This is a genomic window from Reinekea marina, assembly GCF_030409715.1.
GTDB lineage: Bacteria > Pseudomonadota > Gammaproteobacteria > Pseudomonadales > Natronospirillaceae > Reinekea > Reinekea marina.
Genome location: NZ_JAUFQI010000001.1, coordinates 665,001 through 722,671 on the forward strand (window position 1 = coordinate 665,001; position 57,671 = coordinate 722,671).

A 57,671-nucleotide genomic window follows, 5' to 3' on the forward strand; every position below is an offset into this window, starting at 1 on the left:
TTAAAAATCTAGAAGAGTTCTCAAAATTATATATGAAGATATATCGTTGTTAAGCGAGCGTCTGTTGTGATGACAGAGTCGTTTAATAACAACTCAAGCGTAAAAACTAGTATCAACAGTCACGCGTCAGTTCTCTTGTGAATTGGCGCCGAGAAAACGCGCATTAACTAGGCGTTGGCTGAGTGAGCGCAGGCGCATACATCAGTATGCAACTAAGTGAACGAAGACAACAACGACGTTAAGGTGGGTTTGATCAAGCCAGAAACTTTTTTGGGTTATATGGTCAAGTGACTAAGCGTACACGGTGGATGCCTTGGCAATCAGAGGCGATGAAGGACGTGATAATCTGCGATAAGCGCGGGGGAGCCGATAAATAGGCATTATATCCCGCGATTTCCGAATGGGGGAACCCAGCTGTTATAAGACAGTTATCTCACACTGAATACATAGGTGTGAGAGGCAAACCCGGGGAACTGAAACATCTAAGTACCCGGAGGAAAAGAAATCAACCGAGATTCCCTAAGTAGCGGCGAGCGAACGGGGAGCAGCCCTTAAGCTGTGGGGACGTTAGTGGAAGCACCTGGGAAGGTGCGCCGTAGTGGGTGATAGCCCCGTACACGAAAACTAACCGCAGTGAAATCGAGTAGGTCGGGACACGAGAAATCTTGACTGAAAATGGGGGGACCATCCTCCAAGGCTAAATACTCCTGATTGACCGATAGTGAACCAGTACCGTGAGGGAAAGGCGAAAAGAACCCCTGTGAGGGGAGTGAAATAGATCCTGAAACCGTGTACGTACAAGCAGTGGGAGCCCCATCACTAAGTGACTTGGCAGGTCGTTTAGTATGATGGCTAAGCTTAGTAACATTGCCGAGCGACGCTCGGGAATGCAACCGTTTTTAAATAAGCGGGAGGTTACTTAGTGATGGGGTGACTGCGTACCTTTTGTATAATGGGTCAGCGACTTACATTTTGTGGCGAGGTTAACCGAATAGGGGAGCCGTAGGGAAACCGAGTCTTAACTGGGCGTCCAGTCGCAAGGTGTAGACCCGAAACCGAGTGATCTAGCCATGGGCAGGTTGAAGGTTGAGTAACATCAACTGGAGGACCGAACCGACTAACGTTGAAAAGTTAGCGGATGACCTGTGGCTGGGGGTGAAAGGCCAATCAAACTCGGAGATAGCTGGTTCTCCTCGAAATCTATTTAGGTAGAGCCTCGGATGAATACCACTGGGGGTAGAGCACTGTTAAGGCTAGGGGGTCATCCCGACTTACCAACCCTTTGCAAACTCCGAATACCAGTGAGTACTATCCGGGAGACACACGGCGGGTGCTAACGTCCGTCGTGGAAAGGGAAACAACCCAGACCGTCAGCTAAGGTCCCAAAGTTTTGGTTAAGTGGGAAACGATGTGGGAAGGCTCAGACAGCTAGGAGGTTGGCTTAGAAGCAGCCATCCTTTAAAGAAAGCGTAATAGCTCACTAGTCGAGTCGGCCTGCGCGGAAGATATAACGGGGCTCAAACCAAACACCGAAGCTACGGACTTGCGTTTAGGCGTGAGTGGTAGAGGAGCGTTCTGTAAGCGGATGAAGGTGAGTCGAGAGGCTTGCTGGACGTATCAGAAGTGCGAATGCTGACATGAGTAACGATAATGGGAGTGAAAAACTCCCACGCCGAAAGATCAAGGGTTCCTGTCCAACGTTAATCGGGGCAGGGTGAGTCGGCCCCTAAGGCGAGGCTGAGAAGCGTAGTCGATGGGAAACGGGTTAATATTCCCGTACTTGAGTGTAGTGCGAAGGGGGGACGGAGCAGGCTAGGTCATCCACGCGTTGGTTGTCGTGGTTCAAGCGTGTAGGCTGAGTGTTTAGGTAAATCCGGACGCTCGTGAAGGCTGAGACGTGATGACGGTGTCTCTACGGAGACCGAAGTGATTGATGCCATACTTCCAGGAAAAGCCTCTAAGCTCCAGCTACACTGAAACCGTACTCTAAACCGACACAGGTGATCAGGTAGAGAATACCAAGGCGCTTGAGAGAACTCGGGTGAAGGAACTAGGCAAAATGGTGCCGTAACTTCGGGAGAAGGCACGCTGCTGGCGGTGACGAGATTTACTCTCTGAGCTACTGGCAGTCGAAGATACCAGGCCCCTGCGACTGTTTACTTAAAACACAGCACTCTGCAAACACGAAAGTGGACGTATAGGGTGTGACACCTGCCCGGTGCCGGAAGGTTAATTGATGGGGTTAGCGTAAGCGAAGCTCTTGATCGAAGCCCCGGTAAACGGCGGCCGTAACTATAACGGTCCTAAGGTAGCGAAATTCCTTGTCGGGTAAGTTCCGACCTGCACGAATGGTGTAACGATGGGGGCGCTGTCTCCACCCGAGACTCAGTGAAATTGAAATCGCTGTTAAGATGCAGTGTATCCGCGGCTAGACGGAAAGACCCCGTGAACCTTTACTATAGCTTCACACTGGACTTTGAATGTATTTGTGTAGGATAGGTGGGAGGCTTTGAAGCAGCGACGCTAGTTGTTGTGGAGCCAACCTTGAAATACCACCCTGATACATTTGAGGTTCTAACGCAGGCCTCGAAACGAGGTTGCGGACCGTGTGTGGTGGGTAGTTTGACTGGGGCGGTCTCCTCCCAAAGAGTAACGGAGGAGTACGAAGGTGCGCTAAGCATGGTCGGAAATCATGCGGTTAGTATAATGGCAAAAGCGCGCTTGACTGCGAGACGGACAGGTCGAGCAGGTACGAAAGTAGGTCATAGTGATCCGGTGGTTCTGTATGGAAGGGCCATCGCTCAACGGATAAAAGGTACTCCGGGGATAACAGGCTGATACCGCCCAAGAGTTCACATCGACGGCGGTGTTTGGCACCTCGATGTCGGCTCATCACATCCTGGGGCTGAAGCCGGTCCCAAGGGTATGGCTGTTCGCCATTTAAAGTGGTACGCGAGCTGGGTTTAGAACGTCGTGAGACAGTTCGGTCCCTATCTGCCGTGGACGTTGGAAAATTGAGAAGAGCTGCTCCTAGTACGAGAGGACCGGAGTGGACGAACCGCTGGTGTTCGGGTTGTCATGCCAATGGCATTGCCCGGTAGCTACGTTCGGACGGGATAACCGCTGAAAGCATCTAAGCGGGAAGCCCCCTTCAAGATAAGTTTTCCCTGAGACTTTAAGTCTCCTGAAGGGCCCAGTAAGACTAACTGGTTGATAGGCAGGGTGTGTAAGCGTTGTGAGGCGTTGAGCTAACCTGTACTAATTGCCCGTGCGGCTTGGCCATATAACGCCAAAAGAGTTTTGATTGTTGATAGCTAACGTTTGAATACATCTGAATATATAAGAACTTTCTCAGCCTCGGCTAAGAAAGAGAGAGCTGTTCTAGTACCCAATTGCGTAAAGCGTGGTAGCGCATATACCACCACGAGTTACACAACCAGTTTGCTTGACGACCATAGAGCGTTGGAACCACCTGATCCCATACCGAACTCAGCAGTGAAACGACGTATCGCCGATGGTAGTGTGGGGTTTCCCCATGTGAGAGTAGGTCATCGTCAAGCGCCAAACCTAAGAACCCCAGCAGAGAGATCTGCTGGGGTTTTTTTATGCGCTTAACGAAACGTCAAGTCTGCCCGCAGCCCGGCCAAATAAAACAAAGCCCGTTAGGATATCCTAGCGGGTTTTTTGCTGTGTGGAAGAAAAGTTCTGGGCTGCTGACTGCGAGCTGCGGGTAAGGTTAAAAGATTGCGTTCATTGGCATGCTGCACCGCGGTGGCTGAATGGCTGCCCTCGGTCGCGGTGAATACGTCCTTGTACGCTTAAGTTCGCCATCCTTGGCTCACATACCCGAGGTCAACCACACAGCCACCACGGCTTGGGTCAGCTGAGAAACAAGGTATATGCACCAAATAACTTGTAGGAATCTTCGGAGCGTAGTGGAGAGATGACCATTGAGCTGCAAGTTTATAGCTGCAAGCTGCTAGCGAGACAAACACATTGCATCACCTTAAAAGATCGCGTCTCCGCAGGCTTCGATCGCTCCTACGCAACAATAAAACTGAAGATGGCAACAAATAAAGCCTTGAGGGTGTGGGTGGGTTGAGTGGGTATCTGAGCCATGGATGGCGAAGTTAAGCGGCGCATGGATGAGCGAACAGCGACCACTCAAGCCATCCACACGCTCAAGGCGACCACTGACACCTGAGGCGATCACCGACACCTAAGGCGAAAGGAAAAGCAGCTATACCCCAAAGCCGTCCACAGCCACCGAAAGTACAAAGCTTTGGTAACTAAACGGACAACTGACACCGAATGGGGGTGCTCTTCAGTCTAAAATGCAGTATGTTAATCTGACTATGTCATGGAGCTGCCGCATGAAGACCTATACCGATATCCCTATTGACCCTTGGTATCAACAAACTCTACACACATTGGCATTTGTCAGTGACGCCCCTAAGTTTTTTGATCGACAAATGAAGAAGCACGGTAAGACCTATCGCTGTAAGATTTTGGGCAAAGAGTATGTTCGAGCGCATGGTCCTGACATAGCTCAACTCATATTTAAGAATAGTAGTGATAGCGTTCAAACTGGGCTCGGCTGGCAGCCTGTGCTGGATAGTTTTTTTCCAAATGGATTGTTACTAAAAGATGGTAAAAACCATATTACCCATCGGCGCATAATGCAGCATGGCTTTAATAAGCCGGCAATGCTCAACTACTTTAAGCAAATTCAACGTTGGGCGGATGACTTTACAGCGGATATAGCTAGTGGCCGCGAAATAGATTTCTTCCCATACATAAAAGAGCAGACGTTAGATTTAGCACTGAAAATGTTTTTGGGGCTAGATTATAAAGCTGAGTTTGGCCAAAAGATCGCAACCGCTTTTAGCGATACTGTTGCAGGAACTTTAGGTCTAGTTCGAGTCCCCTTACTTAACACAAAATATCATAGAGGCATCAAAGGTCGGCAAACCTTAGTCGAAGCGTTCACCACTTTAGTACAGCAACGTAGATTGGAGCCTAATGATGACTTAGTTAGTTACATGATCAGTGCTCGCGACGAAGATGGCTCTGAGTTTAGTGATCAACAGATTGTTGATCATCTAATTTTTACTATGATGGCCGCACATGATACGACGGCTAGCTCAATAACGTCTCTTATTTACCAGGTGACCAAAGCACCTCATTGGCAAAAAGTGCTCCAAGAGGATGCAGATTCACTGAAGGAGTTTAGCTACGATTCATTAAGTATGCTTGAACAGACAGAGCATATATTTAAAGAGACATTACGAATTAACCCTCCTTTGGTGAGCATACCTCGTTATTTGTCAAAAGATGTAGAGTTAAGTGGCTATGCTATTCCAGCTGGCACTCGCACAGGCGTTAATATTTTTCAAACTCATCGAGATCAAGAGTATTGGAGTAATCCAGAGCAATTTGACCCTGATCGATTTGATAGAAAAGAAGACAAAAAACACCCTTACCAGTTTATTCCATTTGGCGGAGGTGTGCATAAATGTATCGGAATGCACCTGTCGATGATGGAGGCAAAAATATTGCTTCGATCCATATTTCAAAAGCTGTCAGTTGAGCGAACAGAGCCTGAATTAGATATAGCAGTTGCTACGGCTCCCATTTGGCATCCAAAGGTTCCAATGAAAGTTCGCTTTGTGCCTCGATAAAATGGCTTACCGAAGGCATTGGCTTAGCAAAAAGTAGTATCGACCAGTTAATGATTCAATATAGATAGGAAAAATTTGTTTGAATATTAAGACCGTTAATCATGTTCAAGTTTCTATACCTGTTGGAGGCGAGCAAGCAGCGAGAGATTTTTATGTCGGTGTTTTAGGGTTAATTGAAATACCTAAGCCCATGGTTCTCAGAAAAAATGGTGGCCTTTGGGTAGATGCTGGCAATATTCAAATTCACTTTGGTAGTGAAGATAATTCAAATAGGTCAACTACTAAAGCCCATGTGGCGTATGAAGTTCCTAATTTAGATGCCATTAGAGAAAGCTTAGCCAAAAATAGAATTGAGATTACAGATAGCATTCCAATTCCTGGGTACCAACGTTTCGAATCTCGTGACCCTTTTGGAAACCGAATAGAATTTATGGAAAAGGTTTTAGCAGGGCAGAGTTCATCCTCGGCAAAGATACAAATTGTTCCTTATACGCCAAGGTGGAAAGAAGAGTTTGAAGCGATTCGAGCTAAATTATTAGAAATTCTAGATAGCGGCATTCAAAGAATAGATCATATTGGTTCAACTTCTTTGGTAAACCTGGCTGCAAAAAATGTCATTGATATTCAAATAACTGTAGAAAATTTAGAAAACAAAAGCATTATAAAAGCGCTAGAGTCTTTAGGTTTTATTCATCTGCCTGAGATCAAGTTTGATAATCTAGTTGGGTTTAGTGCTAGTTCAAATGAACTTAAAAAACATTTTTTTAAAGAACCTCTAGGGGAGCGAAGGATGCATATTCACGTTCGCGAGAGTGGACGAGTAAATCAAGAATACCCAATTTTATTTCGTGATTTCCTTCGTGCGAATAGCGATGTTAAAGGGGCATATGAACAAGTAAAGCTAGAGCTTGCTAGAAGATTCTCACATGACTCGAATGCTTATTACGCCATAAAAGATCCATACATGGATACGATTTATAAAGCCGCAAAAATTTGGGCGAGAGAAGTAGGTTGGGTCTGCAGAAAGGCAAAGTAGTAGGAATCATCGGAGCGCAGCGGAGAGATGATCTTTGAGCTGCAAGTCTATAGCTGCAAGCTGCAAGCGAAAGAAAACAGAAGCCAAAGTTAATTACTTGTATCACCTAAAAGCTATCGCGTCTGCGCAATCTTCGATCGCTCCTACCTAAAAACAAATACGAAGGTGGCAACTCAAAAAGTCTAGAGGGTGTTGATGGGTTGAGCGGGTATCTGAGCCATAGGTGGCGAAGTAAAGCAGTGTAGTTCGCGCGAACAGCGACCGCTCAAGCCATCCACACCTACTAGGTGATCCAGTGCCACAGCACGAAGCCAAGCCTCAGTAAAAGACCACTTTCCAAAAGGCAATAAAAAACCCGAGGACCTAAAGGCGCTCGGGTTTGATATTAAAAAGTAAGCTTACTTCTTAGCAGCAGCTTGCTTTTCTTTTTCTTCAGCGATCACAGTCTCTGCAACGTTAGCAGGGCAAGGCATATAGTGGCTGAATTCCATAGAGAATTGACCACGGCCTGAAGTGATTGTACGTAGGTGACCGATATAACCGAACATTTCTGAAAGAGGAACGTCAGCTTTAATACGAACACCAGTAACACCCGCTTCCTGATCTTTGATCATGCCACGACGACGGTTTAAGTCACCAATAACATCACCAACGTTGTCTTCAGGAGTGAACACATCAACTTTCATGATCGGTTCAATTAACTGAGGACCTGCTTTCGGGATAGACTGACGGAAAGCGCCTTTAGCCGCGATTTCGAAGGCAACAGCCGAGGAGTCAACAGCGTGGTAACCACCATCGTACAACTCAACTTCAACGTCTAGAACTGGGAAGCCAGCTAGAACACCTTGGTCCATCATAGACTTGAAGCCTTTCTCTACAGCTGGGAAGAATTCTTTAGGAACGTTACCGCCCACAACAGAAGAGCTGAAAGTGAAACCAGTACCTGGCTCGCCCGGCTTAATGCGGTAGTCAATTTTACCGTACTGACCAGAACCACCTGATTGCTTCTTATGCGTATAAGAATCTTCAACAGTCTGTGTAATTGTTTCACGGTAAGCAACCTGTGGTTGACCTACTTCTAGTTCAACGCCATAAGTACGCTTCAAGATATCAACCTTAATGTCTAGGTGTAATTCACCCATACCTTTAAGGATTGTTTCACCTGAATCTTCATCAGTTTCAACTTGGAAAGATGGATCTTCTGCAACCATTTTACCGATCGCAACACCCATTTTCTCAGAACCACCTTTGTCTTTAGGCTTAACAGCAATAGAGATTACTGGCTCAGGGAAGATCATTGGCTCAAGAGTACAAGGGTGCTTAGGATCACAAAGTGTATGACCAGTTTGTACGTTCTTCATACCAACAACAGCGATAATGTCACCCGCTTGTGCCGTACTTAACTCAGTACGGTCATTTGCGTGCATTTCAACCATTCGGCCAATACGTTCAGTTTTACCAGTGAACGAGTTTAATACCGTGTCGCCTTTGTTCAAAACACCCGAGTAAATACGGATAAAGGTTAACGCGCCGAAACGGTCATCCATGATTTTAAACGCCAATGCGCGTAAAGGCTCTTCTGTAGAAACTAATGCAACTTCACCAGTAGGTTCACCGGTTTCGGCATCAGTTAATGGCTGTGCGTCAACTTCAGTAGGAGAAGGTAAGTAATCTACAACGGCATCTAGTACTAGCTGAATACCTTTGTTCTTAAATGCAGAGCCACAGTAAGTTGGGAAGAAGGCTAGGGTACGAGTACCGTCACGGATGCACTGCTTGATCTGCTCAACAGTTGGCTGCTCGCCTTCCATGTAAGCCATTAGAAGTTCATCGTCTACTTCAAGAGCCGTCTCGATCAACTTCTCGTGGTATTCTTCAACTTTATCAACCATGTCAGCAGGAACGTCTTCAACTACATAGTTTTCAGGTTGTCCAGTTTCATCCCAAATGTAGGCTTTCTTAGATAATACGTCTACGACACCAACGAAATCGTCTTCTATACCGATTGGAAGAGTCATAACAAGTGGCTTGGCACCTAGTACTTTCTCTACTTGACCAACAACGCGGTAGAAGTCAGCACCCATACGGTCTAACTTGTTAACCAAGATCAAACGAGCTACTTCTGATTCGTTCGCATAACGCCAGTTAGTTTCTGACTGAGGCTCAACACCGCCAGAACCACAGAATACGCCAATGCCGCCATCTAATACCTTCAAAGAACGGTAAACTTCAACAGTGAAGTCAACGTGCCCTGGAGTATCGATGATGTTCATGCGGTGGTCTTTCCAGAAACAGGTGGTCGCTGCAGACTGAATGGTAATACCACGCTCAGCTTCCTGTTCCATAAAGTCGGTAGTAGATTCACCGTCGTGTACTTCACCAGATTTATGAATTTTACCGGTAAGCTTTAGAATACGCTCAGTGGTTGTAGTCTTCCCCGCATCAACGTGCGCGAAAATACCAATGTTTCTGTAGTGTGATAATTCTGACATAGCTGCTTCTAATATAATGGGTTAAATTGGCGCGATAGTGTACAGGAAAAAGTTAAAAAAATGAGTATTATTTTTGTTATTTCTTATTCAATTGATGAAAAATATCTAATATCGGCAATACCAAAGTTAAATATCTAGGACTATCAACGCTAAAGGCCGTAAAATCGACCTCTGTAAGGCCATCTTGAGCTTTATTTTTAGAGGCGTGGCGGTAAAGCATCGCCAGATTCAGGCCTGAATTAAAGTGAATCAAATTGAAGGGGATCTTTTTGGATCAATTGTTAAAGTTGCTGAGTTTGCTATCGGTAGATCATTATCAGTCTGGCCAAGTGTTGGCCGATCAATTAAATGTATCTCGAGCTTCAATTTCAGCTTGGGTAGCAAAGTTAATCGAACTCGGGATTGATATTAACTCGATTAAAGGAAAAGGGTACCGTTTAGTTGAACCAGTAAACCTTCTCGATAAAAGCCGAGCTGTATCCTTGTTGCCTGCCCGTGTAAAAGCAGAAGTCTCTCATCTCGACGTTTGCGGAGAAACTCGTTCTACCAACGACGACGCACTTGAAAAAACAATGCAAGGGCAGTCTTGGCATATCTACGCTACAGAGCTGCAATCGCATGGCAAAGGTCGGCGCGGCAAAGCATGGCAAAGCCCATTTGCAAAGAATCTAATGTTTTCTATGGCTCGAAAGGGACCGCTCAGCTCAGATCTGCTTTACAGTGCTAGCTTAATAGTCGGCGTGGCCGTTGCGAGAGCCATTAGGCAATACAGTCATATAGAAGTAGGCTTGAAGTGGCCAAACGATATCTATGTGAACCGAAAGAAGCTGGGTGGTATTTTGTGCGAGATGCAAGGAAACCCGCAAGATGACCCTTTGTTAGTTGCTGGGGTAGGGCTTAATGTAGGCTATAACCCAGACGGTCTCGATTATGAAACCTGTTCCTTGGCCTCCTTGGGTGTTAATCAGCGGGACCGTACTGAGCTATTAGCGGCTATCGTTAATGAAACAATAGATGCATTCAGTGATGGTTCTGTTTTAAACGTAGCGTCACTATTAGATGAGTGGCGGAGTCTAGATATTATGTTAGATCGCCCCATTAAAATGATCAGAGGTGATCTGGTCGTGAACGGCGTTGCTAAAGGAATTGATAATAAAGGGCAATTATTGATGCAAGATGAGGAAGGGCATTTAAAAGTTCTGAACGGTGGAGAGGTGTCAATCCGATGGTAAGTGATCAGCCGCTTTTTCTGGATAGTGGGAATACGCGATTAAAGTGGGGTTATAAAGACCGTACAGGCTCTATTGAGGATAGCTCTGAGCTTACAGCTTTAATCCGACAATTTAATATATCTAATATTGTGTTGGCCAGCGTTACACAAAAGTGGACGCCGGCAACATTGAGCGGTTTGTTTCCAAGTATACTGGTGCGTAGTGCTATAGTTGAGCAGGGTTTAGACGGATTGATGCTTGCCTATAAGGATGAGTCATCGCTGGGTGTTGATCGTTGGTTAAATATGTTGGCGGCTATGCATCATTCCCCAACTGGGTTTAAGGTGGTCGTCAGCATGGGCACGGCAATGACAATTGATGTTGTTGACAGTAATCGGCATATAGGTGGATATATCGTTCCAGGCTTATTAACCCAAGCGAAATCGTTACATCAAAATGCATCAGCTTTACCAATGGTTGAGTTTAGTGGCGGGGCTGAATTGGGGGGGAATACTCAAGATTGTATTAATCACGGAATTCTAAGGTCAGCCGTGGCGCTCGTTGAGGCAACTGTTGCGCCCTTGGCTGGCCAAGCGATGGTTTTCGTGACTGGTGGCGATGCAGGTTATCTGTCAAACTCGTTAGGCGTAGAACATAAAGTAAATAGAAATTTAATATTCGATGGGCTAAAAACCTATTGGCTGGCGAAACATAGGGATGGATAGAGACGCGTTATGAAATGGATACTGATCATGTTGTTGCTTGTGAATGCATCATTATTTGGATACCAAGCTTGGCAGGCGCAGCAACCTGAGCAAGAGGTGGTCTCTTCTTTTTCTGTTCAGCACGGAAATTTAGCGTTAAGTGAAAGCCAGCAGGCGCGTCTTGCTAAGTCTGCTGAGGCCACTCAAACCAGCCAAAAGAGCACCCAAAGTACCTCTGCTAAGTGTGTTCGAATAACGGGTTTAAAAGAATCCGACAGCTTGCCAGTGGTGGAGTCCAGATTAAAAGCGCTGGAGCTAAACGTAAAACAGGTTAGAGCTAAAGAGTTATTGAAGCGAGAGTACCAAGTTGTTCTAGGCCCTTTTAATAGTATTGATCAAGCTCGCAGTGAAATGATCGCTATTAATGCAAAAGGATTTGAAAGCTTTGTTATTTCGAAAGGCGATTTAGCCAACAGCCTGTCTTTAGGGTTGTTTTCAACCAAAGAGAATGCACAGCGCAGATTAGCAGAGCTCTCTGCCGTTGATATTACAGCGCGAGCAATAGAGATAGAGCGCTTTAACGAAGCAATTCAGCTGGTGTTAGACAGCAAATCTTCTTTATTAATAGCTGATCCAACGCTGGCTTCCCTCGTTAATCAGTTCGAAGGTGTTGATTTTACTAGATTTATTTGCAATTAAGCTTGCATTCTTAAGATTTGATCACTATTATGCGCACCTCCTCGTTACGCGAGGGTAGTTGTCACGCGAAATGTTGGCTAAGTGCTTGTTCTAATTGAAAAAAGTTCAAATACATAGTTGACAGCAAAGAAGCCTTACGGCAAACTTTGCGCCCGTTTGGAGGGGTTCCCGAGTGGCCAAAGGGAGCAGACTGTAAATCTGCCGCGAAAGCTTCGATGGTTCGAATCCGTCCCCCTCCACCATTTAACTTTGCGTAATGCGGGTATGGTACAATGGTAGAACCTCAGCCTTCCAAGCTGATGATGCGAGTTCGATTCTCGCTACCCGCTCCATGACTTGTTAGGCTCGCGTAGCTCAGTGGTAGAGCACTCCATTGGTAATGGAGAGGTCACGAGTTCAAATCTCGTCGTGAGCACCATTAAAATTTTCTTGAGGCAGCACAAGTTATGGGTGACTGCCTTTTTTGCATGTGAAACATACTAGAGGCGTTGTTTATGGGTAAGGCTACTTTTGAACGTACTAAGCCCCACGTTAACGTGGGCACAATTGGTCACGTTGACCATGGTAAAACAACTTTAACAGCTGCGCTAACGCGTGTTTGTGCTGAAGTTTGGGGCGGCGCTGCCGTTGCATTCGACGGTATCGATAACGCTCCTGAAGAGCGTGAGCGTGGTATCACTATTTCAACTTCTCACGTTGAATACGATTCACCAATCCGTCACTACGCACACGTAGACTGCCCGGGTCACGCCGATTATGTTAAAAACATGATCACTGGTGCGGCTCAGATGGACGGCGCGATCTTGGTTTGTGGCGCGACTGACGGCCCTATGCCTCAGACTCGTGAGCACATCCTATTATCTGGTCAGGTAGGTGTTCCTTTCATCGTTGTATTCTTAAACAAAGCCGATCTTCTTGCTGAAGACTGTGGTGGTGTTGGTTCTGAAGAATACGCTGAGATGTTAGAGTTAGTTGAAATGGAAATCCGTGACCTATTGTCACAGTACGATTTCCCTGGCGACGATGCGCCAATCATTGCAGGTTCTGCATTGATGGCACTAGAAGGTAAAGACGACGACGGTCTTGGTACTACAGCGGTTAAGTCTCTAGTTGAAGCACTAGACTCTTACATCCCTGAGCCAGAGCGTGCGATCGACATGCCTTTCTTGCTACCAATTGAAGATGTATTCTCAATTTCTGGTCGTGGTACTGTTGTAACCGGTCGTGTTGAGCGCGGTATCATCAACTCTGGTGACGAAGTTGAAATCGTTGGTATCAAAGAAACAACTAAGACTGTTGTAACTGGTGTTGAAATGTTCCGTAAGCTGCTTGACGAAGGTCGTGCAGGTGAGAACATTGGTGCCCTTCTACGTGGTACTAAGCGTGAAGAGATCGAGCGTGGACAAGTATTGTCTAAGCCTGGTTCAATCACTCCGCACACTAAGTTCGAAGCTGAAGTATACGTACTAAGCAAAGACGAAGGTGGCCGTCACACGCCATTCTTCAAAGGTTACCGTCCACAGTTCTACTTCCGTACAACTGACGTAACAGGTGCTTGTGAGCTTCCTGAAGGCGTAGAAATGGTAATGCCTGGTGACAACATTAAGATGGAAGTTGAGTTAATCGCTCCTATCGCAATGGATGAAGGTCTACGTTTCGCGATCCGTGAAGGTGGCCGTACCGTTGGTGCTGGTGTTGTAGCTAAAATCATCGACTAATTTGTCGGTAGATTTATGAAAAGGGTGCTTCGGCACCCTTTTTTGTGGGCGTGTAAAAATAATTGTTAAAGTATTTTATGAAAAGACTGGAAAATCTCCATAAAATTCAATAACATGCGCACCTGATTTTTGTTCAAACAAATCTTTCTTAAGAATATTTAAAAAAGATTCAGATAGTGCTTGAAAAGCACGCTGGGCTGGCTTAGAATCCGCCGCCCAATTAAGTTATAGGCCAGTAGTTCAATTGGTAGAGCGTCGGTCTCCAAAACCGAAAGTTGCGGGTTCGAGTCCCCCCTGGCCTGCCATATTTTGTAATCAACAGCACAGGTAATCGCTGCATGAATGCTCAAGTGAATTCGTCAAACAGTGCGTTTGATTGGTTTAAGTGGATCGTGGTAGTCGCTCTCGTTGCGGGCACGGTTTACGGAAATTTTTACTTTGCTGAACAGTCATTGATTGTTCGTGTCGTTGTTGTGCTTGTTGCGTTGATCGTAGCATTGGGTGTTGCAGCTACTACGGAGAAAGGTCGTAGTGTGAATCGCTTGCGCCGTGATGCGTGGGTTGAAGTGCGTAAAGTCGTTTGGCCTACTCGCCAAGAGACAGTTCAAACAACAATGGTTGTTATCGGTTTTGTCCTTGTTGTTGCGTTGATCCTATGGGGTGTCGATACCTTGTTGGGTTTAGGCGTTAAAGCCATAGTTGAGCGATAGTAAGGAATAAATTATGTCAATGCGATGGTATGTGGTACATGCATATTCTGGTTATGAAAAGCGTGTGGCTGCTTCGTTGAAAGAGCAGGTTGAACTTCAAGGTATGCAAGATAGCTTCGGCGAAATTCTTGTGCCTACAGAGTCTGTTGTTGAGATGCGCGATGGCAAAAAGCGTAAGAGTGAGCGTAAATTCTATCCTGGATATGTATTAGTAGAGATGGATATGAATGACGAGTCATGGCACTTGGTGAAAGATACTCCTCGAGTTATGGGTTTTATCGGTGGGACGGCAGAGAAGCCAGCGCCACTAACCAGTAAAGAAGCCGAAGGTATCTTGCAGCGTGTGCAAGAAGGTTCTGAGAAGCCAACGCAAAAAACAATTTACGAGCCAGGCGAAATGGTTCGTGTTATCGATGGTCCGTTTGCAGACTTCAACGGTACGGTCGAGAAAGTGAATTACGAAAAGAGCCGCTTACAGGTGTCGGTATCGATCTTTGGTCGTGCTACTCCGGTTGAGTTGGAGTTCTCGCAAGTCGAGAAGAGCTAAAAGAAGCAAAGAACAAGCAACCTGGCTAGCGCCGGGTTTTTTGGTCTTTGTCTGTTGAACTGGGGAGCCGTTAGGCGTTTGCACCCAAAATGAGGAAGCTATAATGGCTAAGAAAGTACAAGCTTATATCAAGCTGCAAGTTAAAGCGGGTCAAGCTAACCCGAGTCCACCGGTAGGTCCTGCGTTGGGTCAGCACGGTGTAAACATCATGGAATTCTGTAAGGCGTTCAATGCTGAGACTCAAAAGCTTGAGCCAGGTTTGCCAGTTCCTGTAGTAATTACAGTATATGCAGACCGTAGTTTTACATTCATCACTAAAACTCCTCCTGCTGCGATTTTGTTGAAGAAAGCAGCTGGTATTACGAGTGGCTCTGGCCGCCCGAATACTGAAAAAGTTGGCACGGTTAAGCGCGCGCAATTAGAAGAAATTGCAACTGCAAAAGACCCTGACTTAACAGCAGGCGATATGGACGCTGCGGTTCGTACCATTGCTGGTACTGCTCGAAGCATGGGTTTAAATGTTGAGGGTGTAGAATAATGGCTAAGTTATCTAAGCGTGCTCGTTTAGCAAAAGAAAAAGTAGATCCAGTTAAGGCTTATAGTTTTGATGAGGCTTACGCTACTTTAAAAGAATTATCGACTGTTAAGTTTGTAGAGTCTGTAGATATCTCTGTTAACTTAGGTATCGATGCACGTAAATCAGATCAAAACGTACGTGGCTCTACTGTACTGCCAAATGGTACAGGTAAAGAAGTTCGTGTTGCGGTATTTTCTCAAGGCGACAACGCTGAAGCAGCTAAAGCTGCTGGCGCTGACGTTGTTGGTATGGATGATCTTGCTGAGCTAATGAAAGGCGGTGATTTGGACTTTGGCGTAGTTATCGCTTCTCCAGATGCAATGCGCGTTGTTGGTCAGTTAGGTCAGTTGTTAGGTCCTCGCGGCCTAATGCCTAACCCGAAAGTAGGTACTGTTACCGCTGACGTTGCTCAAGCAGTTAAGAATGCTAAAGCAGGTCAAGCACGCTTCCGTACAGACAAGAACGGTATTATCCACGCATGTGTGGGTAAAATTGATTTCGACGCAACTGCAATTAAAGAAAATGCTGAGGCATTGCTTGCAGACCTTAAGAAGCTAAAACCAGCTTCTGCAAAGGGTGTTTATCTTAAGAAAGTTTCACTATCGACCACTATGGGTCCTGGTGTCACTGTAGATTTAAGCACACTAAGCGTCTAAGAACCTTTGGGGTGCGGCCTTAGCGTCGCACAGTCAAAGACCGTAGGTGAGTGAGAGCTCTTAATTTCCTACGCAGACGGTAACCCGAGCACATATTATATGAGCTTACTCTGTTGCCGTTAAAACAGGTCAACCTGCAAAGGTTGAAAATAGGCTGACCCTTTAGAGGGTTGTTAATCAGGAGATTTTTCAGTGGCACTGAATCTCGAAGGCAAAAAAGCAATTGTTGCGGAAGTCGCTGCAAAAGCATTAGAAGCCCAGTCATGCGTCATCGCCGATTCACGCGGCGTTGAAGTGAATGATATGACTTCTTTGCGTGCAACAGCTCGTGACAATGGCGTATGGCTAAAAGTCGTACGTAATACGCTTGCTCGCCGTGCAGTTGAGGGTTCTTCTTACGAAGGACTAGCTGACCAATTCGTCGGCCCAACTTTAATCGCTTTTTCAATGGATCATCCAGGTGCGGGCGCCCGTATCTTGTCTGATTTTGCGAAAGAAAACGACAAGTTGGAACTTAAAGCTGCAATGTTCGAAGGGGAGATTACTCCTGTCGATCAATTGGCGAAACTACCAACATACGACGAAGCTATCGCGAAGTTAATGAGCGTGATGAAAGAAGCGTCTGCTGGCAAGTTAGTACGTACATTGGCTGCTTTACGCGACCAAAAAGAACAGGAAGCAGCGTAATTTCATTTAGAAATTACTTTGCTTATTAACGGTTTATTGGGGTTAACCCAAACAGATTAGGAATTATGTCATGTCTCTGACTAAAGACGATATCATTAATGCAGTTGCTGAGATGTCTGTAAAAGACGTTGTTGAATTGATCGAAGCAATGGAAGAAAAATTTGGCGTATCTGCAGCAGCTGCTGTAGCCGCTGGTCCTGCTGGCGAAGCTGGCGGTGCAGCTGAACAGACTGAGTTCGACGTAATGTTGACTGCTGTTGGCGACAAGAAAGTAAACGTAATTAAAGCAGTACGTGAAGTTACTGGCCTTGGCTTGAAAGAAGCTAAAGGTTTAGTAGACGCTGTTCCTTCTGCAATTAAAGAAGGCGTAGAGAAAGCTGAAGCTGAAGAAATTCAAGCTAAGCTAACTGAAGCGGGTGCTTCTGTAGAATTGAAGTAATTCAATTTAAATTGAGTGGCCTTAGCTGCTCAATTTGATTGGCTGGTAGCCTAATAGGTTACCGGCCTTTTCCTGTCTTACAGGGATACAATATTTACACTGCAGGAGTTTTTCTTGTAGTCTGGAACAAAGTGCGAGATTTTGCACTTGGGGCCTCTCGATAATGGGGCGCACAGGAAGTGAAAGTCGGAGTTATTAGACCTGTCTGCTGATAACTGATATCCGATTCACCGCATTTTATGCGGTAAACCACCAGACACACCGTTGGTGAACAAGCTGGGGATTGCTGATGGCATATTCTTATACCGAAAAGAAACGAATTCGTAAGAATTTCGGTAAACTAGAGCCGGTTATGGACATTCCATACCTACTGGCTATACAGTTGGACTCCTACCGGAGTTTTCTACAAGCAGATCTAGACGCTGCTGAGCGTCAAGATAGCGGGTTGCACGCTGCATTTAAGTCTGTATTTCCAATTGTAAGTTATTCTGGAAATGCGGCGCTTGAATACGTCAGCTATAAATTGGGCAAGCCTGCGTTTGACGTTAAAGAATGTCAATTACGTGGCGTAACCTATTCCGCTCCTCTGCGCGTAAAAGTTCGATTGATTATTTATGATAAAGAATCTTCGAGCAAAGCGATAAAGGACATCAAGGAACAAGAAGTCTACATGGGCGAGATCCCATTGATGACTGATAACGGCACCTTTATTGTAAATGGTACAGAGCGAGTTGTTGTATCTCAGCTGCACCGTTCACCAGGTGTGTTCTATGATCATGATAAGGGTAAGACGCATAGCTCTGGTAAGCTATTGCATTCTGCACGCGTGATTCCTTACCGTGGCTCATGGTTAGATTTCGAATTTGATCCTAAAGATCAAGTATTCGTCCGTATCGATCGTCGTCGTAAACTGCCGGCAACTATTTTGCTTCGCGCATTAGAGTTTACAAATCAAGAAATCTTGGACATGTTCTTCGAGCGTGTTGGTTTCAGCTTAAAAGACGATGCATTCTCTATGGATGTTGTGCCTGAGCGCTTAAAAGGCGAAACAGCGGCATTCGAAATAAAAGATTCTAAAGGCAATGTATTAGTTGAAGAAGGCCGCCGTATTACGGCTCGTCATATCCGTGATTTTAAAACGGCTAAACTAACCTCAGTAGAAGTACCTGATACGTTCTTACTGGGTAAAGCACTTGCTACTGATATTATTGATTCAAGTACCGGTGAAATTCTTGCTAACTGTAACGATGAAATCACATTAGAAGTACTTGAGCAATTCCGAGCTCAAAAGATTAAGTCTTTTGAAACGCTTTATACCAATGACTTAGATTGCGGTCCGTTTGTTTCTGACACACTACGAAACGATCCGACCAGCACGCCATTGGAAGCTCTGGTAGAAATCTACCGTATGATGCGTCCTGGTGAGCCACCAACGAAAGAGTCTGCGGAAACTTTATTCCAAAACCTTTTCTTCTCTGCCGATCGTTACGATCTTTCAACTGTTGGACGCATGAAGTTCAACCGTCGTTTAGGGCGTGATGAAGATACAGGCGAAGGCACACTGAGCCGTGAAGATATCGTTGATGTTTTAAAAACATTGGTTGATATTCGTAACGGTAAAGGCGGTGTCGATGATATCGACCACCTTGGTAACCGTCGTGTTCGTTCTGTTGGCGAAATGGCTGAAAACCAATTCCGAGTAGGTTTGGTTCGAGTTGAACGTGCGGTTCGTGAACGTTTGTCTATGGCTGAAAGCGAAGGCCTAATGCCGCAAGACTTAGTGAACGCTAAGCCTGTAGCTGCAGCAATCAAAGAATTCTTTGGTTCTTCTCAGTTATCTCAGTTCATGGATCAAAACAACCCGCTGTCTGGTATTACCAACAAGCGTCGTGTTTCTGCATTAGGTCCAGGCGGCTTAACGCGTGAGCGTGCTGGCTTTGAAGTTCGAGACGTACACCCGACTCACTATGGTCGTGTTTGTCCGATTGAAACGCCAGAAGGTCCAAACATTGGTTTGATCAACACCCTATCAACTTATGCTCGAACAAACCACTACGGTTTCTTAGAGACGCCATACCGTAAAGTTGAAAACGGTAAAGTGACCGATGAAATCGTTTATTTATCTGCTATCGACGAAGCCAAGCATACCATTGCACAGGCAAACGTACCGGTTAACGATAAGGGCATGATTGAAGGTGAATTTGTTCAGGTACGCCACCAGAATGAATTTACATTAGCGGCGCTCGATAAAGTTGACATGATGGATGTATCTCCTCGTCAAGTTGTATCGGTTGCAGCATCACTTATTCCATTCTTAGAGCACGATGATGCTAACCGAGCCTTAATGGGCTCGAACATGCAACGTCAAGCCGTTCCGACTTTGAAGTCTGATAAACCACTTGTGGGTACAGGCATCGAGCGTAACGTAGCGATTGACTCCGGCGTGTGTGTCGTAGCCGATCGTGGTGGTGTGGTTGAGTTTGTAGATGCTTCTCGTATCGTTGTTAAGGTACAAGATAGCGAAATCGGTGAAGATGACGCCGGTGTTGATATCTACAACTTAACTAAGTACACCCGCTCTAACCAAAACACCTGTATTAACCAGCGTACTATTGTGCGTCAAGGTGACATGATTGCTCGTGGCGATGTATTAGCTGACGGTCCATCTGTTGACTTAGGTGAACTCGCATTAGGTCAAAACATGCGTATCGCCTTCATGCCTTGGAATGGTTATAACTACGAAGATTCCATCTTGGTTTCTGAAAAGGTTGTACAGGAAGACCGATTTACGTCTATCCACATTCAAGAATTAACCTGTATCGCACGTGATACCAAGTTGGGCGCAGAAGAAATTTCAGCGGATATCCCTAACGTTGGTGAAGCAGCGCTTGGTAAATTAGATGAGTCGGGTATCGTTTATATCGGTGCTGAAGTAGGTCCTGGTGACATTCTCGTCGGCAAAGTAACGCCGAAGAGTGAAACTCAGCTTACTCCTGAAGAAAAACTACTGCGTGCCATTTTCGGTGAGAAAGCGTCTGATGTTAAAGACACTTCTCTACGAGTTAAAGGCGGCATGCGTGGAACGGTTATCGATGTTCAAACTTTCACACGTGATGGTGTTGAACGCGATCAACGTTCTAAAGATATTGAACGTCAAGCGCTTGAAGAGTTCCGTAAAGATCTTAACGCTGAATTCCGTATCATTGAAAATGCGGTATACGAGCGTTTAGCTGCTCAGCTGATTGGTCAAAGCGTTGCTGGCGGTCCAAACTTAAGCAAAGGCGATACGCTGACAGAAGAATACTTGAACCAGCTTCCACGTGCTGATTGGTTCAAGTTGCGCTTGCAAGATGAAGCCGCAGCCGCCGCGTTAGAGTCTTCCGAAAACCAGCTTAAAGAACGTAAAGCTGAGCAAGAAGAACGCTTTGATGACAAGAAGCGTAAGCTTCAGTCGGGTGATGATCTAAACCCTGGCGTATTAAAAGTCGTTAAAGTTTACCTTGCTGTGAAACGTCGTATTCAGCCAGGTGATAAAATGGCTGGTCGTCACGGTAACAAAGGTGTTATCTCGGTCATTATGCCTATCGAAGATATGCCATACGATGAAAAAGGTAACCCTGTAGACGTGGTTCTTAACCCGTTAGGTGTACCGTCTCGTATGAACGTTGGTCAGGTTTTAGAAACTCACTTAGGTGCAGCAGCTAAAGGCTTGGGTGACCGTATCAATGAAATGGTTGAAGAGCAGCGTTCTATTGCAGAAGTTCGTGATTTCCTAGGTCAGGTTTATAACGAATCTGGAGAAGGCTACCGTACAGAAACTTTAGGTGATTTCTCAGACGAAGAAATTAAAGAGTTGGCGAAAAACTTAAGTGGTGGTGTACCCATCGCGACGCCAGTCTTTGATGGTGCTGCAGAATCTGAAGTTAAAGGTTTGTTACGCCTAGCAGGAATGGACGACAGCGGTCAGATCCAACTATGGGATGGTCGTACCGGTAATGCGTTTGAAAACAAAACCACAGTCGGTTACATGTACATGTTGAAGTTGAACCATTTGGTCGACGACAAGATGCATGCTCGTTCGACTGGTTCTTACAGTCTTGTGACTCAGCAGCCATTGGGCGGTAAAGCGCAATTTGGTGGTCAGCGATTCGGTGAGATGGAAGTATGGGCGCTTGAAGCTTATGGTGCCGCTTACACCTTGCAAGAAATGTTGACAGTGAAATCAGATGACGTGAATGGCCGTACGAAGATGTATAAAAACATCGTCGATGGTGATCACCGTATGGAGCCTGGTATGCCGGAATCTTTCAACGTATTAGTGAAAGAAATCCGCTCTCTAGGTATCGATATGGAACTGGAAAACGAAGACTAAGTGAACGGGCGGGCGGCACTAGTTGCCGCCTAAGTTGCCAACTCCCTGCGGAGCTGAAACATGAAAGATTTATTAAATTTACTGAAAACCCAAGGCCAAGCGGAAGAGTTTGACTCTATACGTATTGGCTTGGCCTCTCCGGATATGATCCGTTCTTGGTCTTTCGGTGAAGTAAAAAAGCCAGAAACAATTAACTACCGTACTTTCAAGCCAGAGCGTGATGGTTTGTTTTGTGCGCGTATTTTTGGACCCATTAAAGACTACGAATGCCTATGCGGAAAGTATAAGCGTTTAAAACATCGTGGTGTTATCTGTGAAAAGTGTGGCGTTGAAGTTACCCAATCTAAAGTGCGTCGTGAGCGCATGGGTCATATTGAATTAGCGGCACCAGTAGCACACATTTGGTTCTTAAAATCTTTGCCATCTCGTATCGGCTTAATGCTTGATATGACGTTGCGTGATATTGAACGCATTTTGTATTACGAATCATTTGTTGTGATCGATCCAGGCTTAACTAGCCTAGAAAAAGCACAGCTTTTAACAGATGAAGAATACTACGAAGCGATCGAAGAATTTGGTGATGACTTCGATGCCCGAATGGGTGCTGAAGCCGTACAGAAATTATTAGAAGCGATTGATTTAGAAGCTGATATTGCAGAGTTGCGTGAAGCGATTCCAGCAACTAACTCAGAAACTAAAATCAAGAAACTGTCTAAGCGTTTGAAGTTGCTAGAAGCTTTCCATAAGTCGGGCAACTTGCCGACGTGGATGGTGATGCAAGTTCTTCCTGTATTACCACCAGATTTACGTCCGTTAGTACCGTTAGATGGTGGCCGTTTTGCAACCTCTGACTTGAACGATTTATACCGTCGCGTGATCAACCGTAACAACCGTTTAAAGCGTTTGTTAGAGTTAGCGGCACCAGACATCATCGTTCGTAACGAAAAACGTATGCTTCAAGAATCTGTTGATGCCTTGTTAGATAACGGTCGTCGCGGTCGAGCTATTACTGGCTCAAACCGTCGCCCACTGAAATCTTTGGCTGACATGATTAAAGGTAAGCAAGGTCGTTTCCGTCAAAACTTACTTGGTAAGCGTGTAGATTACTCTGGTCGTTCGGTGATCGTTGTAGGACCTACTCTACGTTTACATCAGTGTGGTCTTCCTAAGAAGATGGCATTGGAATTATTCAAGCCATTCATTTTTAGCAAGCTTGAGCACCGTGGTTTAGCAACGACGATCAAAGCAGCTAAAAAGATGGTTGAACGCGAAGAGCCGATCGTTTGGGACATCCTTGACGAAGTGATTCGTGAACACCCAGTAATGCTTAACCGTGCACCAACACTTCACCGTTTGGGTATTCAAGCGTTTGAACCCGTGTTGATTGAAGGTAAGGCTATTAACTTGCACCCGTTAGTATGTGCGGCCTATAACGCCGACTTCGACGGTGACCAAATGGCTGTACACATTCCGTTGACGCTAGAAGCGCAATTGGAAGCACGTGCGTTGATGATGTCTACCAACAACATCTTATCGCCAGCATCGGGTGAACCGATTATTGTTCCTTCGCAAGACGTTGTCTTGGGTCTGTATTACATGACTCGTGGCCGCTTAAATGCGAAAGGCGAAAACATGGTGTTCTCTAACATCGCAGAAGTTGAACGTGCTTATGGTGCGGGTCAAGTTGCGTTGCAAGCCATGGTTAAAGTTCGTATTAACGAAGTGAGCTACACCGAAGATGGTGAGCGAGTAGAGACATCTACGATCAAAGATACTACTGTTGGTCGTTCAATTCTTTATTCGATCGCGCCGGAAGGCATGCCGTTTGAAATGTTCAACAAACCAATGAAAAAGAAAGCAATTTCTGGATTGTTGAACGAGTGTTATCGCTCGGTTGGATTAAAAGAAACAGTTATTTTCGCTGACCAAATCATGTACATGGGCTTTAGTTACGCAACTAAGTCAGGTGCTTCAATTGGTGTGAATGACTTTGTTATTCCACAAGCGAAATACGACATCTTGGCCGCTTCTGAAGCGGAAGTACAAGAAGTTGAAGAACAGTTTGCTCAGGGTTTAATTACTCAGGGCGAGAAATACAACAAAGTTGTCGATTTATGGTCACGTTCAAACGACCAAATTGCTAAAGCGATGATGGAAGGTATTTCTAAAGAGTTTGTTACCGATAGAGATGGTAATGAAGTTGAGCAAGACTCATTCAACGCCGTATTTATGATGGCCGATTCAGGTGCACGTGGTAGTGCCACCCAGATTCGTCAGCTAGCAGGTATGCGTGGATTGATGGCTAAGCCAGATGGCTCAATTATTGAGAACCCAATTAAGGCAAACTTCCGTGAAGGTCTGTCGGTTGGTGAATACTTCATCTCTACCCACGGTGCTCGTAAAGGTTTGGCCGATACGGCATTGAAGACAGCGTCATCGGGTTACTTGACACGTCGTCTTGTAGACGTAGCTCAAGATGTTGTGGTAACTGAAGAAGATTGTGGTACAGAAGCCGGTGTTACACTTGAACCAATTATTGATGGTGGTGATATTGTTGTACCACTTACAGAGTTGGTATTAGGCCGAGTAGCCGCGGGTGATGTACTTGATCCAAATACAAATGAAACCGTGGTGCCTGCAGGTACCATGTTCGATGAGAAGTCTGTTGAGTTGTTGAACACTCACAGCATCGATCTCATCAAAGTACGTTCGCCAATTACCTGTGATACACGCTTCGGTATTTGTGCTCAGTGTTACGGACGTGACTTAGCACGTGGCCACCGTATTAACATTGGTGAGGCAGTTGGTATTATTGCGGCTCAGTCAATTGGTGAGCCGGGTACACAGTTAACGATGCGTACGTTCCACATTGGTGGTGCAGCCTCTAGCTCATCTGCTGTCGATAACATTCAAGTTCGTCACGGTGGTTCTGTACATCTTCACAATGTGAAGACAGTAACCCGTGAAGATGGTCACCTAGTAGTGGTCAGCCGTTCTGGATTGTTGGCGATTGCTGATGAAAACGGTCGTGAGCGTGAGCGTTATAAGCTTCCTTACGGTTCTGTTGTTAGCGTTCAACACGGTGCTAAAGTGGATGCGGGTGAAGTTATTGTTCGCTGGGATCCACACACACACCCAATTGTTGCTGAAAACAACGGTAAGTTGCAGTTCATTGGTATGGACGAAGGCGTAACCATTAACCGTAAGGTTGATGAGTTGACCGGTGTAAGCAGTACAGAAGTTATTCCACAGGCACAGCGTAATGCAGCGGGTAAAGAAATTCGTCCGTTGATCAAGATGCTAGATGGCGACGGCAACGAAGTGATGATTGGTAACACCAATCAACCCGTACAATACTTCTTACCAGATGGCGCTCTGTTGAGCTTGTCAGACGGCGCTGAAGTGAGTGTTGGTGACGTACTTGCACGTATTCCACAGGAAAGCAGTGGTAACAAAGATATTACCGGTGGTCTACCGCGTGTTGCAGATTTATTTGAGGCTCGTAAGCCTAAAGAATCAGCCATTCTTGCGGAGATCTCAGGTACTTTCAGTTTCGGTAAAGAAACGAAAGGCAAGAAGCGTATTGTCATTACCCCGACTGACGGCTCTGAAGGCTACGAAGAATTGATTCCTAAATGGCGTCAAATGAACGTATTCGAAGGTGAGCACGTTGAGAAAGGTGAAGTCTTGTCTGATGGACCGATGAATCCACATGATATTTTGCGTGTATTGGGTGTTGAAGCTCTTGCGAAATATATCGTGAAAGAGATTCAGGAAGTTTATCGCTTACAAGGCGTTGTAATTAACGATAAGCACATCGAAGTTATTACCCGTCAGATGTTGCGTAAAGCCCTTATCACCGATAGTGGCGACACCAACTTCATTAAAGGTGATCAGGTAGAATACATGAATCTACTTGAAGGTAACGACGCTGCGAACGAGCAAAATAAGCAAGAAGCTAAGTTTGAGCGTGTGCTATTAGGTATTACGAAAGCATCGCTAGCGACTGAATCTTTCATCTCTGCCGCGTCATTCCAGGAAACGACTCGAGTATTGACTGAAGGTGCGGTAACGGGCAAACGTGATTACTTACGCGGATTGAAAGAAAACGTGGTCGTGGGCCGCTTAATTCCAGCAGGTACAGGCTTAGCCTACCATGCGGAACGTAAGCGCAAGCGCCTAGAACGCACCGGTGAAAAGCCGACTATCAGTGCATCTGAAGTCGAAGCAGCTTTAAGCCAAGCGTTAAACAAATAGGCAGTATGCTGGCTGATACAGGGTTAGATAATCCTTTTTCAGCTAGCTATTGACTAAGAAATGCGCGATGACGTAGAATCGCGCACCCTCAATACCTGAGTGGGTTGTCCGCTCGGGTATTGTTATGTCACGGAAAGTGAAACAAGAGAAGAGGCTTAAATGGCTACAATTAACCAATTGGTTCGTAAACCGCGTAAGCGTATTACAGCCGCAAGTGCAGTAAGAGCGTTAGAAGCATGCCCGCAACGTCGTGGCGTATGTACTCGCGTATACACTACTACACCAAAGAAACCGAACTCAGCATTACGTAAAGTTTGTCGTGTTCGTTTAACTAACGGTTACGAAGTTTCTTCGTACATCGGCGGTGAAGGTCACAACCTTCAAGAGCACAGTGTTGTTCTAATCCGTGGTGGTCGTGTTAAAGATTTACCGGGTGTTCGTTACCACACAGTTCGTGGTGCACTAGATACTTCTGGTGTTAACGATCGTAAACAGGCTCGTTCTAAGTACGGTACTAAACGTCCTAAGAGCTAAACACCTGTAAATAATTTTTTAGTCTCAGAATAAGCAGTAAGGCTGGGTTCTGCATGTCCTTTTTGGAACGCGTATACCTCAGATCTGCCTGAAGACCTAATATAAGGGGCTTATCAATGCCAAGAAGACGCGTCGCTGCAAAGCGTGAAATATTACCAGATCCTAAATTTGGTAACCAAACTTTAGCGAAGTTCATGAACCACATCATGGTTGATGGCAAGAAATCTATCGCTGAAAAGATCGTGTACGGTGCTTTAGACATCGTTCAAGATAAGGGTAACGAAAACCCTCTCGAAGTTTTCGAGAAATCTTTAGAAAGTATTGCTCCACTGGTCGAGGTTAAATCTCGTCGTGTTGGTGGTGCTACTTACCAGGTTCCTGTAGAAGTTCGCCCTTCTCGTCGTGAAGCTCTAGCCATGCGTTGGTTAGTTGAAGCTGCACGTAAACGTGGCGAAAAAAGTATGCGTCAGCGCTTAGCGGGTGAGCTATTAGACTCAGCTGAAGGTAAGGGTGCAGCAGTTAAGAAACGTGAAGACGTGCATCGTATGGCTGACGCCAACAAGGCATTCTCTCACTACCGCTTCTAATATAACTGGAGACGTAGCCGTGGCTCGTAAAACTCCCCTGGCACGATACCGGAATATTGGTATCGTTGCGCACGTAGATGCGGGTAAAACCACAACTACTGAGCGTGTGCTTTATTACACCGGTTTGTCGCATAAGCTCGGTGAAGTACATGACGGTGCAGCAACGATGGACTGGATGGAGCAAGAGCAGGAGCGTGGTATCACTATCACCTCCGCGGCTACAACTTGCTTTTGGTCCGGTATGGCCCAACAGTTCGAAAATCACCGCATCAACATTATTGATACCCCTGGGCACGTAGACTTCACTATTGAAGTTGAACGTTCTCTCAGAGTACTCGATGGTGCTGTTGTGGTGCTTTGTGCATCGTCTGGTGTGCAGCCTCAAACCGAGACGGTTTGGCGGCAAGCGAATAAATATCACGTTCCTCGAATGGTTTTCGTCAATAAGATGGACCGAACGGGTGCTGATTTTTTCCGCGTATTAACGCAGTTAAAAGAACGTGTCGGTGCGAATCCAGTTGCATTGCAATTGCCGATTGGTGCTGAAGATGAATTCAAAGGTGTCGTTGACCTTATTAAGATGAAGTCTATCCATTGGAACGAAGCAGACAATGGTATGACTTTCGATTACGGCGACATCCCTGCCGAACTTCAAGACTTAGCCGATGAATACAGATTGCACCTCGTTGAAGCTGCGGCCGAAGCGAATGACGATCTGATGGAAAAGTACATGGAGACAGAAACGCTTTCAGAAGATGATATTAAGGCCGGTTTGCGTGCCCGTACTATCGCTGGTGAAATCGTACTAACTCATTGTGGTTCAGCATTTAAAAACAAAGGTGTGCAAGCGGTTCTCGACAGTGTAATCGAATACATGCCTTCTCCTACCGAAGTTAAAGCCATTGACGGTATTTTACCGGATGAATCTCACACGACTGTTTCTGTAGACGATGACGCACCTTTTGCAGCGTTAGCGTTTAAAATTGCAACAGATCCCTTTGTGGGCACTTTAACCTTTGTACGTGTATACGGCGGCATCCTAAAATCGGGTGATGCAGTATATAACTCGGTACGAGGCAAAAAAGATCGAGTGGGTCGCATGGTGCAAATGCATGCGAACAATCGAGAAGAAATCAAAGAGCTGATGGCAGGTGATATTGGCGCGCTTATCGGTATGAAAGAAGTGGTTACAGGAGATACCTTCTGTGATCCGAATCATATCGTCACCTTAGAGCGTATGGATTTTCCTGAGCCGGTAATTTCAGTAGCCGTTGAGCCAAGAACCAAAGCTGACCAAGAAAAGATGGGCGTTGCACTCGGTAAACTTGCGCAAGAAGATCCATCTTTTAAAGTGCATACAGATGAAGAGACAGGCCAAACGATCATTGGTGGTCAAGGTGAATTACACCTAGACATTATTGTTGATCGAATGCGCCGTGAGTTCAACGTTGAAGCTAATGTGGGTGCACCGCAAGTTGCTTACCGTGAACGCATTCGTAAAGGATGCAATGTTGATTCTAAATTTGCACGTCAGTCGGGCGGCCGTGGTCAGTATGGTCACGTTATTGTTAAGTTCGAATTGGCAGACGACCCGAATGCTGAAAAGCTAGAGTTTGTAAATGAAACAGTCGGCGGATCTGTTCCTAAGGAATATATCCCAGCGGTTGAGAAAGGCATTGCTGAACAAATGAAAAACGGTGTGTTGGCGGGTTACCCATTATTGGGGCTTAAAGCCACATTGTTTGATGGTTCGTATCATGATGTTGACTCAAACGAAATGGCGTTTAAAGTTGCAGCATCTATGGCTGTACGCAAACTTAAAGAACAGGCAGACCCAGCATTACTCGAACCGGTAATGAAGGTTGAGGTGGTAACGCCTGAAGACTACATGGGCGATGTCATGGGCGATTTAAACCGTCGTCGAGGCACCGTTCAAGGTATGGAAGACAGTCCGATGGGTAAAATCATCAACGCTGAAGTACCGTTGTCGGAAATGTTTGGTTATGCAACCGCATTGCGATCGCTATCGCAAGGCCGAGCGTCTTATACAATGGAGTTTGCGCAGTACAATGAAGCTCCTGCGAATGTTGTAGAAGAAATTATTAAAAAATCTTAATTAGCTACCGCTAAACTTAGAGGATCTTAAAATGGGTAAGGCTACATTTGAACGTACTAAGCCCCACGTTAACGTGGGCACAATTGGTCACGTTGACCATGGTAAAACAACTTTAACAGCTGCGCTAACGCGTGTTTGTGCTGAAGTTTGGGGCGGCGCTGCCGTTGCATTCGACGGTATCGATAACGCTCCTGAAGAGCGTGAGCGTGGTATCACTATTTCAACTTCTCACGTTGAATACGATTCACCAATCCGTCACTACGCACACGTAGACTGCCCGGGTCACGCCGATTATGTTAAAAACATGATCACTGGTGCGGCTCAGATGGACGGCGCGATCTTGGTTTGTGGCGCGACTGACGGCCCTATGCCTCAGACTCGTGAGCACATCCTATTATCTGGTCAGGTAGGTGTTCCTTTCATCGTAGTATTCTTAAACAAAGCCGATCTTCTTGCTGAAGACTGTGGTGGTGTTGGTTCTGAAGAATACGCTGAGATGTTAGAGTTAGTTGAAATGGAAATCCGTGACCTATTGTCACAGTACGATTTCCCTGGCGACGATGCGCCAATCATTGCAGGTTCTGCATTGATGGCTCTAGAAGGTAAAGATGACGACGGTCTTGGTACTACAGCGGTTAAGTCTCTAGTTGAAGCACTAGACTCTTACATCCCTGAGCCAGAGCGTGCGATCGACATGCCTTTCTTGCTACCAATTGAAGATGTATTCTCAATTTCTGGTCGTGGTACTGTTGTAACCGGTCGTGTTGAGCGCGGTATCATCAACTCTGGTGACGAAGTTGAAATCGTTGGTATCAAAGAAACAACTAAGACTGTTGTAACTGGTGTTGAAATGTTCCGTAAGCTGCTTGACGAAGGTCGTGCAGGTGAGAACATTGGTGCCCTTCTACGTGGTACTAAGCGTGAAGAGATCGAGCGTGGACAAGTATTGTCTAAGCCTGGTTCAATCACTCCGCACACTAAGTTCGAAGCTGAAGTATACGTACTAAGCAAAGACGAAGGTGGCCGTCACACGCCATTCTTCAAAGGTTACCGTCCACAGTTCTACTTCCGTACAACTGACGTAACAGGTGCTTGTGAGCTTCCTGAAGGCGTAGAAATGGTAATGCCTGGTGACAACATTAAGATGGAAGTTGAGTTAATCGCTCCTATCGCAATGGATGAAGGTCTACGTTTCGCGATCCGTGAAGGTGGCCGTACCGTTGGTGCTGGTGTTGTAGCTAAAATCATCGACTAATTTGTCGGTAGATTTATGAAAAGGGTGCTTCGGCACCCTTTTTTTATGAACGATATTTTAAAATTAGGAGGTTAAGTTGGTTGCTATGCCTACTGTGCAGACCAACAGCAATGCAACTCCGATCACCCGGAAAAACTTTTCGTTACTTTGAGTTTGAATGTATTCATGAAATTTCGTACCTAGAATGTGACCTACGAATGCACAAGGAAGTAACCAAAGTTGCTGAATAAGTTGTAGATTTACACCGGCAAAAATAAACGAAGCCATTTTAATTAACACAAGAATAAACCACAGAACAAACAGAGTGTCTCTTATTTGATGTCGTGGCACATGAGCTGCGTATACTGACACAATTAAAGGTGCACCAATTAAAGAGGTACCGCTGAAATACCCTCCAAGTCCTAGAAAGAACAGATCCCAGCCTTTATGATTACTTTTAAACGGCTTATTAATAATATAAGACACAGCGAAAAAGCTAATCATTGCAAAAATAATGATGGTAACCCATTGAGCCGGAAGCGTAAGCAAACCAAGTACCCCGAGTAACTTAGGGACGATGATTATTTTTAAGGACTTTTTTAAGTAAGCCCAGTTTATATTGCCACCATCAAGCGCACTCTCAGGTGATGATTTTTTCAATGCTTTGGATTGTTTGTAGCCAGTCCATGCAATCCAGCTGGAAAAGATAAGTAATTGAATAGATATAATAGGTAAGAAAAACAGTGGCTCATTTACAACGAGTAATAGCAAAGGCAGTGCAAGTGCTGCGCCACCGAATCCTAACCCACTGCGTACAAAACCACTCCAAATAAAAATAAGTCCAATTGTGACGTACTGCCAGGTCGCTAAATCGGTCAATGTGCCTCCTAAGTGCTATTAGTTATTTGGTAATGAGTCTTTGATAATCTGGTAGAGGTTGGGCCGTTGTTCAGCCATCTCTTGATGGGTTAAGCCTTCAAGTGAATGGGGATACTTAAGCCAAGCTGAAGTTTCGTGAATAAAGTAGTCTGGCTCAAAGTCTACTTCGCTACGAGTGGGTTTATAATAAGGTACGGCGATACGAATATCGTGTGGTAAATTGAGGCGGGTCTTTTGTGCAAGTTCAGATTTTATAGCCTTTATCGAGCGGCCAGTATCAAAAACATCATCGACTATGAGCAGCGAATCTTCTTGTTGGACGCGTTTTACCAGATAGTTTAAATCGTGGACCTTTACAGTTTTGGCTTGTTGGTCGATGCCGCTGGCATAAGAGCTTGTTCGTATCGCAATATGGTCCGATTCAATGCCGTGGAAACTTAGAAATTCTTGAACCGCAATACCGATCGGCGCACCACCACGCCAAACTGCGATGATGAATGTAGGCTCAAAACCGCTGTCTAGAATTTTTTTACCAAGTGCAAAGGAGTCGGTTAATAGAGACTCGCCCGTTAAATAGGTTTTCTTCATAGAATCCTCGCATTGAGACCGACTCATGTTTGTGGCTTAATGGCTCTATTCACCACGGGTACTAATCATACTGCCAAGGTAGACGCAGTAAAAGAGGCAATCATGAAAAAACACTTTTTAGATGAAGATACCTTGATCGAAGATTCATTTCGGTTAGGTGTGCAAATATTTGAAAGTGGCTATAGGCCAACATTTATTGTTGGCTTGTGGCGTGGTGGAAGTGCCGTCGGTATATATGTGCAAGAATGCCTGCAAACATTGGGCGTAGAAACCGACCACATATCTATTCGGACATCATATAAAGGTATGAACAGTTATGACTCAATGGTGTCTAAGCCAGACAAAATTAAAGTACATGGCACGCAATATTTGATTGATAACTTAAATGCAAGCGATCGATTACTCATTGTGGATGATGTTTTTAGCACCGGCCAAAGCATCAGCGCAACCTTGAATCGTTTGTCGACTCAACTAAAGAGAAACATGCCCAGCGAAATAAAAGTAGCCACATTATTTAAGCGATTAGACTATAACCGTACATCGGTTCAGCCAGATTATTGTTTGCACCAAACACACGATTGGTTGGTGTTTCCATATGAAATGAAAGGTTTAAGCAAAGAGGAGATTCTCGAGCATAAACCTTTTTTAGCGAAGTACTTATAGCTAGCGTTTTAAGTCACTAGCGGTGCTTTAAAAAAGAGGGCTAGGTGAGCCCTCTTTAATTTTTGTATTACTTCAATTTGCCTTCAACGCCGGCAACGTAGTAATCCATGCCTAGCAAAGAGCCATCATCTAGAGTTTCACCTTCAGCAACTATTTGTTCACCGGCTTGGTTAAATAGAGGTCCTTGGAAGGGGTGCAGAGTGCCTGCAGCGATACCGTCTTTAGCTGCCAAGACTTCTGCGACAACACTTGCCGGTACGGCCGCATTGATTGGCGCCAGTTGCGTCATGTTAGCGCTGATACCTTTCCAAGTATCTGTTGATGTCCAGGTACCGTCCATAACAGCGTTTATGCGTTCAACATAATAATCATTCCAGTTATGTACCGCGGCGGTTAGATGCGCAGTCGGTCCATAAGAGGTCATATCTGAATGGTAGCCTACAGCGTATACCCCAGCGTTTTCAGCCGTTTGTACGGCCGAAGGTGAGTCGGCATGGAAGGTAAGGACATCGGCTTTTTGGTTGATCAAACTCTCAGCCGCTTCGCGTTCTTTTGCAGGGTCAAACCAGGTATTGATCCACAGCACCTTAACTTTAATGTCAGGTTTTACAGACTGAGCGCCTAAGGTAAATGCGTTAATGCCTCGCACAACTTCTGGAATAGGAAATGCTCCGATATAACCTAGCACATCGGACTCAGACATATGAGCTGCAACGATACCCGTTAGATAACGCGCTTCATAAATGCGATCAAAATAGGTGGCAACGTTTTTAGAGCGCTTGTATCCCGTTGCGTGTTCAAACTTAACATTCGGAAAACGTTTCGCAACTTTGAGCGTAGCGTTCATGTAACCAAAAGAGGTAGTGAAAATAATGTCGTGACCACTTTTAGCGAGCTGAGTAATGACTCGTTCTGCATCGGCACCTTCTGGCACACTTTCAACAAAGGTGGTTTCTATTTTGTCGCCAAAGACTTCTTCTAAATGTTGGCGACCAATGTCATGAGTCAATGTCCAGCCAGCTTCACCCGTTGGGCTAACATAAACAAAGCCAATTTTTAAAGGGTCTGCTATAACTGTACTTGCTGCAAAAGCGAATGCCAGTGCGGCCGTTTTTAACAAAGTTTTCATTGTATTCTCCGTTAGTTTTAGTGAGATTTGTGCCAAGGTTTACCCAGTGCCATCGGTTCGAACTGCTTGAGTCGTTCTATGTTTTTACTTAAAAATACAAGAACAACAATGGTTGCAACGTAGGGCAATGTTGCTAGCAGGTTTGAAGAAATCGAAATTCCAAACCCTTGAATAATTAAGTGCATAATACTTGCGAGTCCAAATAGGTAAGCGCCCAGCATTATTCGCCCAACTCGCCAACTAGCAAAGACAACCAACGCTAACGCTATCCAGCCGCGACCTGCGGTCATGTTTTCTGTCCACATTGGCGTATAGGCTAATGATAAATAGCCTCCGGCTAAGCCTGCCATGGCTCCGCCAAACATTACTGAAAAGTAGCGCACTTTTAGAACCGGTAGCCCAAGGTGACTGCCGACAGTTGGGTTTTCTCCGGCGGCGCGTACTTTTAATCCAGCACGTCCACGTTTAAAAAATAAATAAACGCCAATAAATAGCACCCAGCTAAAATAAACCAATGCATCTTGAGCAAATAAAGCTTTACCAATGACTGGAATACTCTCAAGAACTCCACTGTTCAAATTTGCTAACGGCTCAATGGTCTTCCCTTCAAATGAATCACCAATAAACGCAGAAAGCCCGGTGCCAAAAATGGTCAGCGCTAAGCCGGTAGCGACTTGGTTTGCGTTTAATGTAACAGCGACAAATGCAAAAATAAGCGACATTACAATGCCCGCGATTGCAGCAACCACGAAGCCAATGAATAAGCTGCCGGTGGCGAAAGCCGTTATGAAGCCGATAACAGCCCCTATGAGCATCATGCCTTCTTGACCTAAATTTAAAACGCCGCTTTTTTCGCAGACTAACTCGCCAAGCGCTACCAACAATAAAGGCGTACCGGTGCGTATGGTTAAATAAAGAATGTTACTGAGTAGCTCGAGATCCATTATTTAGTTCCTTCAGAAACGGCTAACGGCTTTGGATAAAAAGGCCAAGTTATTTGAAGCTTGTATCGTATGAAGACATCGGTCGATAACAAAAAGAATAAAATCAGCCCTTGGAATACACCGGTTATTGCATTGGGTAAGCCCAAATTAATTTGAGCCATTTCGCCGCCCATATAGATCAGTGCCATTAATAAACCGGCAAGAGTAATACCAACAGGGTGGAGACGGCCTAAGAAGGCCACAATGATGGCCGAGTAACCGTAGCCAGGCGAAATATGGGGTACTAGTTGACCGATAGGGCCCACCACTTCGCTCGCACCCGCTAGCCCAGCTAGGCCACCGCTGGTGATGAGTACTAACCACGTGAGTTTTTTGTGGCTAAAGCCAGCCATTTTTGCGGCGGGTTTATCTTGGCCAATTACTTGAATTTGAAAGCCAATGAAGGTTTTGCTGATAAAGACCCACGTGGCCACCATGGCCAATACGGCAAACGCTAAACCCAGGTGCAGTCGCGTGCCATCGAATAGAATGGGTAATAAAGTCGAGTCACCAAACAATGCACTCTCTGGGAAGTTGTAGCCATCGGGGTCTTTAAGAGGTCCGTGGACCGACCATAATAAAAGATTCAGAGCGATGTAGTTCATCATTATGGTTGTTAAGGTTTCATTGGTATTCATTTTTAGTTTTAAAAACGCCACAATGCCAGACCAAAACAAACCGCCTAAAATGCCAGCCGCAATAGCTAACGGCATGGCAAAAAATGAACTCGAATCGACAAACTGAACAGCCACTACAGAAGCCGTGATACCGCCCATGAGCAGTTGGCCTTCAGCACCAATATTCCAAATAGAAGCTTTAAAACATAAGGCTAAACCATAGGCACACAATAAAATGGGAATCGCTTTTACGAACAGTTCACTGATGCCATACCAATCGGCTACTGGGCTGATAAAGTAAACCGTTAAAGCCTCAACAGGAGATGCTCCAAGTGCGGCAAATAAAATTGCGCCGGTGATCAAGGTGAGGACGACCGCAGAAATAGGTGAACCATAGCGCCACCATCGAGAAGGGGTTGGCCGGGGCATTAATTTAATCATGATGTCAGCTCCGAAGCATTAGCAGGCAATGTGAAATCACCCGCCATCCATTGACCTAGTTGAGACAACGGCAGTTCATCTGTAGGCAAAAAAGGTGACACTTCGCCATCACAAATAGCGCCTAAACGATCACAGATTTTATACAGTTCGTCTAAATCTTCTGAAACAACCAATACAGCACAGCCTTTATCCCTTAACTTAAATATTGTGTCATGAATGGCCGTCTGGGCTCCGATATCAACCCCCCAAGTTGGGTGCGCCATAACCAAGAGTGCGGGTTGCTGTTCGACCTCGCGGCCTATGATAAATTTTTGCAAATTACCCCCCGATAAACTGGCGGCGGTCGCGTGCTCGGATTCAGCTTTCACTTTATATTTTTGAATGATTTTCTGCGCGAGCTTTGTCACCGCGGACTTCTTAATAAATCCTTTGTTTAGTAGTCCAGAATCGTAACTGGTTAGAAGTGCATTTTGGCTTAAATCCATATCGGGCACGGCTCCACGGCCTAATCTGTCTTCAGGTACAAAACTCATTCCTAAACGGCGACGGTGTAAAGGCGAACGTTTATCGACAGCGAATTCACCAAACCAAATACTTTTTGACTTATAACGCTCTTCGCCAGACAAGGCTTTTAGTAATTCTTCTTGACCGTTGCCGGCTACACCTGCAATACCCACAATCTCCCCCGCCTTTACGTGGAAGTTAATAGACTTCAACGCAATGTCGAAAGATTTTTTAGCCGGTATTGATAGGTCGCGGATGTCAAGAAATACCGAGTGACCCTGAGCTCGGTTGGTCTCGTTGCTGATAGGAGTGTCGTCGCCGACCATCATACGAGCAATAGAGGCTGGTGTTTCTTGCGATGGATTACAATCGCCCGTTACTCGGCCGTGGCGGAGAATAGTGGCTTGGTCGCATAAGCTCGTCACTTCATGGAGTTTATGACTGATAAATAAAATAGAGCAGCCTTCTTGGCTTAGAATGCGAAGTGTTTCGAATAGCTTGTCTACTTCTTGTGGCGTTAGCACCGAGGTGGGTTCATCGAGAATGAGCAGCTGAATATCTAGCAACAAACAACGCACAATTTCTACGCGTTGTTTCTCACCCGTAGAAAGAGTGGCTACAGTGCGGTCGGGGTCAAGCGGCATTCCATACTTTTCTGAAATATCTCGAATACGTTGGGCCAAGGTGTTGCTGTCGCCTGCTTGGTTACCTAGGGCTAACTCAATGTTTTCTTTTACCGTTAACGTTTCAAATAGTGAGAAATGTTGGAACACCATGCCAATACCGAGTGCGCGTGCATCCTTCGGAGAGGCGATTTTTGTGATTTCCCCATTCCAATAAATTCTGCCGGCATCTGGTTTTGTTACGCCATAAAGAATTTTCATTAGCGTACTTTTTCCTGCGCCGTTCTCGCCAAGTAAGGCGTGAATTTCGCCGGGATCTATTGCTAAGTTTATTGAATCATTAGCAATACACCCAGGGTAGCGCTTTGTCACTCCGACCATTGTCAGTCGATCTTTATGTTTCGCCAAAGCCATTTGTTTTTTCCAAACCCTAATTGCTATTTTAAAAAATTGTAGCTGACCGTCAGGTCAGAATTCTGATGTGTATGCATGTATCTCAACTGCACACTGTATAGATTTCTCAATTGACCGATCGAAGTGAAAACACCGCTTGGCAAATGATGAGTTAGTCGCAAAAAGTTGAATCACATTAAAGTAAATTGCGCTAAAAATTTCGACGCAAGTTTAAGTGTTTTCGTGCTTTGGCGCATTAAAAAAAAGCTCAAAAAATAAATTTTTATATGCCCACTTGGTCAACAAAAAATTAAAAATAATAATGTCCAGTTGGTCAGAAAAAAGAAAATTTATTTTCACTATCCAGGCTCGTTTAATCGAGATGAAACTTGCATTGTTTTCGAGTGAGCTATTCTGTATTCATTCCTCGTTGCCAAGTTTAAATGTTTGATCGCTGTTCTGAATTAGCAAGCGATTGCTTTCTTGAGCTAACTCGTCAACACTTCATGCGAGTCATTGTGAGTGTTATGGCAGAGTGACAGACAGTCCTGTTTTCGGGGGTGAAAAATATTCTGACCTATGAGTCAACTAATGGTATGATACGCATCTGACAGTATCGTATTTGAGGCAATTGATTTTGGTTAAACCATTAATGCTTTGTGGCAATATTCTAGATTTCATAGGCAATCCCGCCACGATGGGAGAGCAGGCTGTTCGCTTTTTTGAGCGAGGCGCTGTGGTTATTATAGACGGTAAGATCGCAGCCTTAGGCGAAGAGTCGATTATTGCCCCTAAATACCCCGATGTAGAGGTTAAACGCTATGATCAGCATTTAATTGTTCCTGGGATGATCGACACTCATGTTCATTTTGCGCAGACTGAAATGATCGCCTCCTATGGTGAGCAATTACTGGAATGGCTCACAGAGCACGCTTTCCCGACTGAAGAAAAGTTTGCCGATTACGAATACGCTCATAAAATCGCCAATTTCTTTTTAGATGAGCTGGTCAAAAATGGAACAACTACTGCTCTCGTGTTTGGGACCGTTCACCCTGAGTCGGTAGATGCATTCTTTGATGCTGCCAAAGCCCGAAACTTACGTATGATTGCGGGTAAGGTCATGATGGATCGCAATTGTCCAGAAGCCTTGCAAGATACGCCAGAGCAAAGCTATTTAGACAGTAAAACCTTGATTGAAAAATGGCATGGCGTTGATCGATTACAATACGCTGTCACTCCGCGCTTCGCTCCAACTTCTACGCCCGATCAACTTGCCGCTGCCAGCGCTTTGTTGCAGGAATTCCCTTCGGTTTATATGCATACTCATGTGTCTGAAAACTTAAATGAATGCCAGTGGGTGTCGGAGCTGTTTCCCGAGGCGCAAGATTATGTCGGCGTATATGAAGAGGCGGGGCTGCTCAACAAACGCAGTGTTTTAGCGCATGGCATTCACTTAAGTGATCGAGAGTTGAAGTGCATGCATAGCCATGGCACCTCGGTTGCACATTGCCCAACATCAAATCTATTTATCGGCTCAGGTTTGTTCAATCTAAAGCAAATGCAGGCACATGAAGTTGAAGTCGGTTTAGGGTCCGATGTAGGCGCGGGCACGAGTTTATCGCTTCTACAAACCTACAATGAAGCTTATAAAGTACAACAGTTAAATGGCAATAAATTATCGGCGTTTGAAGGGCTCTATATGGCCACTTTAGGCGGAGCCCGTGCATTGGACTTAGAAGGGACGATAGGTAACTTTAATATCGGTTGTGAGGCCGATATAGCTGTACTGAATTATAACGCAACGCCAATAATGCAAACGCGCCATGCACAAGCTAAAACATTGCACGACAAATTGTTTGCCTTGATGATGTTAGCCGATGATAGAGCCGTGACCGACACCTATATTATGGGCAAAGCGGTTTAACACCCAACGGACAATTCAACTATACTCATGCTCTCTTATCTAGAGGCATGAGTAGTGACCGTAAAAGTAACCTATACTGAAAACCTCCAAAGACATATTGACCTTCACTCTATACAGGTAGATGAAGGGCCTTTGACGCAGGTGCTGACTTGCGTTTTTCAGCAGTTTCCGAATTTAAAGCATTATGTATTGGATGATCAAAACCGACTTCGTAAGCATGTCATGCTGGTGGTTGACAATAATATCGTTCAGTCGGATATTGAGTCTGTAGATCAAGTGAAGTCTTCCCTGCACATTATGCAGGCATTGTCGGGCGGCTAAACGCAGCTGCTAGCCAACACTCATCATGGAGAGTCGATATGGAAAAGTTTGCGGTATCCACACGTAAAGGTTTATTCATTTACTCACAACATCATCAAAAATCGGAGGTGATCAGTGAGCACTTTCTGGGGGATTCCGTTAGCGCTTTTACGGTAGATGCCGGTGGTGATTGGTTTGCGGCGCTTAACACCGGTCACTATGGACCCAAAATTCGTCGATCTACAGACCAAGGTAAGCATTGGCAGGAGGTGGGTTGCCCAACATTGCCCGAGGAAAGTGAGCCTGATAAAAAAAGCACGTTAGAGCAAGTTTGGACATTGGTGAGTGATCCGACCCAAGCTGGCAAGCTCTGGGCGGGCTGTATTCCCGCGGGTTTATTTTATAGCGAAGATGCGGGGGATACTTGGCATTTAGTTGAGGACCTATGGCAAAAGCCGGGGCGAGAAAAATGGTTTGGCGGTGGCTTTGATGAAGCCGGTATTCATTCCATTGTTATTCACCCAGACCAACCAAATCGAATGACGTTGGCGATTTCTTGTGCTGGCGTTTGGCACAGCGAAGATCATGGTCAGCACTGGCAGCTCGCGTGTAAAGGGCTAAGAGCAGAGTATATGCCTGAAGAGCTGGCGCAAGATGAAGCTATTCAAGACCCACATCTGCTGGTTCAATCGCCCAGTAATCCAGATCGAATGTGGATTCAGCACCATAATGGTATTTTTATATCGGATGATCGAGGTAAACAATGGAAAGAATGTGTATCTGATGTAGGCTCTTCGTTTGGCTTTGCCGTTGCTGTTCATCCAAAAGAAGCGAATACCGCATGGTTTATTCCCGCAATAAAAGATGAAAGTCGATACCCTGAAAGCGCGGCCTTGTATGTATCGAAAACAACCGATGGCGGATCAAGTTTTCAGGCTGAACGGACTGGGCTACCACAGCAACATTGCTACGATTTAGTTTTTCGGCATGCCTTTAAAGTAAATCGAGATGCGACATTGCTGGTGTTTGGTTCGAGCACAGGCAATCTTTGGTGGAGTCTCGATGAAGGCAGTACCTGGCAGATCGTGAATAATTTTCTGCCACCCATCTATGCAATAGATTTTATACCCTAGCCAAAAAAATTTAATGAACATAGTAAGACTGTACGCTTCACAAACTTACCTTATCCATAGCACAATGACTTATATTAAACATTGTAGGCATTGTGCATGGCATTAACATTCAAAAAGCCCAGTTGGGCTGTAACGCTATTCTCTTTACCCTTTTTGGGCATTGGCGTTGGCTTTTTGCTATTCAGCATCATCCCAACAATCTATATCGGCGTAAGTGCTCCCTTTTGGGATACAGTCCCCGCCAAGCTGATCTCAGCGAATTTAGAGGTCAGTCACGGCGACAGTACGACCTACTTAGCCACTGCACGCTATCAATATCAGTTCCTCGGGCAAGAATATATATCCGATCGTGTGGGTATAAGCTCAAGCAACGACAACATTGGCGATTGGCAGTACGACAAGGGCCGAGAATTAGAATGGCTGCTGTCGAAAGGCCGAAACATTGAAGCTGTGGTAAACCCCCGTAAACCCCATCAATCATACTTATATCCCGAAATCCGCTGGGGCCTAGTTGGTTTTAAAATGATTTTTGTTGTGGTCTTTGGAGGCTTTGGTGCCTTGTTGTTTGTTGGGTCTATTATTAAAAAGCCGAATACAGTCATCGTTGAAAAATCAGGTGATGATAAGGTTATTCAAAGTGCGCAATCTAAACCTATTTATTCATCGGCACGGCTAACGCTTTGGGTTTACCTTGGTATGAGCGTTGTCATTAGCATGTTAAGTTTCCCGGTGGTGTTTGCTTTTCAAGACGAGTGGTCATCGGGAAATAAGTTGATTGTATTGGCGCTGATTTTCCCAGCTATTTCTGTGTTTTGTATTTTTGCTACGGTGCGCGAAGCTTGGCGATTGAAGAAAATTGGCCGCAGCCCGTTAATAATGTCTCCATTCCCTGCTGGCATTGGTGGCTATTTAGGCGCTAAGGTCCTTTTTAATACCGATTACGATAGCCTTGCTCGGTATCAGGTATCATTAAATTGCATCCATAAGTACACCACTCGATCGGGCAGTAAATCCGAAACCAAAGAAGTGACGCGCTGGCATGAAGAAGGCTTTGCTTACATAGAGCGAGCCCAGAACAATAAAACCTTACTGCGTTTTAATATAAATATTCCGAGCAAACTGCCGCAAACCTCAGAAGGGTCCGATTATCATTTTTGGCGCCTAAACATTGAGCGTATTTCCGCTGGAGTAAAGATAAAACGATCTTTTACGGTGCCAGTGCATGAGGTTGAAAATGCTCAACCCACCCATCAATATCTTGCCGCTGAACACCCTGCGATGTTAGAGCTCTCAGTGGATCGAATAGATCAACTTAACGCCAAAGACAACGGTACTGAATTTGAAGTTTGGTTCCCTCGGTTCTCACGCATAGGTGAACGTTTAGCGAGCTTTTTGTTTGGTAGTGTTTTTGTCGGTTCGGGCTATGGTGTGCACCTCGCTGGTGGGCCGTTTATTTTCCCGTTAATTTTTATTCCCATTGGCGGGCTGTTTGCGTTGCACAGCTTAGTCACCTTTTTAACGGAGTTCCGTGTAATGGTGCGCGCAGAAGGTGTTTTTCGACGGAGCTCACTTGTGGGGGTCTACAAGAAACTGAAATCCTTACCGGTAGACAGCATTGCCTCGGTCGATATTCAAAAAGCGGCTACATGGGAAACGTCCGGCGCGAACAAGCGGCACTATTATAGTGTTCAAGCCAAACCTAAGCAGGGTAAAGGGATCTTGCTCATTGATAAGGTAGAAGGAAAGGAGTCGGCCGAAATGATTCGGGATCGATTTTTGAGTATCCTAAATTTGGAAAAAGCCGGTAAATGACGTTGCAAAGCGCGGCATTTAGTAGGCTCTGCGAATGCAACAGTGCCTTAAACAGAGTATGCTGCGGTCTATTAACTTTGTTATTTAAAAATAAACACCTGATAAGGACAACATGAAAGTACCTGCACGATTACAGCCCTTGGTAGAAGATGGTGTCATCAGCGAAGTGCTCAGCCGATTAATGAGCGGCAAAGAAGCGGATATTTATATAGTACGCTGTGGCGATGCTATTCGTTGCGCCAAAATATATAAAGACGCCGTAAAGCGAAGCTTTAAAAAAGCCGCACAATACCAAGAAGGGCGTAAGGTTCGCAGCAGCCGTCGAGCGAGAGCCATGGAAAAACGCTCAAACTATGGCCGTAAGCAGCAAGAAGAAGTTTGGCAAAATGCCGAAGTAGATGCGTTATCACGTTTAGCTCGGGCGGGAGTGCGTGTACCAGAAACCTTTGGTTGCGTAGACGGTGTGTTGATCATGGAGTTAGTGAGTGATGATGCTGGCGACGTAGCGCCAAGGCTCGACGATGTCATACTGACCCATGAGCAGGCCATAGAAGATCACGCGGTTATGATGCACTACATTAAACTGATGCTGTGCGAAGGTTTAGTTCATGGTGATTTGTCAGAGTTTAATGTGTTGTTAGATGATTACGGCCCTGTCATCATCGATTTACCTCAAGCCGTCGATGCTGCGGCCAACAATAATGCCCAAGCGATGTTTATGCGCGATGTAAATAACATTACGCGATTCTATGGTCGCTTTGCTCCTGAGATATTAGACAGTCGTTACAGTGAAGAAATGTAGGCACACTTCAGTGAAGGTGAATTGAAACCAGAAACGGAATTGACCGGACTGTTTGATGGGCCGACTGAAGACCCCGATGTAGACTCTGTACTCGAAGAAATAAAGGCCGTGATGGCCGAGGCCGAGGAAGAGCGCGCACGTTTAGAGCGACTGCTAGGCGATGAAGAAAATTAAAAAAGCCGAGGGCGTTGCCCTCGGCAAACGGGTTGCTCAAACCTTAACGGTTGGCTAAGAATTTCTTCCAAGCCAAACCCGATAATTTTACGGTGCGCTTTTGGGTTGAGTAATCTACGTGCACTATGCCAAAGCGTTGAGAGTAGCCAAACGCCCATTCAAAATTATCCATCAAACTCCACGCAAAATACCCTTGAACATCGACACCTTGCTCTATGGCGTTGTGAACCGCCATTAAATGTTGCTGATAATAATCGGTACGCATCGTGTCGTTTACTTCACCGTTGATGCACTCTGTATTATCGGCCGCACCATTTTCGGTTATGTAAATGGGCGGCAAGCTTGGGTAGGTATTCTTGTAGTCGACTAACGCTTTCGTTAGCGCTTCAGGAATAATATCCCAACCAATGTCTGTTTTGGGTACCTGTTGATTAACTTCCTCACGCTCGCCTTGAGCATCGGCTTTTATGGTGACGCCGGTGTAGTAATTGATGCCTAAAAAATCTAAAGGCGCGTTGATGATATCAAGGTCTCCTTGCAATTGGGTTGGTGCCCAATGCGGGTATTTTTCGAAAACTGAGGTCGGGTATTTACCCGCTAAAATCGGCCCTAGAAAAGTATGGTTGCTGTCATCATTAGATAATTGCGTCGCCTGTTTATCGGCCTCGCTGTCACTGGCTGGGAAGGCCGGGTTGATGTTTAATACAATGCCGAGTTGCGCTTTTGGTGCGTGTTTACGCATTAATGGAATGGCTAAACCGTGCGCCAGCATTAGGTGATGAGCGGCTTGAAACCCTAATCGATCATCCTTTAAACCCGGCGCATGAATACCCCAGCGATACCCTAAATAGGCAGAGCAAAAGGGTTCATTGAATGTGGCATAGGAAACCACTTTATCGCCCAAACGTTCGACCAATTTTTCAGCGTAGCGAGAAAATAAATAGGCCGTTTCACGATTTATCCAACCGCCTTTATCTTCAAGGTACTGGGGAAGATCCCAGTGGTAAAGCGTTGCATAAGGTTTGATTCCACGTGCGATTAATCCGTCTACAAGGCGTTCGTAAAAATCAAAGCCAGCTTCATTCCACTGTCCTGGTTTAGGTTCAATACGTGGCCATGCAATTGAAAACCGATACGCATCCACGCCGAGCGATTTAATTAAATCTAAGTCTTCTTCTAGGCGAGTGTAGTGTTCACAGGCAACAGAACCATCATCGCCATTCAAAACCTTTCCGGGGGTTGCGCAAAAGCGATCCCAGATAGATTCGCAACGGCCATCTGCATTTGTGCTGCCTTCAATTTGAAACGATGCGGTTGCCACTCCAAAGGTGAAACTTTTTGTATTTAGGCGGCTGTCTTTAGGTAATGTAAATTCCACAGGGTCAACTCTCTTTAATTTTATTTAACGGCGCCGCTGGTTAATCCAGCGATCATTTGTTTGCTGGCGGTCATGTATATGGCCAGCAGCGGTAATATAGAAATGGTTGTGCCTAACATAACCGCGCCCCAGGGTGTATTGGGCACACCTTGCACGCTGCGCAGCATTTGCGTGATAACCATTTTTTCGGGACTGTTTAAAACAACTAAGGGTTGTAAAAAGTTATTCCAAAGAAAAACAAATTGCACAATGGCCAGCGTTGCCAGCCCCGGCCTCAACAACGGCAGCACAATGCTCCAATAGGTTCGCAAGGCATTTGCGCCGTCTAACTTTGCCGCTTCCAATAAATCTTTAGGCACCGAAGCGACAACGTACTGCCGAATTAAAAATATGCCAAATGGATTGATGGTAAATGGCAACCAAACAGCGACGTGAGTATTGGCTAACCCCATCGCAGAAATTACCATGTAGTAGGGGATCAACGTCAGTACGGGTGGGATCATCATTGAACCAATCATCACACTGAAGATGGCCGTCTTGCCTCTAAACGTAAAAACAGCGAGTGCGTATCCTGCCATTGAGCAAAACAAAAGTGATATTGTGGTCCCTATGACGGAAATAGATACACTGTTCATCATGCCAGACCAAAAATCCATGATCGATAGTAAGCTAGCATAGTTGGTTTCAATTTTATCGCCAAAGCTAAAGTCGATTCCGCCAGTGAACATAGTGGTTCTATCATGGGTCGCTAAAATAGCAGACCAAACAAATGGGAACACCGTGATGATCGCGAAAAGCCCTAAAAAAATACGAACAATTAACTTACCCGCAATATGATAAGTGTTTACTATGAACCGAGCCTGAGAGTGAGTCATATTAATTTCCCCCTAGGCCTTTGCGACCAAACAGATAAAAGTAAGCGCCCGTGAACATTCCGATAATGACAAACAAAATCCAAGAGATAGCCGCCGCTGAACCCATGTCTAGCCATTCCCAAGCAATTTGATACAAATACATGGTGATGGTTTTACCGTTGGTTTGAGCAAACTGTGCGCCCCGAGTTAATACAAAGGGCTCATCGAATAAGTTCATGTTACCTATAATGGTTAGAGTGACACCAAAAAAGATAAACGGCTGTAACAAGGGCAGCGAGACATGTCGAAAACGCTGCCAAGAATTAGCGCCATCAATTTCGGCGGCCTCGTAAAGGTCATTTGAAATCGTTGCGAGCCCGGCGGTGTAGATGACGGTGTTGAAGCCAACGTATTTCCAAAAAACGACGAACGAGGTAGAAAAACGAATCAGGCTGTTTTCTTGCACCCAACCGAGAGGTAATGAATCTTTTAACCCACCGAATAACCAAGAGCTCCAGGGCGCATCGGCTAAATAGATGAGCGTGTGGTTGATAATGCCTGAGTCTTTTGAATACATAACATAGAAGATCATCGACACGGCGACGGTAGAGGTAATGTAGGGTAAGAAATACGCGGTGGTTAACCAGTGTCTAACCTTGGGTCCCATCATGACTAAAAAATAAGCGAGTGGAAGCGCAACTAAATGCTGTGGCGTACCTGAAAGCACCGCCATAACAAACGTATTCCATAGAGACTGCCAGAGTGTAGGATCAGTAAGCGATAGTACGTAATTCTCTAAACCAACGTATTCCATAGAGCCTAGCCCTTCAACCGGGTTCCACATATGGAAAGACAAATAAATCATAAAGAAAACGGGGAACACACCGAATACGCCATAAATAATTAAATAGGGTGACAAAAACCCATAGGGCGTTAGTTTCTCTAACAACCGCTGTCGTTTTTCTACCCGAGTATCGGCCTCAGCCAAGGGTAACTCGGCCGTCGTAATATCGCTGTTCATAACAGGTCTCAACGTATTAATTAAATTCTAAATTATTGTTTTTTAACAATGCGGGCAACGGTGATTCGGTTAGCCCGCTAATTAGTGTTACAAAGCTAAAGATTAACGAACACGGCGTTTAATTTGGCGTTCTGCGTCTTTAAGTGCTTTTTCAATTGAGACTCCGTCATTTAACACTTTATCAAGTGCATCGTTCACTAGAGATTCAGCAATTAAGTCGCCATTCATCGGTGCAACGGGCGTGATGTTTTCGGCAATTTCGGCCCATAAGCGACGTGCTTTTTGACCGCGTAAAAACTCAATCGGCTCATCAAAAGATGCGTCATTGTAAGTACCGGTATGTGCTGGGAATGCTGCAATTTTCTTAAAGCCAACCAGTTGGTTTTCTTCAGAAATCATATGCTCAATTAAATCCCAAGCCGCCGATACATTCTTTGCTTGTTTCGGAATGGCTAAGTAAGAACCACCCCAAGTGCCGTATAGCCCACCGGGTAAATTACTGACACCCCATTTTCCAGAAGTATCTGGCGCCATCCAATTTTGAAGGTGACCGAGTAACCAAGCGCCGGACATTTGAGTCGCAAATTTGCCTTCACGGAAACCGGCATACCAGTCTTCTGTCCACTCACTTATGTTTCCATCCATGCCGCCATCGCGAACCGCTTTTGCCAATTCAAAGGCACGCATGAATCGCTCAGAAGTGACCAGCGAGTTGCCGTCGGCATCAAAATATAAGCCATCACCTTCGGCAACATTGAAGCGCCAATAAGCCGAAGCAATCGCACTGGCGTTACCAATCAGCAAAATGTCTTTTTCTTTTAGTTTTTGGCCATAGGCTAGGTAGCTGTCCCAACTGGTCATCACGTCGTTAATATCAAAACCCATGTCTTCCATGTAATCACGGCGGAAATACATAACGCCCGGACCTAAATCAACCGGTACAGCATATTGGTTGCCATCGTTGCCTTTGCCGGCTTCAACGGCATAGCTAGCGTAGTTGCCGGCCTTGCTTTTATAAAAGTCAGTTAAATCTACGAAGCCGCCAGCATTAACAAAAGAGCCGATAAAGCCAACATCAATCAGTACAACATCACCCGCACCGGTGCCGGTGGCTAGGTTGGTTTTTAGCTTGTTGTGATGATCGCCGTGGTTGTTTTTGAGCATTTCAATGTTGTGCTGAGGCAGCGTTGGGGCAATTTCAGCAATCTGGGAATCGTAGTCTGGAAACCCATCTATTCTAATATCAGCACTGAAGCTGGCAGATGCAGCAAGGGTAATGGCTGCAATACTGGCTTTTATTGGCATTTTCATAGCATTTTCTCCGCGTATTATTGTTGTTTTTGCTAAGGGCTTAGGCCGTTCGCTTTTTTAACCGTTACACAACAAACTGTAAACGTTTACAGGTAGGTTATTGTTGAGAAGTGGGTAAGTCAACCTATTTAGTGGGGTTCAATGTCGCGAATATCTCAATAAATCGCTTATAAATGGATTAAATCCTTTAAAATCAATGGTTTTGACTGTAGTTAAAACTCTATTTTCTCTAATGAAAAACAGTTTCAAAATGTAATCGGTTACAGTTTTAAAGTGAGAATTGCTAATAAAGTCACTTTTGAAAGAGTTAGGCGGGTTTTAGAGGGGCCGTCGAGCGTCGGATGACCAGTTTTGGATCGAACTGGTGATTTATCTGATTGTTTTGTTCACCGCTTAACTTTAAAGCGAGGAAGGCGGCCTGTTTGCCAAACTCACCAACAGGAATGGCGACGGTTGTCAGGGCCGGTTCAACGTAGCGGGCCATGACCATGTCATCGTAGCCGACAATGCTGCAGTGCTCAGGCACACTTTTACCAAGAGCTTTTAGCGAAGTCATGGCACCAATCGCCATGTGGTCATTGTGCGCAAACACGGCAGTATAGGGTGCGTTGCGTCGAGTTAATTTATCAATGGCTGCCTTTCCACCCAGTTCCGTGTAATCCGACTCGATGACTAAGTTGTCACTGTATTGTAGCCCAGCCTCTTCCAGTGCTGAGCGATACCCCGCAAGTCGGTTTCTGGCATCCTTTTTATACATTGGGCCGGTTATGCAGGCAATTTCGGAGTGGCCTAATTCAATTAAATGCTTGGTCGCTAAGTAGCCACCGAGATCGTTGTCTACGAACACACATTGATTGCTCAGTTCAGGTATGTGCCGATTAACCAAAACTATAGGAACGCCGCAGCGATCACTCAACGAAATAATATCGTCATCGGGCAACACGTCTAGGTGCAGCAATAGTCCGTCGACACGCCGCTGTAGCAAGAAATCGATAGCCCCGCGTTCACTATCTACCGAATCATGACCACTCGTAACAATGAGGTGTTTACCCGCTTTTCTTATGGCGTCTTCCGCCGAATTCATCATGTCTCCAAAAAACGGTCCGCCTAGATCGCCCACCACCATGCCAAAGGTTTCTGATTTATTCGTCGCCAAAGAGCGTGCAAACGAATTAGGCTGATAGCCCAGCTCGCTCATTGCAGCCAACACTTTATCGCGCGTTTTATCCGAAACCCACTTATTGCCATTGACCACTCGGCTTACTGTTGCCACGGAAACGTTGGCCAGTTTGGAAACTTCTCGGATGGTGGTCATACAGTTAAAACCTATACAGGGCAGAGGGTGAACGCGATTACAGTAAGATGATCGGTTTTGAATTACAAGTAAGACTTCACCTTACCTTATTCGAGAGTGAACAACTAAACAAACCCTTTTAGCTTTGCAAGCGCGAAGGCAGCAATTGTTGTCGCATCCGTTACTTCACCACTGACTATCTTCGATTCAAAGTCCTTAACCGACAACTCACATGATTCTAAGTCGGCTTCTTCCTCGTCTAAATTTTTTCCTACAAATTCTAAATCGGTCGCATAAAAAATGTGCGCACCAACGGTGGATGCTCCATTATCAACATACTGAAACCCTAATTTTTCAATATGATTGGCTTTATAGCCTGTTTCCTCTTGTAATTCACCAAGCGCTAAGTCTAAAGGGTTGGCATTCGGTTTTTCAGGCCATGCTCCCATTGGAAGCTCTAGTGACCTTTCTTGAATGGGGTGGCGATATTGGGTTACAAGTTGCAGCATGCCATTTTCTATTGCAATGATTACTGCAAAATCATTCTTTTCAACAACCGTATAAATTCCTTTAACGCCGTTGGCTCGTTCAATAATATCTTCGCGCAGCCTCATCCATTTATTTTTGTAAATCTCTTTTGAATTTATTACTTTAAACATATATAAGAACCTATGGGTTGCGAAATAACCAAATTTTCTATAGACCAAGAGCGATAAAAATTTAAGTGGTTTCAAGGAATGGGTAATCGGTATAGCCCACTTCTTCATTAAAATAATAGGTAGCGCGGTTGGGTGTATTCAACTGCGCATCTTCTTTGAATCGTTCAACTAAATCTGGGTTGGCAATAAACAGTTCGCCATAAGCAACGGCATCGGCACGTCCAGCTTTTAGCAACTGCTCTCCTGTTTCTTTAGTTAGCTGTTGGTTGGCAATATAAACACCGTCAAAATTTTCGCGCACTAATTTGCCAACTGTATTTTCTTCGCGTGTGTCTTCACGTGCAAAAATAAACGCAATGTTGCGCGTACTGAGCTGTTTGGCTACATAGGAAAACAAAGCTTGTGGATCAGAATCTTCTAGCCCAGCACCATCGCTCGCCGGCGCTAGATGAACACCCACCTTGCCAGCACCCCAAACCTCAATTAATACATCGACAATTTCGAGTAACAAGCGAACACGGTTTTCAATACTACCCCCATATTCGTCAGTTCGCTTGTTACTGCTTTCATGCATAAATTGATCGAATAGGTAGCCGTTTGCTGCATGCAACTCAACACCATCAAAGCCGGCTTCTTTTGCATTCTCTGCCGCTTGGCGATAAATGTTCTGCAGGTTTTTAATTTCTTCGATAGAGAGCGCTCTTGGCGTGACTAAATCTTTTAAGGGGCGAACGTGGCTCACGTGCCCCGGTGCCGCTATCGCTGAAGGCGCAACGGGAAGTTCGCCGCCCAAATAGCACGGGTCAGATATACGGCCAACATGCCAAAGCTGCATGAAAATATTCCCGCCTTGCTCATGCACCGCCTGAGTAATGGGCTTCCACCCTTCGGTTTGTTCGTTAGTCCAAATCCCCGGAGTATCAGGGTAGCCCACGCCCATCGGCGTAACCGAAGTCGCCTCCGTAAGGATCATCCCCGCACTTGCTCGCTGGCGATAGTATTTCACCATCAACTCGTTAGGTATGCGGCCAGGGTTATTAGCGCGGGAGCGGGTAAGAGGTGCCATGATGATGCGGTTTTTAAGGGTGTAATCACCCACATTTAGTGGTTGGAACAAATTAGACATTAACTCGGACCTGAATATTAAAGTGGTTTGGTAAGGTTTGGGGCGGTTTTCCATTATTAAAGAGCATGCGGGGTTATTGAGCTGCAAAAAATCTGCTGCTCTGTAAATGCATCAAACCAATGTGTGTGATATAAAGTTGTTGCGAAGCTGTTAAGTCTGCGCTTCTAGATTCTTTAGGGATATAGGTAAAATAGTTTAAGGAGCATTAAGCTATCCAACAGCGAGACCACAGAATAGATTTGATTCGAGGTTGTTTATTAACCCTTATGACAATCAATCACTTGAATGGCTGGTGGGTGAAATATACTTGGCAGCCCTTTGGGTATTTTAGTGCGGCAGAAGGTTTTGTGATGTTGTCTGCCGTTACTGCAGGCTGGATTTACAGTCGTTCATTTAATGGTTTAAATGGTTCGCTAAAACCGCTGAATCGAGCTTTGACGCTTTACAAATATCAGATTGTAACAATAGGCATTATTAGCGGGCTTTTCTTAACATTTCCTATCTATGGCGAAAGTTGGGTTAGATGGCTACGACCTTTACAACTTGACGCCCAACGTACACTCTTTATGGAGGCTCTATTAATACAGCAACCCAAGCATCTTGATATTATTCCTATGTATGCAGGGTTTATGCTACTCCTACCGTTGTTGCTTTGGATTTCTAAACTAAAGCTCTATTGGATTGCTATTTGCGCCAGCCTTCTGCTCTGGTACTTTGATCCGTATATTGCCGTTCGCCGATTTTCAATTTTTAATCTATGTGGTGATTGTCAATATAGCTACTTTAACTGGTTTCGTTGGCAAGTGCTGTGGGTCTTAGGTGTAGGGCTAGGCATTGCCATTACGAAACGAGCTAGCTTTCTTAAAGTTCTTCAACGGCCGTTAATCACTATAGCTTTACTGGGAGTATTCGTTTTACTATATTCCATAAAATCTCAATGGTTGGAATTGCCCATTGTTACTAAGGCAAACGTCAGTAGGGAAAATCTAGGATGGCTCAGACTGGTTAGTCTTCTAAACTTTTCGTTACTTATTTATTCGATATTTTACTTGGTGCGAAGAAGCGTTAAGCTACCTTTGTTAAATGTAATGGGCCGAAACTCTCTACAGGTTTTTTCGGTGCAAGTATTACTTATCTATTTATTAAAACCACTAAATGAGTTTTTGATGGGAAATAAATATAGCATCGCGTCAACAGCTTTGGCGCTATTGGTTGTTTTGATGTTAGCCGCTGTTGCATGGTTGTACGAATCTAGGCTAAAAAATATTAAACGCACAAGGGTTGCAGCAGTGCCCTAATTTGAGTGTTTACCGAGTTGCTAGTAGGCACAGACCTGCGAATTTCTTTACAACTCAATTTGAATCGCTCCTCCTCAAGTAGAGCCTTCAGTTTCATGACGATCGACTCAATGGACTCATGATCCTCAACGGCTAAACCAGCACCACTACGAGCAATCAGCTCCCCTACGTTCCGTTGTTCTAACTGTGTAGGGAAAACTAATACAGGTACTCCTGCCTTTATTGACACTCCGATCGTACCTGTACCGCCGTGGCAAAGTAATAAATCGAATTTCGATATATAGCGTTGAAGGGCAATTGGTTTGCTGTAAACAGAAAACCCTAGTCGTTCTAATGATGTTCTTAGATGTAGACTCACATTGGGAATAAAAAAGTGTGCTTCTACCTGCGGAAACTTAACTATTGATTGTAATGCCAGTGTTGATATTTTACGGTCTTCTTTTAAATAAACAAAAATACGTTTTTTTCCGGAGCCAACAGTAATAGCTTCGCCCGAAGTATTAAAAAATATAGGGCCTAAATAGTTAACGTCTTGTCTTTGTGGACCATAAATGTCCAGTTCTTTGTAATTAGAGATTAAGGTTTTATCTGCGTTAAAAATATCACTGACGTATTGTAATTGCGGCCGGCTAGCATTTTCTAGCACTGAATTCATGGTTTGTAATAATTTTAGTTCACTGGCGGGCAGATGATCTTCAGGCATAGGTTGCCATAAATTGAGCGGTAAAAATGGCTTACCAGGCGGAGCAGCACCCCAGGTGGAATCAATGATTACTTTTTTGAAGTTAAGACCCACAGAGGAAAATAAGGCGGTGGGAGAAAAATCATAAACAACAAGATCAGGCTCAACAGCTTGATAGACGGCCTGCCACTTTTTAAACTGCTTACTCAAGGTGATTTCATCAGTCATGCCTCTACGAATCAGTACATCAGCCATTGAAAAAGTAGGGCGATGATTGATTCGAGCGCTTAGTCTTGGAAAAGGAATGAGCTTGTAAGGAATACTCTGAAAAACGTTGGGAATATTCGCCTCATCCTTTACACACAGAAAGATATCACTGCCTAAATCGTGAAGCACTTTTGCTATGGTAGCTAGATGAGAGATGTGACCAAGGTCTTGGCCACACTCCCAAATTAAGAGCGTTTTCATTTAGTTATTCCTAACAAAAACAGGCTCAGTAGAAAAATAGGAGTAAACTAATTCAATGTCTTGACCAACCTTCAACGCTCTCCATGTAAACATCATTGGATGTTCTTTCGGCTCCAAACGGGCTTGCTTTTGATATTGAATAGTTTTTTCTAAGCCGTATAGATTGAATTCTACCCTTTGCACTTACTACTAGCTCAGGGAAAATATAAATAAGGTTATACCTTTCTGTTGGTTGTTCATATTCAATCTCATTTATTTCAAGTAGCGTTACAGTTTCTCTTCTTTTGACAAAGAACACTAAAAAACTAACCCGAAAGTATCTCATCCAGATTAGTAGCGAGACTAATGCTAAAAGTATAAAAGATATGAGAGTCATGGCAGTAAATATGCTTTACCTTACGCAATTAACATACAAATCAAACGAAACTGAAAAATCTAATTAAAGCAATCAAGCCAATGCCGAGAAACAAAGTAAAATATGTAAAGGTCTTGTTTATTAATCCAGTCAGTAAGATCGAATACGCCGGATAAAAAGGGCAGTAGTGTACAATTTTGGATGCCTCTACTTTTCTTTTGTATTGCTCGTATTGGTTTATATTATCCGTACGTACATTCTTAACAATACCTATCCGATTCGAAATGAAAGTTGTCCCACTGATAACATATCGATACCTAGCTCTAATATTGAATACTGTAACACCAGATCTAACTTGACTCGTTAAGGAATGAGTATCAACCGAAAGCGTTCCTACTGGGACAGTTGGCCAATATTTCGTCCAAATATCCAGTAGTATGTAGGCTAAGGCCTGAAGGCTTAATAACAGGCATATGAGTTCAAAAATAATTGTCATTATGTAAGTCTACCTCTTAAGTCAGGTTTTAATCTCCAAGTACTCATAGAAAAGTAGTAAGAGTTGATATAAGTAACTGCGACAGCGAGAGCCATTGCTATTAATACACTTAGTAAAACAGCTGCTACTAGAGGAATAGCAGTTGCGGCTACAAGAGCACTAGCAACATATGCTGTAACACCAAATCCTAGCAGATTCATAGAGATTTGCGCCAACTTGTCTGACCAAGCTAGTGAATCATCGGTTAAAGCCATAAGTATTGAAACTCCCAACCCTAAATACCCTGTCGCTTTCGAAGCTAAACCTTGTTTCCAAATCTTTTTCAATGATTCAGAAAACCATGGTTTTGTAGGCGTTTTTTTACCTGCATAAGTGTCTGTCACTGCTAGCAGAGCTCCAGAGCCAATTAGTAGGTTGCTCGAAGTCGTTTCACTTCCGTTATATCCACCACTAATTTTATATGCTCCAGCACCAGAACTATCCAAAATCACATACCCTGAGCCAGTCCATTTTCCGAGAGCTATCGGCTTTTCATGAACAATAACTACCTTATTGCTACGCAATGATTCAATAATTTCTGCTCTTGCTTGGGAGTCAATTTCAATTGAATTTAACTGAGATATAGAGTTGATATTTAATGTGTATATTTTTTGACCTAAGTCACTTGCAAAGGAGAGTGCCTTTGAAGCACTAATGCCATCAAGCTGCTCAAGGTTAGTTGAAAGCATCACCTCAGGAATCCAGTTTTCAAGGAAGCTCATTCTCATGCCATTTGATTGATTGACTGCTTTGTTGAGATCATGATCATTCGACTTATCCGAACTTGTAATAGCAAGCCTGTCAATATCCATCGTAACGCCCGGAAAACTAACATTCCGAGGAATCCCAAACCAATATTGCGAATTAATATTGTTGTGAAACTGACCATAACTAGGTGCGCGGTAGATTAGTTGGCCAGTATTTCGACTGGAAAGTTCATCATGTATGTTATTAAATGCGAAATAGCTATATAAAACTGATTGGAGTATTTTTCCCGAAATCAGGTGCTTATCAAGACCTGTAATATTAGTGTCCTCAATATCTTGACCTACCTTCTTTATGTCTTTTTGAAGGTTTTCCATAAATGTCGGTGCAATTCCTTGAAGGTCTAATCCTATCGCAATGTATTCGCCTGCTATTGGCCGATTCTTGCTCTGACTCCAACCGAAAGAGGGATCATACATTGCATAGTAGCTAGTTAATTCTGTACCCATTGCTATATTGTTCAGTGATGTAATAGTCTCGCCATCAATTGTCAGCTCAGGCGTTACATGGATCAAATATCCGGGCAATTGATCAGGAAATTTTGTGATATCTATATCACCATTCTCTTGCAGTTTTGGTAAGTAACTTGTAATTAGATCTATATCACTTTGAGTAGCAGGCTCAAAACTGATTGCAATGTTTTTACCGGCTAAACTGACGGTATTATAGGTTTCATCTAAGGCATTACTTCCCCAGCTATCATAGTCCAGCTTGATTCGAAATTTTTGCTTTAAGCTGTCAGGAATAGCCTGAATTTGAGAGGCTCTGTCCACAACTTGATATTGTAAACCTGCGTCCAATGGACCTCGCTGTTTAATAGGTAATTGTTGTAAGCCTAGTACTTCACCGACTGTAGCGGTAGGGGTTTGATTATTGATGTATGCTTCAACCACAGATTGATAGTCTGAGAGTGCTTGTTGGATTTTAGATTGATCAAGCCCTTGCACATATCCAGCCTGCTCATCAACGGTCCCCGTTGCCATTAGGTCATTGATTAGCCCCTCAGCATCAAATGGTACTGCACTTTTTAAATCCATCCCAGCTTCAAAATCATACTGCTTGAACGATGCATCCATCGGTATCCAATGATCGCCTTCGTTATTGACTAGCCCTCGGCTAGGTTCATAGTCTACCCAGGCTTCTACCCAAATGTGTTCCATTTTTACGTGCGTAATTTCGCCGTTGTACGATTGTAAAACGGTTGGAATACCGCCTTGTAACATGACGTTGGTTGCTGCTTCGGGTACTTCTGCACCACCCACCCAGTTCATGGCTTGTTCTACCGGTACTTGGATGGTTCCGTAAGCGTAGCGTGCTGGGGTGCCGGCTGCACGAAGCAGTGCCAATAGTAGTGCAGAGGTATCGAAAGGGTTACCGGCTTTTAAATCCATTGTGTACTGTGCGCCTTGGATGGCGCCGTAGCTAGGTATGGAGTAGATGTTGTTATAAACCCAGTTATAAATTTCGACAGGATCGTTATTTAAACTTTCGGCTAAATCGATAATTTCTTGGGTTTGGGGGGCTTCTTCTGTCTCTGCTAAGTCTTCTGCATTTGGTTCAGGCGACGGTGCTGTAAGGCCGCGTAAAATATCTTGTGTTAGAGAGTTTGAAGCAACGTTTACAGGGTCGTACAGGCTTGATTCTAAAGACGATAAATCAAGTAACGGCTCGCGTGCTTGAAGGTTACGCGGCCCAAAGGGTAGAGAGCCATTTTCAAAATCTTCAGCGGTGTGCGTTTTTTTAAATTGCTGAGTGCTTAAATAGTCATCAAGTTCGTTTAGTAGACGTTGTTGTTCATCTAAACTACCAGCAGTATTGAAGGCGCTGCGAATGTCTTTAACAGGTTGCATGGCTGTTTTAAACTTTTCAACGGCGGCGTCATGTCGTTCGAAGATGACACTGTCGGCATCTATTTCAATTAAGTACTCATGCATATCATTAAAAGAATCAAGCGCGACCGTTTCTAACTCAATAATCCGGTCGAGCTTTGTTTCAAGCTCAGTTAAGTTCATGCCGGCATCTGTTTTAACGCCCATAAACTGTAAAACTTCATCAAGCGATAGTTTTTTGCTTTCTTGATAATCATCAACACCCGAGAGTGTTAAATTGGTGAGTTCTTTGACAGACTGTAGCGTCGTGCCCAGCTCATCAAGCGGTGTTTGTTCTTCCAGTGCTGGTCCATAGCGCAAACTGTTCAGTTGCGCTTGGTTCAATTCAATGACCACGGCCGCTGGCGAATAGTAAGCGTATTGATACATCGCAACAGATAGCACCAATAACAATGGAAAGACAACCCAAATGGCAACTTTGTGTCGAATGATGTCAAAAAGAGAAACGTTCATTTTTAATATTTCCTTTAAATCGACAGGCTGCTGAAGGCCTGTCTTCCGTTAACTACCAAGTAGCGATGTATAGGTTAATTTGGCTGCCGCGAGGTAATCGGCTGTTTCTTGGTGAGTCTTGTTGTATCACTCGACCTGCTTCAACTGCAGTGGTGCGAACAAAGATTACTTCGCCAATACTGAAGCTGTCTATGGCCGCTGCAGCTTCTGCCTCTTCGACAGTTAATCCGCGTAGATCGGGCACTAAGTTGTAGCGAACGCGTCGATCGGGAATGCTTGATATAACCTGTGATTCACAGCTGCGGTAGAAAAAGTAATCACCTTCGCCGTAGTCACCATAGTCTCCGTAATCACCGAAGTA

General features: G+C 44.8%; 53 protein-coding genes, 4 tRNA genes, 2 rRNA genes and 1 pseudogene (1 of these 60 only partly in view). 35 read left to right on the top strand and 25 right to left on the bottom strand.

Going from position 1 to position 57,671, the window contains the following annotated elements; genetic code table 11:
* Positions 1-281 precede the first annotated feature (281 nt).
* The 3 genes from QWZ13_RS03615 to QWZ13_RS03625 all read left to right on the top strand — a co-directional run bounded on the left by QWZ13_RS03615 (position 282) and on the right by QWZ13_RS03625 (position 3,734).
* Positions 282-3,283, top strand: a 23S ribosomal RNA gene (locus QWZ13_RS03615).
* Positions 3,284-3,444: 161 nt separating this feature from the next.
* Positions 3,445-3,560 (top strand): 5S ribosomal RNA (gene rrf, locus QWZ13_RS03620).
* Between the two features lie 45 nt (positions 3,561-3,605).
* Positions 3,606-3,734 (top strand): hypothetical protein, encoded by a 129-nt coding sequence (locus tag QWZ13_RS03625; protein ID WP_290280566.1) that lies wholly within the window; start codon positions 3,606-3,608, stop codon positions 3,732-3,734.
* Between the two features lie 84 nt (positions 3,735-3,818).
* On the opposite strand, the gene QWZ13_RS03630 is transcribed toward QWZ13_RS03625, so the two are convergent.
* Both QWZ13_RS03630 and QWZ13_RS03635 read right to left on the bottom strand, forming a co-directional pair.
* Positions 3,819-3,995 carry a hypothetical protein gene (locus QWZ13_RS03630; RefSeq protein WP_290280550.1) on the bottom strand — a complete coding sequence of 59 codons (177 nt, stop codon included), beginning with the start codon at positions 3,993-3,995 and terminating at the stop codon, positions 3,819-3,821.
* An 11-nt stretch (positions 3,996-4,006) separates the two neighbouring features.
* Complete coding sequence (locus QWZ13_RS03635; protein ID WP_290280567.1) at positions 4,007-4,213, bottom strand: hypothetical protein; 207 nt, start codon at positions 4,211-4,213, stop codon at positions 4,007-4,009.
* Positions 4,214-4,334: 121 nt separating this feature from the next.
* Here QWZ13_RS03635 and QWZ13_RS03640 point away from each other — a divergent pair, with 121 nt between their 5' ends.
* Positions 4,335-5,681: a cytochrome P450 gene (locus tag QWZ13_RS03640; RefSeq protein ID WP_290280568.1), complete on the top strand. Its 1,347-nt coding sequence runs from the start codon at positions 4,335-4,337 to the stop codon at positions 5,679-5,681.
* Positions 5,682-5,760: 79 nt separating this feature from the next.
* Positions 5,761-6,717, top strand: coding sequence for a GrpB family protein (locus QWZ13_RS03645; protein ID WP_290280569.1), 957 nt, complete (start codon positions 5,761-5,763; stop codon positions 6,715-6,717).
* 182 nt (positions 6,718-6,899) lie between these two features.
* Here QWZ13_RS03645 and QWZ13_RS03650 read toward each other — a convergent pair whose 3' ends face one another.
* The 3 genes from QWZ13_RS03650 to QWZ13_RS03660 all read right to left on the bottom strand — a co-directional run bounded on the left by QWZ13_RS03650 (position 6,900) and on the right by QWZ13_RS03660 (position 9,462).
* The gene (locus QWZ13_RS03650) at positions 6,900-7,064 is read right to left on the bottom strand and encodes a hypothetical protein (protein WP_290280570.1); all 165 of its coding nucleotides are present in this window, start codon (positions 7,062-7,064) and stop codon (positions 6,900-6,902) included.
* 51 nt (positions 7,065-7,115) lie between these two features.
* Positions 7,116-9,209, bottom strand: a complete 2,094-nt coding sequence (gene fusA / locus QWZ13_RS03655) for an elongation factor G (protein WP_290280571.1) — start codon at positions 9,207-9,209, stop codon at positions 7,116-7,118.
* A 76-nt stretch (positions 9,210-9,285) separates the two neighbouring features.
* Complete coding sequence (locus QWZ13_RS03660) at positions 9,286-9,462, bottom strand: hypothetical protein (protein WP_290280572.1); 177 nt, start codon at positions 9,460-9,462, stop codon at positions 9,286-9,288.
* 16 nt (positions 9,463-9,478) lie between these two features.
* Between QWZ13_RS03660 and QWZ13_RS03665 the strand changes: the two genes are divergently transcribed.
* The 12 genes from QWZ13_RS03665 (at position 9,479) to rplA (ending at position 16,031) form a co-directional block, all read left to right on the top strand.
* Positions 9,479-10,441: a biotin--[acetyl-CoA-carboxylase] ligase gene (locus QWZ13_RS03665; protein WP_290280573.1), complete on the top strand. Its 963-nt coding sequence runs from the start codon at positions 9,479-9,481 to the stop codon at positions 10,439-10,441.
* Complete coding sequence (locus QWZ13_RS03670) at positions 10,435-11,145, top strand: type III pantothenate kinase (protein ID WP_290280574.1); 711 nt, start codon at positions 10,435-10,437, stop codon at positions 11,143-11,145. Before QWZ13_RS03665 ends, QWZ13_RS03670 begins: the two co-directional genes overlap by 7 nt.
* Positions 11,146-11,154: 9 nt before the next feature.
* Positions 11,155-11,823 (top strand): SPOR domain-containing protein, encoded by a 669-nt coding sequence (locus tag QWZ13_RS03675; RefSeq protein ID WP_290280575.1) that lies wholly within the window; start codon positions 11,155-11,157, stop codon positions 11,821-11,823.
* Between the two features lie 158 nt (positions 11,824-11,981).
* A tRNA-Tyr gene (locus tag QWZ13_RS03680) sits at positions 11,982-12,065 on the top strand.
* Between the two features lie 16 nt (positions 12,066-12,081).
* Positions 12,082-12,155, top strand: a tRNA-Gly gene (locus QWZ13_RS03685).
* Positions 12,156-12,166: 11 nt separating this feature from the next.
* Positions 12,167-12,241 (top strand) — tRNA-Thr (locus tag QWZ13_RS03690).
* Positions 12,242-12,317: 76 nt separating this feature from the next.
* Complete coding sequence (tuf, locus tag QWZ13_RS03695; RefSeq protein ID WP_290280576.1) at positions 12,318-13,541, top strand: elongation factor Tu; 1,224 nt, start codon at positions 12,318-12,320, stop codon at positions 13,539-13,541.
* Positions 13,542-13,770: 229 nt separating this feature from the next.
* A tRNA-Trp gene (locus QWZ13_RS03700) sits at positions 13,771-13,846 on the top strand.
* Entirely contained in the window at positions 13,817-14,251 is a 435-nt protein-coding gene (secE, locus tag QWZ13_RS03705) for a preprotein translocase subunit SecE (protein ID WP_353958967.1), read from the top strand. Before QWZ13_RS03700 ends, secE begins: the two co-directional genes overlap by 30 nt.
* 13 nt (positions 14,252-14,264) lie before the next feature.
* Entirely contained in the window at positions 14,265-14,798 is a 534-nt protein-coding gene (gene nusG, locus QWZ13_RS03710; protein WP_216001690.1) for a transcription termination/antitermination protein NusG, read from the top strand.
* A gap of 103 nt (positions 14,799-14,901) precedes the next feature.
* Positions 14,902-15,336, top strand: coding sequence for a 50S ribosomal protein L11 (rplK, locus tag QWZ13_RS03715; protein ID WP_216001689.1), 435 nt, complete (start codon positions 14,902-14,904; stop codon positions 15,334-15,336).
* Positions 15,336-16,031, top strand: coding sequence for a 50S ribosomal protein L1 (gene rplA, locus QWZ13_RS03720; protein ID WP_290280578.1), 696 nt, complete (start codon positions 15,336-15,338; stop codon positions 16,029-16,031). The genes rplK and rplA overlap by 1 nt, the downstream gene beginning before the upstream one ends.
* Positions 16,032-16,050: 19 nt before the next feature.
* Here the strand turns inward: rplA and QWZ13_RS03725 are convergent, their stop codons facing one another.
* Positions 16,051-16,296 (bottom strand): hypothetical protein, encoded by a 246-nt coding sequence (locus QWZ13_RS03725; protein WP_290283442.1) that lies wholly within the window; start codon positions 16,294-16,296, stop codon positions 16,051-16,053.
* Between QWZ13_RS03725 and rplJ the strand changes: the two genes are divergently transcribed.
* From rplJ to rpoC, 5 genes are all read left to right on the top strand, one after another.
* Entirely contained in the window at positions 16,224-16,718 is a 495-nt protein-coding gene (gene rplJ / locus QWZ13_RS03730) for a 50S ribosomal protein L10 (RefSeq protein WP_216001687.1), read from the top strand. The two genes, QWZ13_RS03725 and rplJ, sit on opposite strands and share 73 nt — an antisense overlap.
* 70 nt (positions 16,719-16,788) lie before the next feature.
* On the top strand, positions 16,789-17,157 hold the full coding sequence (rplL, locus tag QWZ13_RS03735; RefSeq protein WP_216001686.1) for a 50S ribosomal protein L7/L12: 369 nt from the start codon (positions 16,789-16,791) through the stop codon (positions 17,155-17,157).
* 38 nt (positions 17,158-17,195) lie between these two features.
* Positions 17,196-17,321 carry a hypothetical protein gene (locus tag QWZ13_RS03740; RefSeq protein ID WP_290280579.1) on the top strand — a complete coding sequence of 42 codons (126 nt, stop codon included), beginning with the start codon at positions 17,196-17,198 and terminating at the stop codon, positions 17,319-17,321.
* 125 nt (positions 17,322-17,446) lie between these two features.
* Positions 17,447-21,529: a DNA-directed RNA polymerase subunit beta gene (rpoB, locus tag QWZ13_RS03745; protein ID WP_216001685.1), complete on the top strand. Its 4,083-nt coding sequence runs from the start codon at positions 17,447-17,449 to the stop codon at positions 21,527-21,529.
* A gap of 60 nt (positions 21,530-21,589) precedes the next feature.
* Complete coding sequence (gene rpoC, locus QWZ13_RS03750; RefSeq protein WP_216001684.1) at positions 21,590-25,786, top strand: DNA-directed RNA polymerase subunit beta'; 4,197 nt, start codon at positions 21,590-21,592, stop codon at positions 25,784-25,786.
* Positions 25,787-25,828: 42 nt separating this feature from the next.
* Here rpoC and QWZ13_RS03755 read toward each other — a convergent pair whose 3' ends face one another.
* The gene (locus QWZ13_RS03755; protein WP_290280580.1) at positions 25,829-25,963 is read right to left on the bottom strand and encodes a hypothetical protein; all 135 of its coding nucleotides are present in this window, start codon (positions 25,961-25,963) and stop codon (positions 25,829-25,831) included.
* Here QWZ13_RS03755 and rpsL point away from each other — a divergent pair.
* The 4 genes from rpsL (at position 25,946) to tuf (QWZ13_RS03775) (ending at position 30,278) form a co-directional block, all read left to right on the top strand.
* On the top strand, positions 25,946-26,320 hold the full coding sequence (rpsL, locus tag QWZ13_RS03760) for a 30S ribosomal protein S12 (protein ID WP_216001683.1): 375 nt from the start codon (positions 25,946-25,948) through the stop codon (positions 26,318-26,320). The two genes, QWZ13_RS03755 and rpsL, sit on opposite strands and share 18 nt — an antisense overlap.
* A 116-nt stretch (positions 26,321-26,436) precedes the next feature.
* Positions 26,437-26,907 (top strand): 30S ribosomal protein S7, encoded by a 471-nt coding sequence (rpsG, locus tag QWZ13_RS03765; protein ID WP_216001682.1) that lies wholly within the window; start codon positions 26,437-26,439, stop codon positions 26,905-26,907.
* A 19-nt stretch (positions 26,908-26,926) separates the two neighbouring features.
* A complete protein-coding gene (gene fusA, locus QWZ13_RS03770) occupies positions 26,927-29,023 on the top strand; it encodes an elongation factor G (RefSeq protein WP_290283263.1) in 2,097 nt (698 codons plus the stop codon).
* Positions 29,024-29,054: 31 nt separating this feature from the next.
* A complete protein-coding gene (gene tuf, locus QWZ13_RS03775) occupies positions 29,055-30,278 on the top strand; it encodes an elongation factor Tu (protein ID WP_290280576.1) in 1,224 nt (407 codons plus the stop codon).
* A 63-nt stretch (positions 30,279-30,341) separates the two neighbouring features.
* On the opposite strand, the gene QWZ13_RS03780 is transcribed toward tuf (QWZ13_RS03775), so the two are convergent.
* Both QWZ13_RS03780 and QWZ13_RS03785 read right to left on the bottom strand, forming a co-directional pair.
* Complete coding sequence (locus QWZ13_RS03780; RefSeq protein ID WP_216000461.1) at positions 30,342-31,136, bottom strand: TSUP family transporter; 795 nt, start codon at positions 31,134-31,136, stop codon at positions 30,342-30,344.
* 18 nt (positions 31,137-31,154) lie between these two features.
* A complete protein-coding gene (locus QWZ13_RS03785; RefSeq protein WP_290280581.1) occupies positions 31,155-31,751 on the bottom strand; it encodes a phosphoribosyltransferase in 597 nt (198 codons plus the stop codon).
* Between QWZ13_RS03785 and QWZ13_RS03790 the strand changes: the two genes are divergently transcribed.
* On the top strand, positions 31,737-32,387 hold the full coding sequence (locus QWZ13_RS03790; RefSeq protein ID WP_353958968.1) for a phosphoribosyltransferase: 651 nt from the start codon (positions 31,737-31,739) through the stop codon (positions 32,385-32,387). The genes QWZ13_RS03785 and QWZ13_RS03790 overlap by 15 nt on opposite strands.
* Positions 32,388-32,454: 67 nt before the next feature.
* Here the strand turns inward: QWZ13_RS03790 and QWZ13_RS03795 are convergent, their stop codons facing one another.
* The 5 genes from QWZ13_RS03795 to QWZ13_RS03815 are packed head-to-tail and all read right to left on the bottom strand — an operon-like array spanning position 32,455 to position 37,259.
* A complete protein-coding gene (locus QWZ13_RS03795) occupies positions 32,455-33,552 on the bottom strand; it encodes a BMP family ABC transporter substrate-binding protein (RefSeq protein ID WP_290280582.1) in 1,098 nt (365 codons plus the stop codon).
* Positions 33,534-34,460: an ABC transporter permease gene (locus QWZ13_RS03800; protein ID WP_290280583.1), complete on the bottom strand. Its 927-nt coding sequence runs from the start codon at positions 34,458-34,460 to the stop codon at positions 33,534-33,536. The genes QWZ13_RS03795 and QWZ13_RS03800 overlap by 19 nt, the downstream gene beginning before the upstream one ends.
* On the bottom strand, positions 34,460-35,545 hold the full coding sequence (locus QWZ13_RS03805; protein WP_290280584.1) for an ABC transporter permease: 1,086 nt from the start codon (positions 35,543-35,545) through the stop codon (positions 34,460-34,462). Before QWZ13_RS03805 ends, QWZ13_RS03800 begins: the two co-directional genes overlap by 1 nt.
* Before the next feature lie 8 nt (positions 35,546-35,553).
* A complete protein-coding gene (locus QWZ13_RS03810) occupies positions 35,554-37,098 on the bottom strand; it encodes an ABC transporter ATP-binding protein (protein ID WP_290280585.1) in 1,545 nt (514 codons plus the stop codon).
* Between the two features lie 23 nt (positions 37,099-37,121).
* Complete coding sequence (locus QWZ13_RS03815; protein WP_290280586.1) at positions 37,122-37,259, bottom strand: hypothetical protein; 138 nt, start codon at positions 37,257-37,259, stop codon at positions 37,122-37,124.
* 140 nt (positions 37,260-37,399) lie between these two features.
* On the opposite strand from QWZ13_RS03815, the gene QWZ13_RS03820 reads away from it, so the two are divergent.
* From QWZ13_RS03820 to QWZ13_RS03845, 6 genes and pseudogenes are all read left to right on the top strand, one after another.
* Positions 37,400-37,528, top strand: coding sequence for a hypothetical protein (locus QWZ13_RS03820; RefSeq protein ID WP_290280587.1), 129 nt, complete (start codon positions 37,400-37,402; stop codon positions 37,526-37,528).
* A 171-nt stretch (positions 37,529-37,699) separates the two neighbouring features.
* Positions 37,700-39,001, top strand: coding sequence for a guanine deaminase (gene guaD, locus QWZ13_RS03825; RefSeq protein ID WP_290280588.1), 1,302 nt, complete (start codon positions 37,700-37,702; stop codon positions 38,999-39,001).
* 54 nt (positions 39,002-39,055) lie between these two features.
* A complete protein-coding gene (locus QWZ13_RS03830; RefSeq protein ID WP_290280589.1) occupies positions 39,056-39,322 on the top strand; it encodes a hypothetical protein in 267 nt (88 codons plus the stop codon).
* Positions 39,323-39,360: 38 nt separating this feature from the next.
* Positions 39,361-40,434: a WD40/YVTN/BNR-like repeat-containing protein gene (locus tag QWZ13_RS03835; protein ID WP_290280590.1), complete on the top strand. Its 1,074-nt coding sequence runs from the start codon at positions 39,361-39,363 to the stop codon at positions 40,432-40,434.
* Between the two features lie 96 nt (positions 40,435-40,530).
* Entirely contained in the window at positions 40,531-42,246 is a 1,716-nt protein-coding gene (locus tag QWZ13_RS03840; protein WP_290280591.1) for a DUF3592 domain-containing protein, read from the top strand.
* A gap of 112 nt (positions 42,247-42,358) precedes the next feature.
* Positions 42,359-43,222: pseudogene (locus QWZ13_RS03845) on the top strand (PA4780 family RIO1-like protein kinase).
* A gap of 43 nt (positions 43,223-43,265) precedes the next feature.
* Here QWZ13_RS03845 and QWZ13_RS03850 read toward each other — a convergent pair.
* From QWZ13_RS03850 to QWZ13_RS03880, 7 genes are all read right to left on the bottom strand, one after another.
* Entirely contained in the window at positions 43,266-44,600 is a 1,335-nt protein-coding gene (locus QWZ13_RS03850; RefSeq protein WP_290280592.1) for a GH1 family beta-glucosidase, read from the bottom strand.
* A gap of 20 nt (positions 44,601-44,620) precedes the next feature.
* On the bottom strand, positions 44,621-45,475 hold the full coding sequence (locus QWZ13_RS03855) for a carbohydrate ABC transporter permease (RefSeq protein ID WP_216000449.1): 855 nt from the start codon (positions 45,473-45,475) through the stop codon (positions 44,621-44,623).
* 1 nt (position 45,476) lies between these two features.
* Entirely contained in the window at positions 45,477-46,487 is a 1,011-nt protein-coding gene (locus QWZ13_RS03860; RefSeq protein WP_290280593.1) for a carbohydrate ABC transporter permease, read from the bottom strand.
* Positions 46,488-46,577: 90 nt separating this feature from the next.
* On the bottom strand, positions 46,578-47,786 hold the full coding sequence (locus QWZ13_RS03865; protein ID WP_290280594.1) for an extracellular solute-binding protein: 1,209 nt from the start codon (positions 47,784-47,786) through the stop codon (positions 46,578-46,580).
* A 307-nt stretch (positions 47,787-48,093) separates the two neighbouring features.
* Positions 48,094-49,101 carry a LacI family DNA-binding transcriptional regulator gene (locus QWZ13_RS03870; RefSeq protein WP_290280596.1) on the bottom strand — a complete coding sequence of 336 codons (1,008 nt, stop codon included), beginning with the start codon at positions 49,099-49,101 and terminating at the stop codon, positions 48,094-48,096.
* Between the two features lie 104 nt (positions 49,102-49,205).
* A complete protein-coding gene (locus QWZ13_RS03875; RefSeq protein WP_290280598.1) occupies positions 49,206-49,847 on the bottom strand; it encodes an NUDIX hydrolase in 642 nt (213 codons plus the stop codon).
* Positions 49,801-50,952, bottom strand: a complete 1,152-nt coding sequence (locus QWZ13_RS03880; protein WP_290280599.1) for an alkene reductase — start codon at positions 50,950-50,952, stop codon at positions 49,801-49,803. Before QWZ13_RS03880 ends, QWZ13_RS03875 begins: the two co-directional genes overlap by 47 nt.
* A 146-nt stretch (positions 50,953-51,098) precedes the next feature.
* Between QWZ13_RS03880 and opgC the strand changes: the two genes are divergently transcribed.
* A complete protein-coding gene (gene opgC / locus QWZ13_RS03885; protein WP_290283264.1) occupies positions 51,099-52,163 on the top strand; it encodes an OpgC domain-containing protein in 1,065 nt (354 codons plus the stop codon).
* On the opposite strand, the gene QWZ13_RS03890 is transcribed toward opgC, so the two are convergent.
* Together QWZ13_RS03890 and QWZ13_RS03895 are read right to left on the bottom strand one after the other, a co-directional pair.
* The gene (locus QWZ13_RS03890) at positions 52,132-53,313 is read right to left on the bottom strand and encodes a glycosyltransferase (protein WP_290280600.1); all 1,182 of its coding nucleotides are present in this window, start codon (positions 53,311-53,313) and stop codon (positions 52,132-52,134) included. The two genes, opgC and QWZ13_RS03890, sit on opposite strands and share 32 nt — an antisense overlap.
* Positions 53,314-53,496, bottom strand: a complete 183-nt coding sequence (locus QWZ13_RS03895; protein WP_290280601.1) for a hypothetical protein — start codon at positions 53,494-53,496, stop codon at positions 53,314-53,316.
* 369 nt (positions 53,497-53,865) lie between these two features.
* Here QWZ13_RS03895 and QWZ13_RS03900 point away from each other — a divergent pair, with 369 nt between their 5' ends.
* Complete coding sequence (locus QWZ13_RS03900; protein WP_290280602.1) at positions 53,866-54,027, top strand: hypothetical protein; 162 nt, start codon at positions 53,866-53,868, stop codon at positions 54,025-54,027.
* Between the two features lie 136 nt (positions 54,028-54,163).
* Here the strand turns inward: QWZ13_RS03900 and QWZ13_RS03905 are convergent, their stop codons facing one another.
* Positions 54,164-57,310 (bottom strand): transglutaminase domain-containing protein, encoded by a 3,147-nt coding sequence (locus QWZ13_RS03905; RefSeq protein ID WP_290280603.1) that lies wholly within the window; start codon positions 57,308-57,310, stop codon positions 54,164-54,166.
* Positions 57,311-57,362: 52 nt separating this feature from the next.
* A protein-coding gene (locus tag QWZ13_RS03910; RefSeq protein WP_290280604.1) for a PKD domain-containing protein crosses the window boundary here: on the bottom strand, positions 57,363-57,671 show its 3' end. It continues 4,710 nt past the right edge of the window; 309 of the gene's 5,019 nt are visible here — the last part of the coding sequence; the start codon falls outside the window, past its right edge; the stop codon is at positions 57,363-57,365.

Bases quoted from the DNA above. Each gene is read 5' to 3' on its own strand.
- QWZ13_RS03625 (WP_290280566.1), top strand. From the start codon at position 3,606: ATGCGCTTAACGAAACGTCAAGTCTGCCCGCAGCCCGGCCAAATAAAA.
- QWZ13_RS03640 (WP_290280568.1), top strand. From the start codon at position 4,335: ATGCAGTATGTTAATCTGACTATGTCATGGAGCTGCCGCATGAAGACC.
- fusA (WP_290280571.1), bottom strand. From the start codon at position 9,209: ATGTCAGAATTATCACACTACAGAAACATTGGTATTTTCGCGCACGTT.
- QWZ13_RS03670 (WP_290280574.1), top strand. From the start codon at position 10,435: ATGGTAAGTGATCAGCCGCTTTTTCTGGATAGTGGGAATACGCGATTA.
- QWZ13_RS03675 (WP_290280575.1), top strand. From the start codon at position 11,155: ATGAAATGGATACTGATCATGTTGTTGCTTGTGAATGCATCATTATTT.
- tuf (WP_290280576.1), top strand. From the start codon at position 12,318: ATGGGTAAGGCTACTTTTGAACGTACTAAGCCCCACGTTAACGTGGGC.
- nusG (WP_216001690.1), top strand. From the start codon at position 14,265: ATGTCAATGCGATGGTATGTGGTACATGCATATTCTGGTTATGAAAAG.
- rplK (WP_216001689.1), top strand. From the start codon at position 14,902: ATGGCTAAGAAAGTACAAGCTTATATCAAGCTGCAAGTTAAAGCGGGT.
- rplA (WP_290280578.1), top strand. From the start codon at position 15,336: ATGGCTAAGTTATCTAAGCGTGCTCGTTTAGCAAAAGAAAAAGTAGAT.
- QWZ13_RS03725 (WP_290283442.1), bottom strand. From the start codon at position 16,296: ATGACTGGGCTTCTAATGCTTTTGCAGCGACTTCCGCAACAATTGCTT.
- rplL (WP_216001686.1), top strand. From the start codon at position 16,789: ATGTCTCTGACTAAAGACGATATCATTAATGCAGTTGCTGAGATGTCT.
- rpoB (WP_216001685.1), top strand. From the start codon at position 17,447: ATGGCATATTCTTATACCGAAAAGAAACGAATTCGTAAGAATTTCGGT.
- rpoC (WP_216001684.1), top strand. From the start codon at position 21,590: ATGAAAGATTTATTAAATTTACTGAAAACCCAAGGCCAAGCGGAAGAG.
- rpsL (WP_216001683.1), top strand. From the start codon at position 25,946: ATGGCTACAATTAACCAATTGGTTCGTAAACCGCGTAAGCGTATTACA.
- rpsG (WP_216001682.1), top strand. From the start codon at position 26,437: ATGCCAAGAAGACGCGTCGCTGCAAAGCGTGAAATATTACCAGATCCT.
- tuf (WP_290280576.1), top strand. From the start codon at position 29,055: ATGGGTAAGGCTACATTTGAACGTACTAAGCCCCACGTTAACGTGGGC.
- QWZ13_RS03785 (WP_290280581.1), bottom strand. From the start codon at position 31,751: ATGAGTCGGTCTCAATGCGAGGATTCTATGAAGAAAACCTATTTAACG.
- QWZ13_RS03800 (WP_290280583.1), bottom strand. From the start codon at position 34,460: ATGGATCTCGAGCTACTCAGTAACATTCTTTATTTAACCATACGCACC.
- QWZ13_RS03805 (WP_290280584.1), bottom strand. From the start codon at position 35,545: ATGCCCCGGCCAACCCCTTCTCGATGGTGGCGCTATGGTTCACCTATT.
- QWZ13_RS03810 (WP_290280585.1), bottom strand. From the start codon at position 37,098: ATGGCTTTGGCGAAACATAAAGATCGACTGACAATGGTCGGAGTGACA.
- QWZ13_RS03820 (WP_290280587.1), top strand. From the start codon at position 37,400: ATGTCCAGTTGGTCAGAAAAAAGAAAATTTATTTTCACTATCCAGGCT.
- QWZ13_RS03835 (WP_290280590.1), top strand. From the start codon at position 39,361: ATGGAAAAGTTTGCGGTATCCACACGTAAAGGTTTATTCATTTACTCA.
- QWZ13_RS03840 (WP_290280591.1), top strand. From the start codon at position 40,531: ATGGCATTAACATTCAAAAAGCCCAGTTGGGCTGTAACGCTATTCTCT.
- QWZ13_RS03855 (WP_216000449.1), bottom strand. From the start codon at position 45,475: ATGACTCACTCTCAGGCTCGGTTCATAGTAAACACTTATCATATTGCG.
- QWZ13_RS03865 (WP_290280594.1), bottom strand. From the start codon at position 47,786: ATGAAAATGCCAATAAAAGCCAGTATTGCAGCCATTACCCTTGCTGCA.
- QWZ13_RS03870 (WP_290280596.1), bottom strand. From the start codon at position 49,101: ATGACCACCATCCGAGAAGTTTCCAAACTGGCCAACGTTTCCGTGGCA.
- QWZ13_RS03875 (WP_290280598.1), bottom strand. From the start codon at position 49,847: ATGAAGAAGTGGGCTATACCGATTACCCATTCCTTGAAACCACTTAAA.
- QWZ13_RS03890 (WP_290280600.1), bottom strand. From the start codon at position 53,313: ATGAAAACGCTCTTAATTTGGGAGTGTGGCCAAGACCTTGGTCACATC.
- QWZ13_RS03905 (WP_290280603.1), bottom strand. From the start codon at position 57,310: ATGAACGTTTCTCTTTTTGACATCATTCGACACAAAGTTGCCATTTGG.